The 56898-nt window shown below is 69.9% G+C and carries 50 protein-coding genes, 1 pseudogene and 1 riboswitch (2 of these 52 only partly in view); of the genes and pseudogenes, 20 read left to right on the forward strand and 31 right to left on the reverse strand.

Annotated elements, in window-relative coordinates; genetic code table 11:
* Positions 1 to 318: the final stretch of a S9 family peptidase gene (locus tag YWW_RS0111405; protein ID WP_026930220.1), read on the forward strand. It extends 1767 nt beyond the left edge of the window; 318 of the gene's 2085 nt are visible here — the last part of the coding sequence; its start codon lies off the left edge, out of view; the stop codon is at positions 316 to 318.
* An 81-nt stretch (positions 319 to 399) separates the two neighbouring features.
* Here YWW_RS0111405 and YWW_RS29790 read toward each other — a convergent pair whose 3' ends face one another.
* From YWW_RS29790 to YWW_RS36890, 3 genes are all read right to left on the reverse strand, one after another.
* Positions 400 to 609: a hypothetical protein gene (locus tag YWW_RS29790; RefSeq protein WP_035704353.1), complete on the reverse strand. Its 210-nt coding sequence runs from the start codon at positions 607 to 609 to the stop codon at positions 400 to 402.
* 132 nt (positions 610 to 741) lie between these two features.
* The gene (locus YWW_RS29795) at positions 742 to 1839 is read right to left on the reverse strand and encodes an RNA-guided endonuclease InsQ/TnpB family protein (protein WP_211228520.1); all 1098 of its coding nucleotides are present in this window, start codon (positions 1837 to 1839) and stop codon (positions 742 to 744) included.
* The gene (locus YWW_RS36890; RefSeq protein ID WP_211228521.1) at positions 1811 to 1951 is read right to left on the reverse strand and encodes a helix-turn-helix domain-containing protein; all 141 of its coding nucleotides are present in this window, start codon (positions 1949 to 1951) and stop codon (positions 1811 to 1813) included. The genes YWW_RS29795 and YWW_RS36890 overlap by 29 nt, the downstream gene beginning before the upstream one ends.
* 210 nt (positions 1952 to 2161) lie before the next feature.
* On the opposite strand from YWW_RS36890, the gene fbaA reads away from it, so the two are divergent.
* The gene (fbaA, locus tag YWW_RS0111420; protein WP_026930221.1) at positions 2162 to 3184 is read left to right on the forward strand and encodes a class II fructose-bisphosphate aldolase; all 1023 of its coding nucleotides are present in this window, start codon (positions 2162 to 2164) and stop codon (positions 3182 to 3184) included.
* A gap of 129 nt (positions 3185 to 3313) precedes the next feature.
* Here fbaA and YWW_RS0111425 read toward each other — a convergent pair whose 3' ends face one another.
* Positions 3314 to 4501: an RNA-guided endonuclease InsQ/TnpB family protein gene (locus tag YWW_RS0111425; protein ID WP_211228522.1), complete on the reverse strand. Its 1188-nt coding sequence runs from the start codon at positions 4499 to 4501 to the stop codon at positions 3314 to 3316.
* A 203-nt stretch (positions 4502 to 4704) separates the two neighbouring features.
* Between YWW_RS0111425 and YWW_RS29800 the strand changes: the two genes are divergently transcribed.
* Complete coding sequence (locus tag YWW_RS29800; RefSeq protein ID WP_035696642.1) at positions 4705 to 5268, forward strand: Uma2 family endonuclease; 564 nt, start codon at positions 4705 to 4707, stop codon at positions 5266 to 5268.
* A gap of 61 nt (positions 5269 to 5329) precedes the next feature.
* Here the strand turns inward: YWW_RS29800 and YWW_RS29805 are convergent, their stop codons facing one another.
* Together YWW_RS29805 and YWW_RS0111440 are read right to left on the reverse strand one after the other, a co-directional pair.
* Positions 5330 to 6883 carry a glycoside hydrolase family 13 protein gene (locus YWW_RS29805; protein ID WP_051325674.1) on the reverse strand — a complete coding sequence of 518 codons (1554 nt, stop codon included), beginning with the start codon at positions 6881 to 6883 and terminating at the stop codon, positions 5330 to 5332.
* A gap of 15 nt (positions 6884 to 6898) precedes the next feature.
* Positions 6899 to 7897: a LacI family DNA-binding transcriptional regulator gene (locus YWW_RS0111440; protein ID WP_026930223.1), complete on the reverse strand. Its 999-nt coding sequence runs from the start codon at positions 7895 to 7897 to the stop codon at positions 6899 to 6901.
* A gap of 162 nt (positions 7898 to 8059) precedes the next feature.
* On the opposite strand from YWW_RS0111440, the gene YWW_RS0111445 reads away from it, so the two are divergent.
* From YWW_RS0111445 to YWW_RS0111455, 3 genes are read left to right on the forward strand one after another with little or no spacing between them, the layout of a single operon-like run.
* Positions 8060 to 9304, forward strand: coding sequence for a sugar ABC transporter substrate-binding protein (locus YWW_RS0111445; protein WP_026930224.1), 1245 nt, complete (start codon positions 8060 to 8062; stop codon positions 9302 to 9304).
* A 17-nt stretch (positions 9305 to 9321) separates the two neighbouring features.
* Complete coding sequence (locus YWW_RS29810) at positions 9322 to 10869, forward strand: ABC transporter permease subunit (protein WP_155830138.1); 1548 nt, start codon at positions 9322 to 9324, stop codon at positions 10867 to 10869.
* Positions 10866 to 11792 carry a sugar ABC transporter permease gene (locus tag YWW_RS0111455; RefSeq protein ID WP_035696640.1) on the forward strand — a complete coding sequence of 309 codons (927 nt, stop codon included), beginning with the start codon at positions 10866 to 10868 and terminating at the stop codon, positions 11790 to 11792. The genes YWW_RS29810 and YWW_RS0111455 overlap by 4 nt, the downstream gene beginning before the upstream one ends.
* Before the next feature lie 118 nt (positions 11793 to 11910).
* Here the strand turns inward: YWW_RS0111455 and YWW_RS0111460 are convergent, their stop codons facing one another.
* The 3 genes from YWW_RS0111460 to YWW_RS0111470 form a co-directional block, all read right to left on the reverse strand.
* Entirely contained in the window at positions 11911 to 12102 is a 192-nt protein-coding gene (locus YWW_RS0111460) for a hypothetical protein (RefSeq protein ID WP_026930226.1), read from the reverse strand.
* A gap of 133 nt (positions 12103 to 12235) precedes the next feature.
* On the reverse strand, positions 12236 to 12448 hold the full coding sequence (locus tag YWW_RS0111465) for a heavy-metal-associated domain-containing protein (protein ID WP_026930227.1): 213 nt from the start codon (positions 12446 to 12448) through the stop codon (positions 12236 to 12238).
* Between the two features lie 18 nt (positions 12449 to 12466).
* Positions 12467 to 12781 carry a metal-sensitive transcriptional regulator gene (locus tag YWW_RS0111470; protein ID WP_026930228.1) on the reverse strand — a complete coding sequence of 105 codons (315 nt, stop codon included), beginning with the start codon at positions 12779 to 12781 and terminating at the stop codon, positions 12467 to 12469.
* A 278-nt stretch (positions 12782 to 13059) separates the two neighbouring features.
* A riboswitch (cyclic di-AMP (ydaO/yuaA leader) is annotated at positions 13060 to 13184 on the forward strand.
* An 8-nt stretch (positions 13185 to 13192) separates the two neighbouring features.
* Here YWW_RS0111470 and YWW_RS0111475 point away from each other — a divergent pair.
* Positions 13193 to 14131 (forward strand): C40 family peptidase, encoded by a 939-nt coding sequence (locus YWW_RS0111475; protein WP_026930229.1) that lies wholly within the window; start codon positions 13193 to 13195, stop codon positions 14129 to 14131.
* 224 nt (positions 14132 to 14355) lie between these two features.
* Here the strand turns inward: YWW_RS0111475 and YWW_RS0111480 are convergent, their stop codons facing one another.
* The 9 genes and pseudogenes from YWW_RS0111480 to YWW_RS0111520 all read right to left on the reverse strand — a co-directional run bounded on the left by YWW_RS0111480 (position 14356) and on the right by YWW_RS0111520 (position 25284).
* The gene (locus tag YWW_RS0111480; protein WP_026930230.1) at positions 14356 to 15972 is read right to left on the reverse strand and encodes a beta-N-acetylhexosaminidase; all 1617 of its coding nucleotides are present in this window, start codon (positions 15970 to 15972) and stop codon (positions 14356 to 14358) included.
* Between the two features lie 190 nt (positions 15973 to 16162).
* Positions 16163 to 17404, reverse strand: a complete 1242-nt coding sequence (locus YWW_RS29815; protein ID WP_051325675.1) for a coiled-coil domain-containing protein — start codon at positions 17402 to 17404, stop codon at positions 16163 to 16165.
* Between the two features lie 173 nt (positions 17405 to 17577).
* The gene (locus tag YWW_RS0111490; RefSeq protein WP_026930231.1) at positions 17578 to 18597 is read right to left on the reverse strand and encodes a hemolysin family protein; all 1020 of its coding nucleotides are present in this window, start codon (positions 18595 to 18597) and stop codon (positions 17578 to 17580) included.
* On the reverse strand, positions 18594 to 19949 hold the full coding sequence (locus YWW_RS0111495; protein ID WP_026930232.1) for a hemolysin family protein: 1356 nt from the start codon (positions 19947 to 19949) through the stop codon (positions 18594 to 18596). The genes YWW_RS0111490 and YWW_RS0111495 overlap by 4 nt, the downstream gene beginning before the upstream one ends.
* 166 nt (positions 19950 to 20115) lie before the next feature.
* Positions 20116 to 20496 carry a heat shock protein transcriptional repressor HspR gene (locus tag YWW_RS37760; RefSeq protein ID WP_026930233.1) on the reverse strand — a complete coding sequence of 127 codons (381 nt, stop codon included), beginning with the start codon at positions 20494 to 20496 and terminating at the stop codon, positions 20116 to 20118.
* A gap of 199 nt (positions 20497 to 20695) precedes the next feature.
* On the reverse strand, positions 20696 to 21823 hold the full coding sequence (gene dnaJ / locus YWW_RS0111505; RefSeq protein WP_026930234.1) for a molecular chaperone DnaJ: 1128 nt from the start codon (positions 21821 to 21823) through the stop codon (positions 20696 to 20698).
* Between the two features lie 276 nt (positions 21824 to 22099).
* Positions 22100 to 22681 (reverse strand): annotated as a pseudogene (gene grpE / locus YWW_RS35070) (nucleotide exchange factor GrpE); the annotation flags it as partial.
* On the reverse strand, positions 22678 to 24522 hold the full coding sequence (dnaK, locus tag YWW_RS0111515; RefSeq protein ID WP_026930235.1) for a molecular chaperone DnaK: 1845 nt from the start codon (positions 24520 to 24522) through the stop codon (positions 22678 to 22680). The pseudogene grpE and the gene dnaK, both read right to left, overlap by 4 nt.
* Before the next feature lie 339 nt (positions 24523 to 24861).
* Positions 24862 to 25284 carry a hypothetical protein gene (locus YWW_RS0111520; RefSeq protein WP_155830139.1) on the reverse strand — a complete coding sequence of 141 codons (423 nt, stop codon included), beginning with the start codon at positions 25282 to 25284 and terminating at the stop codon, positions 24862 to 24864.
* A 1004-nt stretch (positions 25285 to 26288) separates the two neighbouring features.
* On the opposite strand from YWW_RS0111520, the gene YWW_RS0111525 reads away from it, so the two are divergent.
* Positions 26289 to 26825, forward strand: a complete 537-nt coding sequence (locus tag YWW_RS0111525) for a DUF1349 domain-containing protein (RefSeq protein ID WP_081687389.1) — start codon at positions 26289 to 26291, stop codon at positions 26823 to 26825.
* A 798-nt stretch (positions 26826 to 27623) separates the two neighbouring features.
* Here YWW_RS0111525 and YWW_RS0111530 read toward each other — a convergent pair.
* Positions 27624 to 30236: a glycoside hydrolase family 48 protein gene (locus tag YWW_RS0111530; protein ID WP_026930238.1), complete on the reverse strand. Its 2613-nt coding sequence runs from the start codon at positions 30234 to 30236 to the stop codon at positions 27624 to 27626.
* 512 nt (positions 30237 to 30748) lie between these two features.
* Between YWW_RS0111530 and YWW_RS0111535 the strand changes: the two genes are divergently transcribed.
* The 5 genes from YWW_RS0111535 (at position 30749) to YWW_RS0111555 (ending at position 36726) form a co-directional block, all read left to right on the forward strand.
* Positions 30749 to 32065, forward strand: coding sequence for an ABC transporter substrate-binding protein (locus tag YWW_RS0111535; RefSeq protein ID WP_026930239.1), 1317 nt, complete (start codon positions 30749 to 30751; stop codon positions 32063 to 32065).
* Between the two features lie 222 nt (positions 32066 to 32287).
* A complete protein-coding gene (locus YWW_RS29825; protein ID WP_035702360.1) occupies positions 32288 to 33235 on the forward strand; it encodes a carbohydrate ABC transporter permease in 948 nt (315 codons plus the stop codon).
* A complete protein-coding gene (locus tag YWW_RS0111545) occupies positions 33232 to 34158 on the forward strand; it encodes a carbohydrate ABC transporter permease (RefSeq protein WP_081687390.1) in 927 nt (308 codons plus the stop codon). Before YWW_RS29825 ends, YWW_RS0111545 begins: the two co-directional genes overlap by 4 nt.
* Positions 34155 to 35594 (forward strand): GH1 family beta-glucosidase, encoded by a 1440-nt coding sequence (locus tag YWW_RS0111550; RefSeq protein ID WP_051325676.1) that lies wholly within the window; start codon positions 34155 to 34157, stop codon positions 35592 to 35594. The genes YWW_RS0111545 and YWW_RS0111550 overlap by 4 nt, the downstream gene beginning before the upstream one ends.
* Positions 35595 to 35625: 31 nt before the next feature.
* Positions 35626 to 36726: a LacI family DNA-binding transcriptional regulator gene (locus YWW_RS0111555; protein WP_081687391.1), complete on the forward strand. Its 1101-nt coding sequence runs from the start codon at positions 35626 to 35628 to the stop codon at positions 36724 to 36726.
* A 66-nt stretch (positions 36727 to 36792) separates the two neighbouring features.
* Here YWW_RS0111555 and YWW_RS29830 read toward each other — a convergent pair whose 3' ends face one another.
* Complete coding sequence (locus YWW_RS29830; RefSeq protein WP_081687392.1) at positions 36793 to 37680, reverse strand: SDR family oxidoreductase; 888 nt, start codon at positions 37678 to 37680, stop codon at positions 36793 to 36795.
* Between the two features lie 101 nt (positions 37681 to 37781).
* Between YWW_RS29830 and YWW_RS0111565 the strand changes: the two genes are divergently transcribed.
* The 4 genes from YWW_RS0111565 (at position 37782) to YWW_RS0111580 (ending at position 41384) form a co-directional block, all read left to right on the forward strand.
* A complete protein-coding gene (locus YWW_RS0111565; protein ID WP_026930243.1) occupies positions 37782 to 38375 on the forward strand; it encodes an acyl-CoA-like ligand-binding transcription factor in 594 nt (197 codons plus the stop codon).
* A 123-nt stretch (positions 38376 to 38498) separates the two neighbouring features.
* Entirely contained in the window at positions 38499 to 40658 is a 2160-nt protein-coding gene (locus YWW_RS0111570; RefSeq protein ID WP_026930244.1) for a (Fe-S)-binding protein, read from the forward strand.
* A 76-nt stretch (positions 40659 to 40734) separates the two neighbouring features.
* Positions 40735 to 40995, forward strand: a complete 261-nt coding sequence (locus YWW_RS0111575) for a type II toxin-antitoxin system Phd/YefM family antitoxin (RefSeq protein ID WP_026930245.1) — start codon at positions 40735 to 40737, stop codon at positions 40993 to 40995.
* The gene (locus YWW_RS0111580; RefSeq protein ID WP_026930246.1) at positions 40980 to 41384 is read left to right on the forward strand and encodes a PIN domain-containing protein; all 405 of its coding nucleotides are present in this window, start codon (positions 40980 to 40982) and stop codon (positions 41382 to 41384) included. Before YWW_RS0111575 ends, YWW_RS0111580 begins: the two co-directional genes overlap by 16 nt.
* Before the next feature lie 110 nt (positions 41385 to 41494).
* Here YWW_RS0111580 and YWW_RS0111585 read toward each other — a convergent pair whose 3' ends face one another.
* From YWW_RS0111585 to YWW_RS35950, 8 genes are all read right to left on the reverse strand, one after another.
* Positions 41495 to 41965, reverse strand: coding sequence for a nucleoside deaminase (locus YWW_RS0111585; protein WP_245595401.1), 471 nt, complete (start codon positions 41963 to 41965; stop codon positions 41495 to 41497).
* A gap of 13 nt (positions 41966 to 41978) precedes the next feature.
* Positions 41979 to 42485, reverse strand: coding sequence for a tRNA adenosine deaminase-associated protein (locus tag YWW_RS0111590; RefSeq protein WP_026930248.1), 507 nt, complete (start codon positions 42483 to 42485; stop codon positions 41979 to 41981).
* 93 nt (positions 42486 to 42578) lie between these two features.
* On the reverse strand, positions 42579 to 42941 hold the full coding sequence (locus YWW_RS29835; protein WP_155830140.1) for a hypothetical protein: 363 nt from the start codon (positions 42939 to 42941) through the stop codon (positions 42579 to 42581).
* On the reverse strand, positions 42934 to 44313 hold the full coding sequence (locus YWW_RS29840) for a PrsW family intramembrane metalloprotease (RefSeq protein WP_081687393.1): 1380 nt from the start codon (positions 44311 to 44313) through the stop codon (positions 42934 to 42936). Before YWW_RS29840 ends, YWW_RS29835 begins: the two co-directional genes overlap by 8 nt.
* Entirely contained in the window at positions 44310 to 44666 is a 357-nt protein-coding gene (locus YWW_RS0111605) for an STAS domain-containing protein (protein ID WP_035702370.1), read from the reverse strand. The genes YWW_RS29840 and YWW_RS0111605 overlap by 4 nt, the downstream gene beginning before the upstream one ends.
* Before the next feature lie 21 nt (positions 44667 to 44687).
* The gene (locus tag YWW_RS0111610; RefSeq protein WP_026930250.1) at positions 44688 to 45242 is read right to left on the reverse strand and encodes a response regulator; all 555 of its coding nucleotides are present in this window, start codon (positions 45240 to 45242) and stop codon (positions 44688 to 44690) included.
* Positions 45239 to 49666 carry a HAMP domain-containing protein gene (locus YWW_RS29845; RefSeq protein ID WP_081687394.1) on the reverse strand — a complete coding sequence of 1476 codons (4428 nt, stop codon included), beginning with the start codon at positions 49664 to 49666 and terminating at the stop codon, positions 45239 to 45241. The genes YWW_RS0111610 and YWW_RS29845 overlap by 4 nt, the downstream gene beginning before the upstream one ends.
* A gap of 220 nt (positions 49667 to 49886) precedes the next feature.
* A complete protein-coding gene (locus YWW_RS35950) occupies positions 49887 to 50423 on the reverse strand; it encodes a hypothetical protein (protein ID WP_155830141.1) in 537 nt (178 codons plus the stop codon).
* Between YWW_RS35950 and YWW_RS0111625 the strand changes: the two genes are divergently transcribed.
* Together YWW_RS0111625 and YWW_RS0111630 are read left to right on the forward strand one after the other, a co-directional pair.
* A complete protein-coding gene (locus YWW_RS0111625) occupies positions 50403 to 51140 on the forward strand; it encodes an LPXTG cell wall anchor domain-containing protein (protein ID WP_155830142.1) in 738 nt (245 codons plus the stop codon). The genes YWW_RS35950 and YWW_RS0111625 overlap by 21 nt on opposite strands.
* A 267-nt stretch (positions 51141 to 51407) precedes the next feature.
* Positions 51408 to 53408 (forward strand): SpoIIE family protein phosphatase, encoded by a 2001-nt coding sequence (locus tag YWW_RS0111630; protein WP_051325678.1) that lies wholly within the window; start codon positions 51408 to 51410, stop codon positions 53406 to 53408.
* Between the two features lie 81 nt (positions 53409 to 53489).
* Here the strand turns inward: YWW_RS0111630 and YWW_RS34050 are convergent, their stop codons facing one another.
* Positions 53490 to 54458 carry a C40 family peptidase gene (locus tag YWW_RS34050; RefSeq protein WP_051325679.1) on the reverse strand — a complete coding sequence of 323 codons (969 nt, stop codon included), beginning with the start codon at positions 54456 to 54458 and terminating at the stop codon, positions 53490 to 53492.
* A gap of 276 nt (positions 54459 to 54734) precedes the next feature.
* Between YWW_RS34050 and YWW_RS29855 the strand changes: the two genes are divergently transcribed.
* The gene (locus YWW_RS29855; protein WP_051325680.1) at positions 54735 to 55217 is read left to right on the forward strand and encodes a cysteine dioxygenase; all 483 of its coding nucleotides are present in this window, start codon (positions 54735 to 54737) and stop codon (positions 55215 to 55217) included.
* On the opposite strand, the gene YWW_RS0111645 is transcribed toward YWW_RS29855, so the two are convergent.
* Together YWW_RS0111645 and YWW_RS0111650 are read right to left on the reverse strand one after the other, a co-directional pair.
* Positions 55192 to 56664: a bifunctional ADP-dependent NAD(P)H-hydrate dehydratase/NAD(P)H-hydrate epimerase gene (locus YWW_RS0111645; protein ID WP_026930253.1), complete on the reverse strand. Its 1473-nt coding sequence runs from the start codon at positions 56662 to 56664 to the stop codon at positions 55192 to 55194. The two genes, YWW_RS29855 and YWW_RS0111645, sit on opposite strands and share 26 nt — an antisense overlap.
* A 25-nt stretch (positions 56665 to 56689) precedes the next feature.
* A protein-coding gene (locus YWW_RS0111650; RefSeq protein ID WP_026930254.1) for a holo-ACP synthase crosses the window boundary here: on the reverse strand, positions 56690 to 56898 show its 3' portion. Its footprint extends 163 nt past the window's final position; 209 of the gene's 372 nt are visible here — the last part of the coding sequence; the start codon falls outside the window, past its right edge; it ends in the stop codon at positions 56690 to 56692.

Genomic DNA, 56898 nt, shown 5'->3' on the forward strand with positions numbered 1-56898 from the left:
GAGGAGTGGGGCAACCCGCTGGAGTCGGCCGAGGTCTACGAGTACATGAAGTCGTACTCGCCGTACGAGAACGTCACCTCGGTGCGCTATCCGTCGATCCTGGCGGTGACCAGCCTCAACGACACGCGCGTCGGCTTCCACGAGCCCGCCAAGTGGATCGCGCGGCTGCGCCACGAGAGCCCGGAGTCGGACGTGATGCTCAAGACCGAGATGGAGGCCGGCCACGGCGGCCGCTCGGGCCGCTACGACGCCTGGGAGGAAGAGGCGTTCAACCTGGCGTGGGTGCTCGACAAGCTGGGCGCAGCCCAGATCGCCTGAAGCACAGCAGCCGGGCGCAGCCCGGACCGCCTGTGCGCGCGGCCGGTGGGGACCGGCCGCGGCCGCCGAGCCCCGCGCGGGTCAGCCCGCGTGGGGCTCGTCGTCTTCGTCGCCCGGCACTTCCCTGGCCTGCTCGGCGGCGTCGGCCGCGTCGGCCTCCTCCGGCACGGCTCCCTCGTCGCGGGCGGCCGTGGCCTCCGGATCGTCCTGGTCGCCGTCGTCGGCCGATTCGACCAGGTCGAACTCCGACGCCTCGTCGAAGTCGTCGACCCATTCCTGCTGATAGCCCATGGTTCCACCGTATGCCCAAGGGCGCCGCCCGGCGGGCGAACCACCAGGTAGCCTAGGGGTTGCCTTCACATGTTCGCGGGCGGTGCTTCATCTGGTCGCAACGCGGCGATGAAGTGCTCAGACAGCGGCGTATCAACTACCGCGGAATGATTTCCGTGGTTTGTCGCTCGTGCCCGCCGCTGGCCGTGGCGTATCGGCAACATTGGGCGTATTGACAAAAGCCCAAGTCGTGCGTGCGCGGTCACGAACGTTGACCGCGGCTACCTGATCGGCGGGCCCAGCGAGTCCGCACCCCTGACAGGCAAAATAATCTCTGGTAGGTCGATTGTTTTTAGCGGTGTGCCCGCACAGCGGGCACCGCCGCGAGGTGTTCCGGGCGTCGATCACGACCACCGGCACCCCGGCCCGCTTCGCTTTATAAGCGATGAACGCCTGGAGTTGATAGAAGGACCACGCGTTCAACTCGCCTCGCTGGGCGGCTGTAAGCCGTACCCGGTCACGAATACCGGTGAGCTCTTCGAGCCCGATACCCCGACCGGTGCGTTCAGCCTTGCCTACGAGCTGTTTCGCGATCCGATGGTTATTGTCCTTGACCGCGCGGGCTTCACGTTTCGCGCGCTTCTTGAGTTTCTTCTTGGCCGACTTGGTCGCCTTGGCCTGCAACTCGGCACGAACCTTCGCCATCCGATTGCGGTAGCGCCTGAGCCCAGCACCTTCAAAGTTGTCGCCATCGGAGCTGGTCGCGATGTTGACGATGCCCATGTCCACGCCAAGGAAATCGCCCGGGTCGGTGTTCGCGTCGGCGTCGGCGACGTCGACCGTGGCCAACAGGTACCAGGTGCCCTCCCGGCAGACCAGATCCGTCTCGCCTTGGCGGTGGCGCTCCAACAGTTTGAGGTGGTCGACATGGCCGGTGAAGGCGATGCCGCGCATCCGGCCCCTGGTCGTCCAGATCGAGACCGTGCGGGCGTCATGCTGCCAGGAGAGGCATCGGTCATCGAACGCCTGCGCCGCCTCGGGCCGGAAGACGACCGGCTTCGATGTCGCCTGCGCCGCGCGTTTCCCGGCGAGGCGCCCGGCTTTGATGAGTCCGGCGATGGTGGCGTAGGCGTGGCAGGTCTTCTTGATGATCAGCTGCGCGATCTGAGAACCCAGACCGCGGTCCTTCAGCGATGTGTAGGTGTGCTGGCGCAGCGCGTACTCACGCGGCACCCCGTGCCGGTAGGCCATGGCCGAGGTCCAGTTCGCGGCCTCGTTGACCGCGCGCAGGGTCGGTCTGCTCCAGCGCCTGCGCCTGTTCCGGCGTCGGCACCAGCTTCACTTGCACGACCTGCTTGCCCACGTCCGCAACACTAGAGGCCGGGTCCGACAAGAACACCCACTCCGACCTTGATCAATATGTGTAATCACGGTCACTTATTACTCACAGTCTCGTGGAGCGGGACTGTGAGCAGGCGATCACCACACATTCCTCCCCGGGGTAAACCCCATGAGATCCTTTGCGAATTATGCTGAGGGGGCCATCGACGAATTCATCTAAGGAGCAGACAGCATGCCTATCGCAACACCCGAGGTTTACAACGAGATGCTCGACCGGGCGAAGAAGAACTCCTTCGCGTACCCGGCCATCAACGTCACCTCGACCCAGACGCTCAACGCCGCGTTGGCCGCTTTCGCCGAGGCCGAGTCCGACGGCATCGTGCAGATCTCCACCGGCGGCGCGCAGTACGTCTCCGGCCCGACCGTGAAGAACATGGTCACCGGCGCCGTCGCCCTCGCCACCGCCGCCCACGAGATCGCCAAGAACTACCCGGTGAACATCGCCCTGCACACCGACCACTGCCCGAAGGACAACCTCGACAAGTTCGTCCGCCCGCTGCTGGCCGTCTCAGAGGAGCGCGTCGCGCGCGGCGAGCACCCGCTGTTCCAGTCGCACATGTGGGACGGCTCGGCGGTGCCGCTGAAGGAGAACCTGGACATCGCCCAGGAGCTCTTGGAGCGCACCTCCAAGGCCAACATCGTCCTGGAGGTCGAGATCGGCGTCGTCGGCGGCGAGGAGGACGGCGTCTCCGCCGCGATCGACGACAAGCTGTACACGACCGTCGCCGACGCGCGCGCCACCGTCGAGGCCCTCGGCTCGGGCGAGCGGGGCCGCTACATGTCCGCGCTGACCTTCGGCAACGTCCACGGCGTCTACAAGCCGGGGAACGTGCGCCTGCGTCCGGAGATCCTCAAGGAGATCCAGGACGAGATCGGCAAGGAGCTCGGCAAGGACAAGCCGTTCGACCTGGTCTTCCACGGCGGCTCCGGTTCGACCGAGCAGGAGATCAGCGACGCGGTGGACTACGGCGTCATCAAGATGAACATCGACACCGACACGCAGTACGCCTTCACCCGCCCGATCGTGGACCACATGTTCCGCAACTACGACGGCGTGCTCAAGGTCGAGGGCGAGGTCGGCAACAAGAAGGCCTACGACCCGCGCGCCTACGGCAAGCTCGCCGAGGCCGGCATGACCGCCCGCATCGTCGAGGCCTGCCGGCAACTGCGCAGCGTTGGCAACAAGATCAATTGACATCCTCGCTTCCTTGAAGGGAGGCGATTCCCGGCTTGCGGTCCGTTGATCCGGCCCGGCTACGGGTGGGTTCCTGGTTCAACGGGCCGCGCCGGGTCTCCCCGGTCTTACCGGCCCTCCGCAGGCGTTTCAGGTGTCCGCCTGCCCGGCGGCCACCATTCTTCGTCCTTCTCGCCTGATGTTGGCCTCGGCGTTGCCGTCCCGGTCGTGGACCGCGCCGCACCCGCACGCCCACGCCCGGACCGACAGGCCCTCCAGCCCTTTCGGTCCGGTGAGGGCCCCACACACCGAGCACATCTGCGTGCTGGGAAAGAACCGGTCGACCTTCGCGAAGGCGCGTCCGGCACGGACAGCCTTCGATTCGAGCCGGGTCAGGAACATGCCCAGCGCGGCGTCGTGGACCGACTTCGCCGACCGGCCCCGCGCCAGGCCCTTGACGTTCAGGTCTTCGACATAGAGCGCTTGGTTCTCGCGCACGAGTGCCGCGACCTGCTTGTTCAGCCAGTCGTCTCGTTTGTTCCGGGTCCGCTCGTGGATCTTCGCGACCGTCAGCCGAGCCTTGGCCCGGTTGACCGATCCCTGCTGCTTGCGTGAGAGCGCCCGCTGGGCCTTCTTGAGTCTGCGTTCCATGGCCCGGAAGAACTTCGGGGACTCGATGGTCTTGCCCCCGCGCAGCACCGCGAACGACTTCAGCCCCAGATCGATCCCGGTCTCGGCTTCATGGTCCTCCAGCGGCTCGGCCAAGTCCACACCGTCGGTGGCGGCGACCACGAAGCTCGCGTAGTACTTTCCGGTCGTGGTCTTCACGATCGTCACACTGGACGGGACGGCCGGCAGTTCCCTGGACCATGCAACCTTCAGGTCACCGATCTTCGGCAGGCGCAGCCTGCCGTTGTCCAGCACGTTGAATCTGGCGTTGCGGGTAAAGCGGATCGCTTGGCGCGCGGCACGGCGCTTGAACCTCGGCAGCCCCACACGCGCCCCGGCCCGGTTGCCTTTCAGAGAGGCGAAGAAGTTCTTGTATGCCCGGCCAGCGTCAGCCAAGGCCTGCTGCAACACCACCGCCGACACCTCGCCCAGCCAGGACCGCTCAGCGGTGCGCTTAGCGTCGGTGATCAGCGCCTTCGACAGCGCCGCCGCGGTCGGGTACGGCAGGCCCTTGGCGTGGGCGGCCCTGCGCGCGGCGACCGCGTCGTTGTACACCACCCGAGCACACCCGAACGCCTTGGCAAGCGCGGCGCGCTGCGGGACAGTCGGGTAAACCCGGAAGGAATACCGAAGGTGCACGACCGGAACCGTACCGGTCAGGTACGACAATCCAGCGGCTCCCAGTCCCGCTCCGCGGGACCGCGAGCAGACAACCGACCCGGATTCACCTCCGGCCTGAAGGCCGGAGCACTCCCCGGGAAACCGGTAGCACAAGTCATAACGCTTCGCGAGCCCGGACCATTACTCGGTCCGGGCTCGGTCGTTATCCGGGTACCCTCGTATATGTTCCTCGGTTCTGCGAAGGAGGCCTGATGTTCGACGTCGTGCTGCCCCCACCGCCCCGTGACTCCGGCTGGGAGTCCGACGATCTGGACATGTACGACCTTCCGGATCACGTCGAACTCATATACGGAGCCCTTGAACTCATGATGAGCCCCCAGCGCTCTTGGCATCACCAGATCATCCGCAGACTGGCGAACATGCTTGAAGACGCCGCTTACCCGGATTGGCGCGTCGAGCAGGAGATGACCATTCGCATCGACCGAAAGAGCCGACCCGAACCCGATCTGCTCATGGTCGCTCCTGAGCCGGATTACAACTCCGCCACCAAGTGGTTCCGCCCCGAGGACGTCGTGCTGGTGATGGAGGTCGAGTCACCGGAGTCAGAGGCGCGCGACAGAGAGCTGAAGCCGATGATGTACGCGCGGGCCGGCATCGGCGTTTATGTGCGGGTGTCGGAAGGACCGGATGCCGTGCCCGTCATCCACCGGTACCACCTGGAGAACGGCAAGTACCGGTTGATCGACGAGTATCAGGGCCGTCTGGTGCTGGACAAGCCGATCCAGATCGATTCAAAGATCAGACCGACCTGGTGAGCACACGGCAGAGCGCCAGGGGCGGCGGGCCTTCGGCCCGCCGCCCCCTTCAACGTTCGTCTTACTTGGCGAACCAGACCGCCGAGCCGGCCGGGAGGCGGCCTTCTGCGAGATCGGCGCTCGCCAGGAGCACCTCGCCGTCGAAGCCGTCCAGGCTCACCGGTTCGTCGCCGAAGTTCACGACGCACACCACCGCGCCGTTGTCGAACGCGAGCGTGTCGGCACTCGGCTCGTCGAGCCAGGTCAGGCCGCTCGCCTTGTGGGCCTTGCGCAGCGCGATGGCCTGGCGGTAGAACTCGAGCGTCGAGCCCGCGACGCCGTCCTCGGCCTCGACGGACTTCTCGGACCAGCCTTCGGGCTGGGGCAGCCAGCCCGCGGCGTCGCCGAAGCCGAGCGACGGCCCTTCGGTCTTCCACGGGATCGGCACCCGGCAGCCGTCGCGGCCGATCTGCTCGCCGTTCGTGCGGAAGAACGTCGGGTCCTCCCTGACCTCGTCGGGCAGGTCCAGGACCTCGTTCAGGCCCAGCTCCTCGCCCTGGTAGACGTACACCACGCCCGGCAGCGCCAAGAGCAGCTGCGTGGCGGCCTTGGCGCGGGCCAGGCCGATCGGGCCGTCGCCGTAGCGCGTGACGTGCCGCTGCACGTCGTGGTTGGACAGCACCCACGTGCACGGCGCGCCGACGCCGGCGTTGTTGGCGATCTCGGCGTCGATGGCCTTGCGGAAGTCGACCGCCTTGAACGGCGCCAGCACGAGGTCGAAGTTGAACGCCTGGTGCAGCTCGTCGGGCCGCAGGTACAGCGCCCGCCGTTCGGCCGAGTCGGTCCAGGCCTCGGCGACGAAGATCCGGTCGCCGTCGTACTCCTCGATGACCGGCCGCCACGTGCGGTAGATGTCATGGACGCCGTCCTGGTCGAAGAACGGGGAGCGGGTCGTGCCGATCATCTCGATCGTGCCGTCGCCGCCGGTGTCGGGCAGCCCTTCGGCCTTGACCATGCCGTGGGCGACGTCGATGCGGAAGCCGTCGACGCCGCGGTCGAGCCAGAACCTGAGGATCGACTGGAACTCGGCGTGGACCTCGGGGTTGTCCCAGTTCAGGTCCGGCTGGGAGGAGTCGAACAGGTGCAGGTACCACTGCTTGCCGTCGGGAGTCCTGGTCCAGGCGGGGCCGCCGAAGACCGACTGCCAGTTGTTCGGCGGCGTCTCGGGCTTCGCCGGGTCGACGTCGCGGAAGTGGTAGCGGTCGCGCTCGGCGCTGCCCGGCCCGGCGGCCAGCGCGGCCTTGAACCACTCGTGCTCCGAAGAGGAGTGGTTGGGGACGAGGTCGACGATGAGGCGGATGCCCGCCTCGTGGGCGGCCTCGAGCATCGCGTCGAAGTCGTCGAGGGTGCCGAACCGCGGGTCGATCGCGCGGTAGTCGGCGACGTCGTAGCCGGCGTCCTTCTGGGGGGAGGCGTAGAAGGGGGACAGCCAGATCGCGTCGACGCCGAGCGCCGAGAGGTAGGGGATCCGCGAGCGGATGCCCGCGAGGTCGCCCATGCCGTCGCCGTTCGCGTCGGCGAAGGAGCGCGGATACACCTGGTAGATGACCGCCTCGCGCCACCAGTTGTCACTCATCTGGGAGTTCCTTTCTCATCTTCGGGGTGCCGCACCGGTGGAGCCGCGTACGACGAGTTCGGGCCGGAAGAGGTATTCCGACGACGGCGTGGGCTGCCCGGCGATCTCGTCGAGCAGCGCCCGGGCGGCGGCGGTGGCGATGTCGCGCACCGGCTGCCGCACGGTCGTGAGCGGGGGGTTGGTGTGGGCGATGAGCGGGGAGTCGTCGTAGCCGACGACGGAGAAGTCCCCCGGCACGGCCAGGCCGCGCTCGGCGGCGGCGCGGACGGCGCCGAGGGCCATCATGTCGGAGCCGCACACGACGGCGGTGGCGCCGCGGTCGATGAGGCGGGTGGCGGCGGCGTGGCCGCCCTGCTCGCCGAAGAGGGTCAGCTCGATCAGCTCGGGGCCGATGCTCTGCATGGCGTGCCGGTAGCCGCGGATCTTGCGCTGGACGGGCCAGTAGCGGTCGGGACCGGAGACCAGGCCGATCCGGCGGTGGCCGAGACCGGCGAGGTGCTCGACGGCGATGCGGGCGGCGACGGCGTCGTCGCAGGAGAAGGAGGCCGCGTCGACGCCTTCGGGATGGCCGGTGACGAACGCGACCGGCAGGCGCTTGTCCTTGAGCTCCTGGTAGCGGTCGGTGCTGGCGGCGGTGTCGGCGTGGAGCCCGGAGACGAAGATGATGCCCGCGACGCTCCGTTCGCGCAGCATCTCGACGAACTCGTCCTCGGAGACCCCGCCGGGGGTCTGCGTGCACAGCACCGGCGTGTAGCCGGAGCCGGCGAGGACGTTGGAGATCGTCTGCGCGTACACCGGGAAGATCGGGTTCTCGAGTTCGGGCACGACGAGGCCGATCAGGCCGATGGCGTGCTTGCGAAGGGCCTGGGGCCGTTCGTAGCCCAGCACGTCGAGGGCGGTGAGGACGGACTGCCGGGTCTGAGCCCCGACGCCGGGCTTGTCGTTGAGCACCCGGGACACCGTCGCCTCACTCACCCCGGCCTGTCTGGCGATGTCGGAGAGTCGAAGCCGCATGATGACAGCGTAGCCTATCTGAAATTTGGCAACAGTTTGATTGCAAGGGTTTCCTGTTTCTGAAACATATTGCTAACCTTCGAGGTGTCAGGGGCTGAGCCCATGATCCCCGTCACGGCCCGCGTTCCGCCGGCCGCCCTCAACGAGGAGAGGTACTGAATCATGCGTAGAAGGACCATCGGCACCGCGGCCGTCTCCATCGCCGCGCTCGGCGCTGCCGCCGCCTGCGGCTCCGATGACAGCGAGGGCGACGAGAACGGCTCCGGCGAGCAGGAGTTCTCCGGCGAACTGGTGATCTGGGCCGACGAGACCCGCACCCCGGTGCTCAAGGAGTACGTGGCCGGCTTCGAGGCCGCCGTCGGCGTCAAGGTCACCGTCGAAGAGCACGTGGAGACCCTCCGCGAGGACTTCCTGGCCGCCGCCGAGCAGGGCCAGGGCCCCGACATCATGGTCGGCCCCCACGACTGGACCGGGCAGCTCGCCGCCGACGGCGTCATCACCCCCATCACCCTCACCGAGGACCAGAAGGCCGCCCTCAACGAGGCCAGCGTCAAGGCCGTCACCGTCGAGGGCCAGGTGTGGGGCGCCCCGTACGCCCTGGAGAACCTGGCGCTGTTCCGCAACACCGACCTGGCCCCCGACGCGCCCGCCACCTTCGAAGAGCTGATCCAGATGGGCACCGACGCCGGCACCGACGAGATCCTCACCATGGAGATCAGCGTCGACGGCAACGCCTACAACGGCTACCCGCTGTTCTCGTCCATGGGCGGCTACCTGTTCGGCGACGACGGCCAGGGCAACCTCGACCCCACCGACGTCGGCGTCGACTCCGAGGGCGGCATCGCCGCGTTCGAGAAGTTCGCCGAGCTCGGCGCCGCGGGCGTCCTCAAGACCACCTACGACGCGTCCAACACCATCCCCTTCTTCGTCGACGGCAAGACCGCGTTCATGATCTCCGGGCCCTGGGCGGTCACCGACGCCCAGAACGCCGGGCTGACCTACGAGGTCACCGCCATCCCCGGCTTCGAGGGCCAGAACCCGGCCGCGCCGTTCCTCGGCGTCCAGGCGTTCTTCCTGTCCGCCAGCGCGAAGAACCTCACCTTCGCCCAGGAGTTCATCACCAACTACGTCCTGCGCGAAGAGGACCAGCTCACCCTGGCCGAGGCCGGGAACCGGCTGCCCGCCCTGACCTCGGCGGCCGAGACCTTCACCGAGGGCAACGCCGACGTGACCGGCTTCGCCGCCGCAGGCGAGCACGCCGTCCCGATGCCGAACATCCCGGCGATGAACGCCGTGTGGGAGCCGTTCGGGCGCGCCCAGGCCGACGCCATCGACGGCGTCTCGACCGGCGAGGAGGCCGCCACCACCGCGGCCGGGACCATCCGCGACGCCATCGCGGCCTCCTAGAACCGGGGGACGCACCAGTGCTCGACCAACGTTCCCGGGCGGCCGGGTCGCACACCACCGCGGGCCTGATCGTCAAGATCACCGTGCTCGCCGTCGTGGCGGCCCTGGCCGCCTGGGCGGCGTTGCCGCTCGTCGAAGCCCGGGCCTGGTGGGGTCTGGCGCTCGAGGCGGCCGTCGTCGCGATCGTCTTCTACACCTACCTGCAGCGCCGGACCATCCCGCTCAAATACCTCGTCCCCGGGACGCTGCTGCTCATCGCCTTCCAGATCCTGCCGGTCGTCATGACGATCGGCACCTCCTTCACCAACTACGGCGACGGCCACCGCGTCGACAAGGAGCAGGCGATCGAGGCGATCGTCGCCGCCGGCGTCCAGCCGACCCCCGGCGGCACGACCTACCTCCTCGCCGTCGGCGAATCGTCCGACGGCGAACTGGCGCTGCTCTTGACCGACACCGCGGACGGGAGCGTGTGGGTCGGCACCGAGGAGGGCCTGGACGAGCTCGACGACGCCTCGACCGACGAGGCCGGCCGCGTCACCGCCGCCGACGGCTACGAGGTGTGGGACCTCGCCGAACTGAACGAACGCCAGGCCGAGGTCGCCGAACTGGCCGTGCCGACCGGCCCCGAGTCCGGCATCAGGGTGCAGGGCCTGTCGGCGTTCGAGGGCGCCTCGACCCGCTCCTACGACGACGCCTGCGACTGCATCACCGACGAATCGACCGGCACGGTCTGGTACGCGGACGACGAGGCCGGCGCCTTCACCACCGAGGACGGCGAGGCCGCCCTGGTCGGCTGGCGGGTCGGCATCGGCTTCGAGAACTACCTCCAGGTGCTGACCGACCCCGAGATCCGCGGCCCGTTCTTCGGCGTGTTCGCCTGGAACCTGGCGTTCGCGGCCGGCAGCGTCCTGTTCACCTTCGCGATCGGCCTGGGCACCGCGATGGCCCTGAACCGGCCGGGCATGCGGGGCACGAAGCTGTACCGGGCGATCATGATCCTGCCGTACGCGATGCCGTCGTTCGCGATGCTCCTGGTGTGGGCGCAGATGTTCAACCGCGACTACGGCCTGATCAACGAGATGCTGGGCCTGGGCGTCGACTGGTACGGCGAGACGTGGGCGGCCCGCGCGATGGTCCTGATCGCCAACACGTGGCTGGGCTTCCCGTACATGTTCCTGATCAGCCTCGGCGCGCTCCAGGCGCTCCCGGCCGACTCGCTGGAGGCGGCCAGGATCGACGGCGCCACCGGCGTGACCGCGTTCCGCACGATCACGCTGCCGCTGCTGCTGGTGGCGCTGACGCCGTTGCTGATCTCGAGCTTCGCGTTCAACTTCAACAACTTCAACGCGATCGAGCTGCTCTCGGGCGGCAACCCGTTCAACGCCGGGGAGACGGTCGGCGGCACGGACCTGCTGATCACGTACGCGTTCCGGCAGGCGTTCGGCTCGTCCAGTTCGGACTACGGCTTCGCGTCGGCGGTCAGCGTGTTCATCTTCCTCATCGTCGCCACGATCTCGGCGGTCATGTTCCGCGCCACCCGAGCACAGGAGGACGTCTACTCATGACGCGTATCGCGCAGCCGCGCCCCGACGTCCCCCTCCGGTCGGCCCCGCCGAGGCGGCGCCGCTCGGGCTTCGCCCGCTGGGCCGGCGACACCGGCTGGCGGCACCTGGTGGCCGTGGTGGTGCTGGTGTTCGCCCTGATCCCGATCCTGTACGTCGTCTCGGCGGCGTTCAACCCGAACGGGACGCTGTCGACCACGAGCCTGCTGCCCTCGAGTTTCGGCCTCGACAGCTTCGAGCGGCTGTTCTCGGAGCCGAACGTGCCGTTCTGGCGGTGGTTCGGCAACTCGCTGGTGATCGCCGTCCCGGCGGCGTTCATCTCGATCCTCATCTCCTCGCTGGCCGCTTACGCGTTCAGCCGGTTCCGCTTCGCCGGGCGCCGCCCGATGCTGCTGTTCCTGCTGCTGATCCAGATGTTCCCCGCGTTCCTGGCGGTGATCGCCCTGTACCTGATCTTCGGGTCCATCGGCGACTTCTACCCCATGGCCGGGCTCAACTCGAAGCTCGGGCTGATGCTCGTCTACATGGGCGGGGCGCTGGGCGTCTCGACGTGGCTGATGAAGGGCTTCTTCGACACCATCCCCAAGGAGCTCGACGAGGCGGCCACGATCGACGGGGCGAGCCACGCCCAGATCTTCTTCGGGATGATCCTGCCGCTGGCCGCGCCGATCATCGCGATCTCGGGGATCCTGGCGTTCGTCGGCACGATGAACGACTTCATCCTCGCCAGCCTGTTCCTGACCGACCGGGAGGAGATGACGCTCGCCGTCGGGCTCAAGACGCTCGTGGCCGACAACTCCCCGGCCAGTTACTTCGGGGTGTTCGCGGCCGGGACGCTCATCACCTCGGTGCTGACGGTCACGGTGTTCATGAGCCTGCAGCGCTACATCGTCTCCGGGCTGACCGGAGGCGCGGTGAAGGGCTAGGGGACCGCGGCTCGACACGCCGCGGCCCGCCGCGAGGCGGGCCGGGGCCCGGTCGGCGGGCAGCCTCCCAGCGCCGCCGACCGGGCCGTTGCACGTCCGGCGGCGGGGCGGCGGATGCTCAGTTCCAGTGGGGCGGGCGTTCGGCGAGCAGTTCGAGGTCGCGGGGCGAGAGCGCGCGCCGCGCGCTCGGGCGCCGCGGCGCGGGGACCTCGCCCCAGCCCAGCTCGGACTCGTCGGAGGTCTGGTCGGGGAGGACCTTGTAGTCGTCTTCGCCCAGTTCGACGGAACGGTCGTCGTCGGAGACAGCCATGCCCCGACTCTACGCCAGGACCGTGAACGGGCCGCAACTTGAAAACGCCCGCCGGGTGTCGGGCAGGCCCCGACGCCCGGCGGGCGTGCTCGCTCCGGTGTTCAGTCGGCACTCCGGCGACGCTTGCGAGCCGTCAATTGGCAATGCCGACGAGTTCGTAGCCGGCCTCGTCGACCGCGTCGCGGACGGCGTCGGTCGACAGCGTCTCGGCGCTGACGACGGTGACGCGGCCGGTGTCGACGGCCACGTCGACGTTCTCGACGCCGGGCAGGGCCGAGACCTCCTGGGTGACGGCGCCGGCGCAGTGGCCGCAGGTCATTCCCTTGACAAGGTACGTGGTCTCCATGTGCGCTCCTTACGGGTTTCAGGTCCTGAGCAGCCTGGCGACCGCGTCAGTGGCCTCCTTGACTTTCGCTTCGGCCTCGGCGGGATCGCCTTTCACCTGCGCTTCGGCGACGCAGTGCGAGATGTGGCCTTCGAGGAGGTTGATCGCCACGGCCTGCAGGCCCTTGGTGGAGGCCGAGATCTGGGTCAGGATGTCGACGCAGTACTCGTCTTCCTCGACCATCCGCTGCAGGCCCCGGATCTGGCCCTCGATGCGCCGCAGGCGCCGCTGCAGCGCCGCCTTGTCGCCGTGGTACCAGTATTCGCGGCCGTGGCCCGTCTCGTCGCTCGCCATGGTGTCTCCCTCCGTACCGCCAGTGTATACCCCTGCGGGGTATAAAGGCAACTGCTCGTCATTCCTGTGACGCGGCCCGTAGTATTCCGTGCCATTCCAAGAGAAATTCTCCCCCCGCCCTTGTCACCGGACGTCTTCTGGTTCTAACGTGAAGCCGTCGCGTCGGAAACTTCGGCCGCACCCCGCGGTCGCCGCGCGACACCGCCGAATCGGAACCGCCCATCGCGGCGAAGCGTGCGAGCCGTGCACGGGCACAGCGGAACCGAACCGGGGAACCAGGGCGATCAGCGCCGCGCCTCGCGCGGGGCCGATCGGGGTGAATCCCGCCCTCGGGCGGGTAGGGCGAACCTTCTTCCCGCCCGAATCCGACAGCTAACCCGGTAGGCGGCAAGAGGAAGGAGCGCATCACTGGTGCGTACCCGGCAACTGGTCGCCGCATTGACGGCCGCCGTGTTCCTGCCCGCCTCCGCGGCCGTCCTGACCGCGAGCGAGGCGACGGCCGAGCCGACCCCCGAAGAGGTCGAGGCCGACATCGAGGAGCGCAACGCCGAGCTCGAACTCGTCATCGAGGACTACAACGCCAAGAACGAGGAGCTCGAGGACGCCAACGAGCTCATCGCCGAGATCGAGGCCCAGCTGCCCGATCTCGAAGCGGCCGTGGCCGAGAGCGCCGAAGCGGTGGCCGAGATCGCCGCCGCCGCGCACACCGGCGGCGAGTTCGCGATGATGAACTCGATCCTGGCCGGCGACCCCGACGACTTCGCCGACCGCATGATGCTCCTGGAGAACCTCAACGCCACCGAGAACGCCGAGCTCAGCGCGCACCTCCAGCAGGTCGCGGACCTCGAGAGCCGCCAGGCCGAGCTGGAGGCGCTGCAGGAGGACGCCGACGAGATCCTCAACGACCTCGAGCAGCAGCAGAACGACATCGAGGCCGAGATCGAGGACCTCGAGGTGCTGCTCGACGAGGTCACCCCCGACCCGCCGCCGGCGGACAACCCCGACTACAGCGGCGACTCCGCCGTGGTCGACTTCGCCTACGCGCAGCTGGGCGAGCCGTACGAGTACGGCGCCGACGGGCCGGGCAGCTGGGACTGCTCGGGGCTCGTGCAGGGCGCCTGGGGCAACGCGGGGGTCTCCCTGTCGCACAACGTCGAGATGCAGTGGAACGAGACCGCGAGGGTCTCGAGGGACGAGCTGCAACCGGGCGACATCGTCTTCTACTCCGGTCTGGGGCACGACGGGATCTACATCGGCGACGGCCAGATCATCCACGCCCCGCACACCGGCGACGTGGTGAGGATCGCCGACATGGACATCATGGACATCCAGGGCTACGGCCGGCCGTGAGGCCCGCCGCCGCATAGACTCCCCGGCGTCGGCGCGGGCGATCCCGCTGCTGACCTGCTGCTGACCCGCATGACGCAAGCGCCGCCGCCGGGGGCCACCTCATCGTAGAGACCACCACGAATCGGCCCAGGCCACCCCCTGGACGAACGGTGTCATGACAACGGTGGAAGACAGCGGATGCGGAGTCGACCTGCCAGACTCCGCATCCGCGCCTCTCCAGGCGGCTATTCGGCCGGGTGGCCCTTGAACTCCAGGTCGAAGCGCCGGCGCGCGCCGCTGCCGCCGGTCTGCCAGGGCCGGGGGCCCTCGAGCGGGCGGTAGGCGACGCCGAGCGCGTCGAGGCGCGGCAGGTGGTCGTCGAGCCGCTCGAGCACGGGAGCGGCCTCGCGGGCCTCGGGTGCGGCCCAGGCGACGTCGGCGAGCACGGCCAGGCGCGGGAACGCCCCGTACTCGACGTCGCGGGCGCTCGGCATGTACTCCGACCACAGCTGGCATTGGACGCCGAGCACCGCGGCCGGGTCGACGCCGGGCGGCACCGGCTCCCAGGCGGCCACCTTCGCGGTGGGGGTGAGCCCGTGGATGCGCAGCGGCTCGTCGGGGCCGTCGCTCTCGTAGTGGTCGAAGTAGACGTAGGTCTCGGGCGAGACGATGACCCGGTGGCCGGCGTCGACGGCCTTCTTGACGTAGGCCTCGTTGCGCCACACCGCGACGACGGCCTCGGCGGGGGCGCCGCCGTCGAGGATCTCGTCCCAGCCGATGACGCCTCGCCCCAGGGAGGTCACGTGCTCGGCGAAGGCGCGCGTGAACCAGGCCTGGACGCCGCGGACCTCGGCGATGCCCTCGCGTTCCATGAGCTCGGCGGCGACCGGCGAGGACTCCCACTGGGCGGTGGGGACCTCGTCGCCGCCGATGTGGATGAACGGGGCGTCGAAGACCTCGGCGACGGTGTCGAGGACGTCGCGGGCGAACTGGAGGGAGGCCTCGGTGGGCTCGAGGACCTCCTCGAACACGCCGAAGGTGGTGGCGACGCCCTTGCCGTGCCCGGTGCCGAGCTCGGGGTAGGCGGCCAGGATGGCGCGGGCGTGGCCGGGGAGGTTGATCTCGGGGACGACCATGATGTGCCGTTCGCGCCCGTAGGCGACGATCTCCCGCAGGTCGGCGAGCGTGTAGTAGCCGCCGTGCGGGGTGCCGTCGGCGCCGGCCTCGTCGCGGGCGTGGCCGATGACGGTCTCGGGCCGCCAGGAGGCGACCTCGGCGAGCCTGGGCCGGGAGGGGACCTCGATGCGCCAGCCCTGGTCGTCGGTCAGGTGGAGGTGGACGACGTTGAGCCGGTGGATCCAGGCCCGCTCGATCATGGCGAGCACGAACTCCTTGGGCTGGAAGTGCCTGGCGACGTCGACGTGGACGCCTCTCCAGCGCAGGCGCGGGGCGTCGTCGATCGCGACGCGCGGGACCACCGGCTCGGCGGCGGGGGCGGCGCGGAGGGCGTCGGCGGGCAGGAGCTGGCGGAGCGTGGCGATGCCGCGGGCGATCCCGGCGGGATGGGCGGCGGCGAGGTCGACGCCGCCGTCGTCGACGCGGAGCCGGTAGGCCTCGGCCTCGCGCGTCAGGTCCGCGGGCCGGGGGCCTTCGAGGCGCAGCCGCACGGCCGGGCCGTCGAAGGCGGGCCGGACGTCCAGGCGCAGGCCGGTGCCGCGGGCGAGGAGGTCGGACAGGAGCCAGGCGAGGCCGGTGGCCTCGGGGTCGGCGGCGACGATGGCGCCCAGGGAGGAGAGGTCGAGCTCGCCTCCGGCGTCGGCGAGGTGCTGCGGCTGCGGGATCAGCGATATGCGGCGCTGCATGCGGGGGCTCCTGGTTCGGCTCGGCGGACGGCGGGCGGGGCCGCCGTCAGGGTCGGCCGGCAGGCCGACATTAATAGTTCAGTTTATTTATAATATAGCTTGGGAGCGCGGGCGGCCAGCCCCCGGCGCCGACGCTCGCGAGCCGTGGCGCGCGCGTCGGACCGACCGCCCCGCAAGCCCCGCGTCCGCCCTAGCCGACGACCGGGAGCTGCTGCGTCGAGTCCAGGTCGGAGGGTTCCCGCTGCCGGTTGATCGGGACCCGCGACGGCGGGGGCGGGGTGTCGTCCTCACCGGCGACGAGGCCGAGCTGGCGGCGCAGGTCGCCCAGGTTCGACCCGGCGCTGTCCCGCTGGCGCTCGAGCGTCTCGACCTCTTCGGCGAGCGGCTGGACCCACTCCTCGGCCCGCTCGGCGGCGCTGCGGCGGATCCGCTCCGCCTCCGCCTCCGAATCGGACTTGACCGCCCTGACCTGGTCGACCGAACGCTGCATCGTGTCCCTGGCCTGCTGGTCGGCCTCCTCGCGCCGCTCGATCGCCCGGTTCTCGGCGGTGCGGGCCCGCTCCTCGGCGAGCGCGAGCCGCTCCTCGGCCTCGGAGACGATCCGCTGCGCCGTTGCCACGGCCGTCTGGTGGCGGTCGACCTCCTCCTTCTGGGCGCGTTCGCGCCGGTCGGCCTCGGCGAGCGTGAGCTCCTGGGTGCGCCGCTTGCGGAGCTCGGCGGCCTCGGCGGTGAGCCGGTGCGCGGCGGTCCGGTGCTCGTCGGCCTCCCGGGAGGCGAGGGCCTTGAGCTCGGTCACCTCGCGTTCGGCCGTCGCGCGCAGGACGGCGATCTCCCGCTCGGCGCGGCTGCGGACCTTCTCGACTTCGGAGCGGGCCTGCCCCTGCGCGGTCTGGGCTTCGCGTTTGGCGTCGGCGCAGGCCAGGTCGTGGTTGCGGCGGGCGTTCTCGCGCAGCTCGGTGGTCTCGGCCGTCGCGCGGGAGCGGATCTCGGCCACGTCCTGCTCGGTGGTGGCGGTGGTCTCGGCGGCCTCGACGCGGGCCGAGCGCATCATCGCCTCGGCTTCGGCGCGGGCCTCGGTGAGCATGGCGGCGGACTGGCGCCCGGCCTCGTGGCGCTGGACGGCGGCGTCCTGCTCGGCGGCGCGCAGGATCTTCTCGACGCGGGCGCCGAGCCCGGCCAGGGTGGGCTGCTCGGCCTCGGCGATCTGCGCGGCGCGGTCGGCGACGCGGCCCTCCAGGGCCGTGATCCGCTCCTCGGCGCGGCGCAGCTGCCGCTCGGCGGCGTCGAGGGCGGTCTGGGCATCGGTGTGCTGCTGCTGGCTGGTCTGGATGTTCCGGTAGAGCCGGGTGGTGAACTCGTCGACCTGCTGGCGGTCGTAACCGCGCATGCTGACGGCGAATTCGGGCCCGGTCTCCTCGAAGAATTTCGACATGATCTTCCAGTTGACTCGGTCACGGGAAACGGTTGATGAGTCATGATCACGCCTGAAGACGGCGAAAACGGCGACGACACGCGCGCCAGGCGTGTCGTCGCCGTTCTTGGCGGAGCCGGACATCGGCGGAGCCGTCCAGGGCCGCCCGGCGCCTCGCGCCGGCGCCCCGGCCGTCAGCCGACCGTGTCGGTCTCGTCCTCGAACTCGCCCATGATCTCCTCGAGGAGGTCCTCCATGCCGACCAGGCCGGTGATCTCCCGGCCCGGGCCGGTCACGAGCGCCAGCTGCGAGCGCTGGCGCCGCAGGAGCGTCACCGCGCCGGCCACGGTCGTGTCGGCCCCGACCAGGAGCGGCGCGGACGCCAGCTCGGTCACCGGCGTGAGCGGCGCGGCCTGCACGGCCTCGCGGACGTGCACGAGCCCGACCGGGCGGCCCTCCTCGTCGACGACGACAAGGCGGGAGCGGCCGGTCTCGCGGCTGCGGTCCTCGGCCTCGACGGCGGTGGCCGTGTCGCGGATCGTCACCACCTCGGGCCAGGCCACCGCGACCTCGCCGACGGGGCGGCGCTGCACCTCGATGGCGTGGGCGAGGATCTGATGCTCCGGCTCGCCGAGGACCCCCGCCTCGGCCGAGGACCGCAGCAGGTACCGCAGCTCCTGCGGCGAGTGCGCCTGCGCGACCTCATCGGCAGGCTCCACTTTGAACAACTTCAGGATCGCGTTGGCGCCTTCGTTCAGCGCCAGCAGGAGCGGCTTGGTCACCGCCACATAGGCGGCGAACGGCCAGATCAGGATCATCGCCGACGCCTCGGGGTGGGTGATCGCCCACGACTTCGGCATCATCTCGCCGACGACCATGTGCAGGAACACCACGACGACCATGGCGATGGTGAACGCGATCGGATGCGCGGCGGCCTCCAGGCCGATGCGCTCCAGCGGCACCTCGATGAGGTGCGCCAGCGCCGGTTCGGCGAGCGCGCCGAGCCCGACGGTGCAGGCGGTGATGCCCAGCTGCGCGCCGGCGAGCATGATCGACAGCCGCTTGGTGCCCCTCAGCGCGGCCTTGGCGGCCCTGGAGCCGTCCTGTTCGAGCCGGTGGGGCCGGGAGGCGACGAGCGCGAACTCGGCGGCCACGAAGAACGCGTTGGCGATCAGCAGGAACAGCGAGAACCACAGTGCGGGCCCGGTGCTCATCGGTGCTCCTCCTCGACGCGGACGCGCTGCGGCTGCAACTCGATGGCCTGCGGCACGTGCCGGGAGCTGGAGACGACGACCAGCCGCACCGAGCGCAGCGGGCCGTCCTCGGCCTCGAGGTCGACCTCGACGGCGTCGCCGGGGTGCGCCACGCGCCCCAGCTCGGCCATGACCAGCCCGGCGATGGTCTCGTAGTGGTCGCCTTCGGGCAGCTCCACGCCGGTGGCGTCGGCGACCTCGTCGATGCGCCAGCGGCCGGGGATGAGCCAGGCGCCGCCGGTCAGGGAGACCGGGACGGCCTCGAAGCGGTCCTGCTCGTCGCGGATCTCCCCGACGAGCTCCTCGGCGACGTCCTCGAGGGTGACGATCCCGGCGAAGCCGCCGAACTCGTCGACCACGCACGCCAGCTGCCGGTGCTCCGAACGCATCCGCTCCAGCAAGGCCGGCAGCGGCAGCGAGGCGGGCACCAGCAGCGCGGCGTCGGCGACCTCGCCGAGGCGGACGGTGGCGCGCTCCTCGCGCGGGACGTCGATGAGCTGGCCGATGCCGACCACGCCGCGGATGTCGTCGACGTCGTCGCCGACGACCGGGAACCGCGAGTGGCCTCCGGCGAGCGCCTCGACCGCGTCGGCGACGCTCGCGTCGGCCCGCAGGGTGTGGACGTTGACGCGCGGGGTCATGGCCTGCTCGGCGACGATCTCGGAGAAGTCCAGGCCGCGGTCGAGCAGCTCGGACAGGCTCGCGTCGAGGGCGCCCTCGTCGCGGGAGACGTCGATGATCCGGTGCAGGTCTTCGGGAGTGGCCGAATGTTCGAGCTCTTCGACGGCGTGGATGCCGAGCAGTTTCAACAGCCGGTTCGAGGCGGTGTCGAAGAAGCGGATGATCGGCCCGCACACGGTCAGGTAGGCGCGGGTGGGGGCGGCCAGCGCCAGCGCGAGGGCCTCGGTGCGGGCGATGGCGAGGTTCTTGGGGCCGAGCTCGCCCAGGATCATCTGGACGGCGTTGGCGAAGACGATCGCGATCGTGACGCCGAGGGCGATCGAGACGCCGGCCGGGACGCCGGCGAGTCCGAACGCGTCGGCCAGGCCCTGCCCGAGGTACGGCTCGGCGAAGAAGCCGACGAACAGGGCGGTGACGGTGATGCCGAGCTGGGCGCCCGAGAGGGCGAAGGACAGCCGCGAGCAGATCTGCGCGGCGCGCCTGGCGCGCGCGGCGCGGCGGGCGTCGCCGCCGGCCGCGATGTCCTCCAGCCGGGAGCGGTCGACCGCGGTGTAGGCGAATTCGAGGGCCACGAAGAAGCCCGTGGCGGCCGTGACGGCCAGGATGATGACGAGACCGAGCGCGATCAGCACAGGTCACGCCCCCCAGGGAGCCCCAGAGAATGGGGCTCCGTATCGGCGGAGGGTGCCGCCTTCCGGTGTCTTCGTTTTCGTCTTTCTCTGGACATGCGAAGATCCTAGCCGCATTCGGCCCGCGATCACAGTGCCATCGACGCGGCGGGGGCCGGCGGCCCGGACATCACTGCCGTTTGCCCTGCCACAGCACAATGTCGGTGCTGCGGCGCTGGAACGGGCCGGCCATGGCGCGCAGTTCGGCGAGCTGGGCGCGGGAGGCGCGCAGCTCCTCGACGGCGGCGGCGAGCTCGGCCCGCATGACGGCGACCTCCCGCTCGAGGTCCATGATGCGTTTGATGCCGGCGAGGTTGACGCCCTCGTCCTGGCTGAGCCGTTGGATCTCGCGCAGCTGCGCGACGTCGCGGGCGGAGTAGCGCCGCCCGCCGCCGGGCGTGCGGGCGGGCTCGACGAGGCCGAGCCGGTCGTACTGGCGCAGCGTCTGCGGGTGCATCCCGGCCATCTCGGCGGCGGCCGAGATCGCGAGGATCTTCGCGTCGAAGTCGATCTCGACGTCGTCGACGGCGGTGCCGCGCTGGTGGTAGGTGACCTCGACCACGGTTCGCACTCGTGATGCGCGCGCGCCGCCCGGGCGCCGGTCGCCGTTCTCGGAAGCGGTCACGGTTCACTCCCATCGGGTTCGGTTCGGGGGCCGCGGACGGCCGCGGCGGGCGGTCCGGCCCGTCGCAGCGGTCTGCGGGCGAACGTCATTGGCCTGTCAACTGTTCCAGTTTCGAGCGGTCGGCGGGCGGGGCCGCCGCGGCGTACTTCTCGAGCGCTTCGAGGGCCTCGGGCGAGAGCTCGGCGGGCACTTCGACGTCGACGGTGACGAGCAGGTCGCCCTTGCCGGGCACGCCGCGGCCCTTGAGGCGCAGGACCCGCCCGGTGGGCGTGCCCGCGGGGACCTTCATGGTGACCGGGCCGTCGAGTGTGGGCACTTTGATGCGGGCGCCGACGGCGGCCTCCGGGAAGGACACCGGCAGGCGCAGGGTCACGTTGTCGCCGTCGCGGGCGAACAGCGGGTGGGCCCGCACGCCGACGCGGACGAGCAGGTCGCCCGCGGGGCCGCCGTGCTCCCCGGGCGCGCCGCGACCGGCGAGGCGGATGGTCTGGCCGTCGGCGACCCCGGCGGGCACGCGGACGGTGATGACGCGTTCGGCGGTGACCGCGCCGGTGCCGCCGCAGTCGGGGCACGGGTCGGTGACGACGGTGCCGGTGCCCTCGCAGTCGGGGCACGGCTGCGCGAAGCTGAACGCGCCCTGGTTCTCGGTGACCAGGCCCGAGCCGTTGCAGCGCAGGCACCGCGAGGGGCTCGTGCCGGGCTCCGCGCCGGTGCCGTGGCAGGTCTGGCATTCACCGGGCGCGCGCATCCGCAGCTCGGTGGTGGTGCCCTTGACGGCGTCGGCGAAGCCGAGCGTGATGTCGGTGCGCAGGTCGTTGCCGCGGGCGGCGCCCCTGCGCCGGCGGTGCGCGCCGCCCGAGCCGCGCCCGAACAGGTCGCCGAACAGGTCCCCGAAGCCGCCCGTGGGGCCGCCGGAGCCGAACAGGTCGTCGAGGTTGATGTTCGACCCGCCGCCGAAACCGCCGAAGCCGCCGCGGCCGGACTTCATCAGCTGGATCTGGTCGTACTCGGCGCGCTGCTTGTCGTCGTGGAGCACCGAGTAGGCCTCGGAGACGCCCTTGAAGCGCTCCTCGGCGTCGGGGGCCGGGTTGTGGTCGGGGTGCAGTTCGCGGGCGAGCTTGCGGTAGGCCCGCTCGATGTCCTTCTTGGAGGCGTCCTGCGGCACGCCGAGCTCGGCGTAGAAGTCCTTCTCCAGCCATTCCTGCGATGCCACCGGACGCCTCCTTCGATGCTGATCGTCAGAGCGGACTCAGGAGTCCTGCTCGCCTTTAGGATCCTTTGCGGAGCCCTCGCCGTCGTCGGCGGCCTCCGCCCGAGGCGGTTCGGCCTCGGCCTCGGCGGCCGCTTCGGCCTCCTCGCCGTCGTCGGCGGCCTCGACCGCGCCCTCGGGCTCGGGTTCGACGAGCGGCTCCTCGGCCTCGCCCTCGGGCTCGGCCTCGTTCCCGGCGGGCGGGTCGACCGGCTGCGGCTCCTCGAGCGGCTCGTCGAGCGGTTCGGCGACGGCCACCAGGGCCGCGCGGAGCAGCTTGTCGCCGAGCCGGTAGCCGCGGCGCATCACGTCGATGCAGGTCGGACCGTCGACGTCGCCCATCTGCATGTGGGCGACCGCCTCGTGGATCGTCGGGTCGAAGGCGTCGCCCTTCTCGCCGAACGAGGTCAGGCCCTGCTTGGCGAGCGCGCCGGTGAGCTGCTCGGCGACCGAGCCGAACGGGCCGGTGAGGTCGCCGTGGTCGCGGGCGCGGTCGAGGTCGTCCAGGATCGGCAGCAGGCTCGAGAGCACCGCCCCCGTCGCCTGCTCGCCCGCGCGGGACTTGTCGCGCTCGACGCGCTTGCGGTAGTTCTGGAACTCCGCGTTGAGACGCTGGAGGTCCCTCGTGCGCTCCTCGAGCGTGGCCTGGAGGACCGCGACGGTGTCCTCGGCGGCCTGGCCGTCGTCGGAGGCCTCGGCGAGGATGTCCTCGACGGTCAGCTCGTCGTCGGTGTCGGCGGCGTCGTCGCCACCGCCGGAGTCCGGGGCCGCCTCTTCGGCTTCCCCGGACTCATCGGGCTTGCGCTTGTCCTCGTCGCTCACTTCTGGTCCTTGTCGTCGTCGACGATCTCGGCGTCAACGACGTCGTCAGCACCACCGGCGGCCTCGGCGCCACCGGCTTCGCCGCCCGCGGCCTGCTGCTCGGCCTGCGCCGCTGCGTACATGGCCGCACCGGCCTCCTGGCTGACCTTGGACAGCTCCTCGGTGGCCTTCTTGATGGCCTCGATGTCGGACCCGGCCAGCGCGGACTTGAGCGTGGCGGTGGCGTCGTTGATCCTGCCCTTGGTGTCCTCGGGGATCTTGTCCCCGGACTCGGCCAGCAGCTTCTCGGTCTGGTAGACCAGGCCTTCGCCGGTGTTGCGGGCCTCGGCCTCCTCCCGGCGCTGCCGGTCCTCCTCGGCGTGCTCCTCGGCTTCGGCCATCATCCGCTGGATGTCGTCCTTGCCCAGGCTGGAGCCGCCGGTGATCGTCATCGACTGGGCCTTGCCGGTGGCGGTGTCCTTGGCCGAGACGTTGACGATACCGTTCGCGTCGATGTCGAAGGTGACCTCGATCTGCGGCATGCCGCGCGGCGCGGGCGGCAGGCCCGTCAGCTCGAAGGTGCCGAGCTTCTTGTTGTAGGCCGCGATCTCGCGCTCGCCCTGGAAGACCTGGATGAGCACGGACGGCTGGTTGTCGTCGGCGGTGGTGAAGACCTCCGAGCGCTTGGTCGGGATCGTCGTGTTGCGCTCGATGAGCTTGGTGAAGATCCCGCCCTTGGTCTCGATGCCGAGGCTCAGCGGCGTGACGTCGAGGAGCAGGACGTCCTTGACCTCGCCCTTGAGGACGCCGGCCTGGAGGGTGGCGCCGATGGCGACGACCTCGTCGGGGTTGACGCCCTTGTGGGCGTCGCGGCCGATGAGGCGCTTGACCAGGTCGGAGACGGCGGGCATGCGGGTCGAGCCGCCCACGAGGATGACGTGGTTGATCTCGGCGACGTTGATCCCGGCGTCCTTGACGGCCTGCTCGAACGGCTTCTTGCAGCGGTCGAGGAGGTCGGAGGTCATCTGCTCGAACTCGGCGCGGCTGAGGCCGACGTCGAGGTGCAGCGGCCCGTCGGGGCCGGCGGTGATGTAGGGCAGGTTGATGGAGGTGTTCGTGGCGCTGGACAGCTCGATCTTGGCCTTCTCGGCGGCCTCCTTGAGGCGCTGCATGGCCATCTTGTCCTTGGACAGGTCCACGCCGTACTGGCCGTTGAAGGTCTTGACCAGGTGCTGGATGATGCGGTCGTCCCAGTCGTCGCCGCCGAGGTGGTTGTCGCCGCTGGTGGCCTTGACCTGGATGACGCCGTCGGCGATCTCGAGCAGGGAGACGTCGAAGGTGCCGCCGCCGAGGTCGAAGACGAGGATGGTCTGCTCCTCCTCGCCCTTGTCGAGGCCGTAGGCCAGGGCGGCGGAGGTGGGCTCATTGATGATGCGCAGGACGTTGAGGCCGGCGATCTCGCCCGCCTCCTTGGTGGCGGTGCGCTGCGCGTCGGAGAAGTAGGCCGGGACGGTGACGACGGCGTCGGTGACGTTCTCCCCCAGGTAGGCCTCGGCGTCGCGCTTGAGCTTCATGAGGATGCGCGCGCTGATCTCCTGGGCGGTGTAGGACTTGCCGTCGATGTCGACCGACCAGTCGGTGCCCATGTGGCGCTTGACCGAACGGATGGTCCGGTCGGGGTTGGTGACCGCCTGGCGCTTGGCGACCTCCCCCACCAGGACTTCGCCGTTCTTGGCGAACGCGACGATGGACGGGGTGGTCCTGGCCCCCTCGGCGTTGGTGATGACAGTGGCTTCCCCGCCTTCGAGGACACTGACCACGGAGTTCGTGGTGCCGAGGTCGATGCCGACCGCACGTGCCATGTTGCTCTCCCGGAATAGTGGAACAGATGTCTGGATGTCTCAGTCGGCCGGGCGGGCCCGGATCCAAGTTGAGTCAGCTAGACTCATGTTCTTCCGGGGAGCGGGCGCTGTCAAGGAAAACGCGGCGATTGTGACGAACAGCACGAAAGTTGAGTCTCTCTGACTCAACTTTCAAAAACCAGCGACTCCGCACCGCACACACAAGCCCGGACACCACAAACCCACCGCGCCCACCGGCACCACCGGAAGAGAGCAGACCGGACATGGACGCGGGATGACGGAGGAATCGCCGGGCACCGCCGAAGCCACCCGAACCGGCGGCAGCCTGACGAGGCGAGGCTAACCGGCGTCGGCCGCGGCCTGTTTGGCGGCCAGTTGAGCGGACTCGCAGCACTGGTTGATGAGGTCGTCCGCTATCTCCCAGGCGTCGCAGGGCCAGGCCTGCTTGCAGGAGGCGCAGTCGACGCCGAGCAGCTGCTCGGGAAGGTGCTCGCGCCACAGGGCGGCGGCGAGCTCCCAGCCGGTGATCTCCGCGATGCCGGGCGGGGCCTCGAACGGCGGCGGATCCTCGACGGAGAAGAAACCCCCCGGCGGCTCGCTCCTGGAACGCCGCCCGCGAGCGGGGGCATTGTCGCCGGACGACCCATCGGCGGTGTGGCGCGAGGAGCGGCGAGGCGGAGCGCTGCGGTCCTGGCGCGGAACCCCGCGCCCCCCGCCCGAGGACTGGGGAGTCAGCGACACCGATCTCACTGAATGCTGCATGCTCACGCTCTCTCCTGATTTGCCATCGCTTCCATGCCCTTCGTACTCCTACACCCCGCTTAACGGTCGAGACGCCGCAGAGGACACGGGCATGAGCCGGATTCGACACTCTAGTTTGCTTGCGAACGCCACACACACGTGCGACTAGTCGGCCAATCCCAGATCACAGGCAACACCGATGACCTCCCGCTCGCTTATCCACAGGTGAGGAAGGGAACCGTAACCGTCCCCCGCCCCCGCCGCCACAACAAGGACCAGCCAGAACACCGACCGCTCCGGCAGTTATCCACAGGCGGAAAAAGAACCCTTGAACGTCTTGACGACGCGTGGGAGGGTCCATGCAAAAACAGATACCGGACACAGCCGCCCCATGACGGTCGTTCCCCTAGGTGGTCGGCAGGCCAGCGGTGCAGTGGGATCCGCGGACACCGCAGACAAGCTCGCGCGGGGTCGCCCCCCGCGCGGCGCCCGCCGACCACCGCCGCGGTAAACGGGGCGTGGGTGGCCGGGCGCCCGGCCACCCACGCCCCACCATCCCACCCGGCCCCGCCCCGATGTCTCACCACACCACCGCACCCAGTGCCGCCCGGGCGCCCCGCTGCTGCTGCTCCACACCGACTGTCACTCCCCCAGCAGCCCCACCGGGACAGGCCCTTCGTGGGCCGGTGCGCACGCGTGCCGATCCTGCCGCGCCACACGATCCCGATCCAGAACGAGCAGACCGGAATCACATCGGGCGTTGACAAACGACGCTGTGGACACTCCCATTGCCAATGTGGCACAAGCACGTTACGATGCACGTGCATTCGGATCGGCAGACGGGGCAACCTCACCGCCTCCAAGAAACGCTTTCCGAAAAGAGTAACCGAGACCGCACCGAGTGCATTGGATCACTCCCGAGCTGGTATTTCACAGCGGCCCCGCTTGCAAAGTCTCGATTAACTTTGCGTTACGTCGTCTGTTTTGCCCGAATGTGTCCTCTTCGCGTGTGGCATGATTGATTCATGCAATCTCCTTCAGAAGAAGTACAATGGACTGTTGATGGTGGATTGATCAATCCTTACTTCGAAATCAAGTCCACGTTCCTCCGCCGCGCCGGAAATGAGCATCAGCGCGACCACGCCTACATTTACGGCCTCAAGCTGGAAGGCGACGGGGAGATCGCCATGCGGTTCCGGCCCGAACACCGGCACCAGCACTCCGAGGCCTCGCTCACCATCCGGGTCGACGAGACCAATTGGGTGAAGACCAGCGCCGAATACCTTGGGGGCCAACACCTTGTCAGCACCGTCACCACCCGCGACCACACCGACTGGTCGCTTTCCCCGGTCGACTCCGCATCCGACGAGATCTGGCTGCGCCTCATCCGCAGCGGCGGCACCGTGACCGTGGCGCACGCCGACGACGGTGTCGACTACACGACGATCGCCTCGACCTACCTGCCGGGCGGTGTCTCCGCCATGGCCGGCATCGCGAGCGCGCGCCCGGTGAGCGAGGGTTTCTGGGACGCCGCACAGGATCTGGACATCGAGGTCTACTGACCCTCGAAGGGCCTGCACTCAGGGCAATGGCGCTCTGAGCATAGAGGTCGGGCCCGGCGGCGCAGCCGGACCCGACCTGTGTGCTCAGCGAAGTTCCCCAGGTGGCGCTCGCGAGCCGAATGTTCAACTGCGCGTCGGCCGCGCCGCGAGCGATGCACCGCCACCTCGACTTCGCCGAGGCTCCTGCTGTTCTTTTCGGCCGCAATGACATTTGCCAAGGGGGCGGGCTCGGTGCCGCCCGTCTGCTTCACGCTGCCGCGGGCGTGCCTTCTCGTCTGTCGGCGGCCGTTCCGCGCACAGAGCGGCGCGTCTTCCACCGTGGGCCCGTTCTTGTTCGCGCTCACCGGCCGTTCCGCGAGCGGGTACGCCGGCGCCGCGATGCCCACCCGCGGGGCCGCCACCGGCCGTTCCGCGAGCGGGCGCGCCACTGGGCGGCTTGGCCGGGGTGCCGGTCATGGGGATCGTTCCGTGCGAGCGGGTACGCCCCATGGAGGTCGGGTCGCCCAGGTACTGACCGGGATCGTCCCGCGCGAGCGAGGACACCCGGACGTGACCGGGCTCGGCGAGTCCCGCAAAAGGCCGCCCCGCGCGAGCGAGGGCACCTCCTCCTGCCGCGCGTCGAAGCGGACGCGCAGGCCGGACCGTCCTGCGCGCGAGCGGGTACGGCCGCCGTTCGTCGTCCTCCCACCGGTGTCGCTGTGGCCGTTCCGCGCATGCGAATGGGCGCGCCTCCGCCGAGAGCGGAGGCGCGCCCGTTGCGGGGGCGCCCGGGTCGTCGGGCGCCCTCAATTGCCTTTCTTACTCGAACAGGTCGGCATAGGTGGAGTACGCCGTGGCGACCTCGACCTGGTGCCAGTACCGGTGGTAACTGAACTCCGGCGCCGGCCCGGTGCAGCCGCCGTCGATGTACGCCTGCACCTGGTCCCAGCCTTCGAACTCCTTCATGAAGGACCGGATGTCGATGAAGCTGACACCGGGCTCGATGACGTCGCCGTTCGGCATGGTGCCCGACCAGCCGTCCGGGATGTGGATCTCGTCGCCGAAGCGGCAGTAGTCGGCGCGCTGCTCGGGCTGGGTGACGCCGATGCCGTCGTTGTACGACCACAGCGCGTCGAGCAGGTCCGCGACGGTCTGCTGGAGCTCGGTGTCGTTGGTGGCGGCGGCGTAGTACGCCAGCACCTTGGCCGTGGCGCCGGCCACGCCCGGGTCGGTGGACTGGGTGGCGACCGAAGCGCTCAGGCTGGAGCCCGGCTCGCCGGACCACTCGAGGTCACCGGGGAAGGAGTACTCGGTGGGGGTGATGGTGCTGTTGGCCAGCACCCATTCCACCCACGAGTCCATCAGGGCCCCGGCGCGCTCGTCACCGGTGTAGTAGTAGTACTGCGAGACGCGGTCCATGCCCCAGGCCTGGAAGCCGAACCAGCGGTTCGACGGCGGGTCGTTCCACACCGGCTGCCAGTCGTAGGCCATTCCGTTGAACTGCGCGGAGGAGTCCGGGGTGCCGTAGTTGCCCTGCCAGTTGTTGGTGGCACCGCCGGCGATGGCGCCGGCGCCTTCGCTGCCCTCGGGGACTTGGAGCCATTCGAGGAACTCGAGTTGGGTGTCGAGGCTGGTGGCCCAGTCGTCGGCCGCGGTCGGGGAGTCGGGGGCCATGTCGCCCGACAGCGCGTACGCCGCCATGACGTTCTGGTAGCCCTGGTGGATGCCCGATCCGCCGATCCGGTAGGACCAGTCGCCGTTCATGCCGGCGCCCCACGAGTAGTACCAGCTGATCAGGTAGTGGAACGAGTTCTTGCCCGTGCCGGCGGGGCAGGTGTCCGCCCCGACGCAGTCGCCGATCTGCTTGAAGTACTTGTCCGCGAAGGAGTAGCGCAGGTAGTCGCCCATCTTGGAGGCCTTCTCGAGCGACTCGGTGACGGCGCCCTCGTTGCCCTGCTCGGCGGCCCACTGCTCGGCGAGCCAGGCGACCTGCACGGCGCGGGCGTCCGCGTCGGGAGCGGCGGTGTAGCGCTCCTGCTGTGCGTACTGCTCGTCGCCGATGAACAGGTCGAGGAAGCCGTTGGGTCCGCCGAAGTCGAAGGTCTCGCACGACGGGTGCGTCACGGTCTCCCACGTGGACTCCTGGAGGCCGCGCTGGAAGGTGTTGATGTAGGCGGGTTCGGTGGTGCCGTCGCCGCATTCGCCGAAGCCGTAGGCGTTGTCGACGTCGAGGATCCAGTGCATGCCGTAGATCTGGTTGGTCCCGTAGGTGGAGGCCAGTTCGTCGGCGAGCGGGTCTTCGCCGACCGGCACGTCGAAGTCCAGCTGCGTCGGGTACTGGTCGGGGCTGTCGGCCTCGGGTGCGTACGTCGCGGGGCTGGAGGGGTTGTAGTTGGTCGGGTTCATGTCGGGGATGGCGTATTCCTCGACGGTGTTCCACGATTGGTTGTAGGGGTCCCAGTCGCCGGTGATCTGCCCGTAGGAGGCTTCGAGCCACATCAGGTAGCTGAGTGCTTCCGAGGTGGTCTGGTGGCCGTAGTCGGGGGCTTCAACGATGAGCTCCTCGACCGAGTGGTAGGGCACGCCCGATTCGTGGAGGTAGGGCGAGTCCGTGCCGGTCAGCTGGTCGTAGAGGGTGAGGAACCGGTCTTCGTTCTGGGTGACGTCGCCGAGGTCGGAGACGGTGGCAGTGACTTCGACGGGTTCGAAGCCGTCGGCGGCGACGGTGAAGGTCGCCGAGCCTTCGATGCCGTCGGCGGCGGCGATGGTGACCTCTTGCGGGTCTTCCCAGTTGTCGGGGCCGAAGTTGAGTGAGGCGCCTTCGGAGACGCCGATGTCGGTGGTGCCGCCGGAGTGGGTGGTGGTGACTTCGACGTCTTCGGTGAGTTCGGCGGTGAAGCCGACGTCGAAGCTGACGCTGGAGCCGGCGTCGAGGACGAGGTTGGCGCGCGAGACCGTGAGTTCGGGCTCGGTGGGGTCGGGGTCGTCGTCGCCGTCGCAGGATTCGCCGTTGACGGTGAATCCGGTGGGGACGGTGGCGTCGCCCGAGCCGATGAACCCGAAGACCTCGCGGGTGTCGCCGGCTGCGATGGTGCCGTTCCATCCGACGTCGGAGCCGGTGAAGTGGCCGCTGCTCTGGTTCCAGTCGACGTTCCATGCGGAGGTGACCTGGGTGCCGGCCGGGAAGTCCCATTCGACGTCCCAGCCGTCGAGGCCGGCGGTGCCCGCGGTGAGGGAGACGTTGGCTTGGAAGCCGCCGTTCCAGCTGGAGACGACTTGGTAGTCCACGCCGCCGCAGTATTCGGCGGCGAACGCCTGGGGTGCGGTGATCGCGCCGAGTGCGCCGACCAGGGCGATCGGCAGGCCGATCGCGGCGCCGCGGCGCCATCGGCGGCGTCGCCTCGGCGGCGGTGCCGGGTTATCGAGTTCCATTGGGTTACTCCTGAGAGCTGGTCTGAATGTCCGGTTCTGGTGGGAGCGCTTGTGTCGCTCCGGGGCCGTCATACGACGCGGGTGGAACGAAACGGACCTTCGAAAAGAAGCGCTCCCACGCTATCCTCGCAAGACTCCGACCTAGATGTCAATACATTGACATCTCTAAATTTATTTTGCGCGCATTGCCCAAGGATGTGCAAAGGCATCGAAATACCTGGTAGCGAACGCTCATCGCGACGGTCGTAGCGAGGTATTCAAGATCGCCGATCGCATGGCTCCCACGGGCGAGGTAACAAAAAAGTAACTCCTCCCACGGCCGGGCTTGCGTCATGCATCACGCTCCCGTAAGCTGCTGGTATCGCTCCCAAAGCGATGACGTCCTCTATCACCCGGCCGGGCGCCCGCGCCCGGCCCCCTCGACCCTCGTGGTCGACCCCTGTTGAACCGACGACTGCGACAACCCCTCCCACAACACGGCGCCACCGGCGCCTGGAAGGAAACCAGCGAATATGCATCTCCTCAACAGACACCGCGGCAAGGCGGCCCTGGCGGCGATCGCCGCGGGCACGCTCGCACTGAGCGCCTGCAGCGGCGACGGTGACGACGGCACGACCGAAGACGGCAAGATCCAGCTCACCGTCCAGGGCTTCGGCACCCTCGGCTACATCCAGGCCGGACTCGAAGAGCAGTACGAGAGCGAGAACCCCGACATCGACGTCGTCTTCGAGGGCGACGGGCTCAACTTCGAGAACGACTTCCGGCCCGCCATGGAGGCGGCCCTCCAGGCCGGATCCGGCGCCGGCGACGTCATGGCGATGGACGAGCAGGCCATGGCCCAGATGATGGCCAACGAGGACTACTGGGTCGACCTGGCCGAGTACGGCTACGACTCCCGCGCCGAGGAGTACCCGCAGTGGAAGTGGGACCTCGGCCACACCCCCGGCGGCAAGCTCGCCGGATTCGGCACCGACGTCGGCGGCATGGGCATGTGCTACCGCACCGACCTGTTCGCCGAGGCCGGCCTGCCGACCGAACGCACTGAGGTCGCCGCGGCCTGGGCCGACTGGGAGGGCTTCACGACCGTCGCCCAGACCTTCGTCGACTCCGGCGTGGACGCCGCCTTCCTCGACAGCCCGACGCAGCTGCAGAACATGCTGCTGGGCCAAGTCGCCGGCCAGTCCGACGGCCAGATGTACGTCGACGCCGAGGGCAACCTGACGCTCGACTCCGAAGCCGTCCAGACCTCGGTCAACACCATCATCGAGCTCAACGAGATGGGTGCCATCGGCACCTTCGTCTCCTGGAGCGAGGAGTGGATCGCGGCCCAGGCCGAGGGCGGCTTCGCCACCATGCCGTGCCCGGCGTGGATGCTCGGCATCGTCGAGGACAACGCCGGCGACGCCGGCGCCGGCAACTGGGACTTCGCCGCGGCGCCGGGCGTCTCGGGCAACTGGGGCGGCTCGTGGCTGCTCGTCCCGGCCCAGAGCCCGAACCCGGAGGAGGCCGCCGCGCTGGCCGCGTGGCTGACCGCCCCCGAGCAGCAGGTCGCCGCCTTCGAGTCCGGACCGTTCCCGTCCACCCTCGAGGGCGCCCAGATGGTCTCCGACTACACCAACCCGTACTTCAACGACGCGCCGGTCGGCGAGATCATCGCGGCCTCCGTGGCGGAGTTCCCGGCGCTGGAGTACACCGAGCTGCACCCGTCCGTGAAGGGCGCCGTGGAAGGGGCCCTCAACGGCCTCGTCGACGGCACTTACAGCTCCGACGACATCTGGGACGCCATCCAGTCCGAGGCCGAGAACGCGGTGGAGCTCGGCGGCTTGTAACCCGAAGGCGCCCGTCCCCCAGTGACGGCGCCGGTCGCCGCCGGGAGCGGTGATCCCCAGGCACCGCTCCCCACCTCTTCGGCGACTCACGCTCCGGCCCGCCGGCCCGCCTCCGCGCGACAGCACTCCCCCCGCGGAGGCGGCCGGCGGCACCGGCGCCGTGTCGGCCCGCCGCGCCCCAACCCGCGGCGGGCCGACTCCTTCGGACCGATGAGAGGAACCATGACCACCGCAGTCGACACGGCTCGAACGCACCGGCGCCAGACCTTCCGCGACCGGCTCCACAAGTTCGACCTCAAAGGCACCCCGTATCTCTTCGTAGCCCCGTTCTTCCTGCTGTTCGCAGTGTTCGGACTCTTCCCGATGGGCTACACCATGTACGCCTCGCTCCACGACTGGAGCACCCGCAAGCCCGACCAGACCTTCGTCGGTCTGGACAACTACCGCTTCCTGCTGTTCGAGTACGATCGCTTCCCCTGGTCGATCGTCAACACGCTCGGCATGTTCGCCATCGCCACCATCCCGCAGCTGATCGTGGCCCTCATGGTCGCCAACGCGCTGAACAAGCGCTTGAGGGCGCAGCTGACCTGGCGCATGCTCGTGCTCGCCCCGATCGTCACCTCCGTGGTCGCCGTCGGCGTCGTCTTCGCCCGCATCTGGGGCCAGGAGTACGGCATGGTCAACGGGCTCCTCGGCCTGGTCGGCATCGACAACATCAACTGGCAGGCGGAGCGGTGGAGCTCCTGGATCGCCATCTCCTCCATGGTGGACTGGCGTTGGATGGGCTACAACGCCCTGATCTTCCTGGCCGCCATGCAGACCATCCCCAGGCAGCTCTACGAGGCCGCCGCGATCGACGGCGCCGGCTCCCGGCAGCAGTTCTGGAAGATCACGGTCCCGCAGCTCAAGCCCGTCATCATCTTCACCACGTTCATCTCCACGGTCGGCGGGATGATGCTCTTCGTCGAGCCGATGATGTTCGACTCGGGCCGCTTCTCCGGCGGCAGCGACGGCCAGTTCCAGACCACCTCGATGGTCCTGATCGACCTGCTCCGCACCCACGGCAACTACGGCATGTCCGCCGCGGCCGGGTGGCTGCTGTTCGTCGTCATCCTGCTGCTCGCCGGATTGAACTTCCTCGTCGTCAACCGCATCCAGGGGAACAAATGAGCACCGTCCTCAAACCGCCCGCGCCCGCCTCCACACCGGCGAGGCCCGCGAACCAGAAGCGTCCCAAGAAGCGCCGCAAGGGAGCCGGCGCGCACGTGCTCGAACCGACGGTGCTGACCCGCGTGGGCCTCATCGGCGTCATCGCGCTGTCGATCTTCCCGCTGTACTGGATGATCGTCATCGCCTCCCGGGACACCGCGGCCGCCTCCCAGTTCCCGCCGGTGCTGCTTCCCGGCGGCAACCTGGGGGCCAACGTCGAGCGGGCGCTGACCGATCCGCAGGCGAACCTGCTGCTGGGCCTGCAGAACTCGTTCATCATCACCGGCACCGTCACCGTCTCGGTCGTGCTCATCTCGAGCCTCGCCGGCTTCGCCTTCGCCAAGCTGCAGTTCAAGGGCTCCAAGCTGCTCATGTTCTTCGTCATGGCGATCATGATGGTCCCCATCCAGCACCTGGGCCTGGTCCCGATGTACCTCATGATGGTCGAGCTCGAATGGCTCGACACCTACCAGGCCGCGATCCTGCCGTTCCTGGTCAACGGTTTCGGGATCTTCCTGATGCGCCAGTACACCCTCCAGTCGGTTCCCGACGAGCTCATCGAGGCCGCCCGCATCGACGGCGCCTCGACGCTGCGGATCTGGTGGCGCATCGTCCTGCCGGCGCTGCGCCCGGGCATGGTCGTGCTCGGCCTGCTCACCTTCATGCTCAACTGGAACGAGTTCCTGTGGCCGTTCCTGGTCCTGAGCAGCGAGACGCCGACGATCCAGCTGGCGATCCGACAGATCTCCGTCGGCCTGTACTCGACCGACCTGTCGATGGTCTTCACCGGCACCCTGATCTCGATCATCCCAATCACGATCCTGTTCATCATCTTCGGACGGCAGATCGTCAGCGGCATCATGGAAGGTTCCACCAAACAATGACCACCGACATCGACAATGCGACAGAGGGCGAGGACGCGCTCGCCGCCCGGTTCCCAGCGGGCTTCACCTGGGGCGCGGCCACCTCCTCCTACCAGGTGGAGGGGGCGACGACCACGGACGGGCGGGGGCGGTCCATCTGGGACACGTTCGTGGCGGAGCCGGGGAGGGTCGTCGACGGGTCCAACGGCGACAAGGCCATCGACTCCTACAACAACATCGAGGGCGACGTGGCCCTCGTCGGCGAGCTCGGGCTCAACAGCTACCGCTTCTCGCTGTCGTGGCCCAGGGTCTGCCCCGACGGCGACTCCCGGGTCAACCGGGCCGGCCTGGACTACTACTCGGCCCTGGTCGACGCGCTGCTCGAGGCGGACGTGACGCCGTGGGTGACGCTCTACCACTGGGACCTGCCGCAGGCGCTGGAGAACGCCGGCGGCTGGCCCAAGCGGGACACCGCCGAGCGCTTCGGCGAGTTCGCGCGGGCCGCGCACGCGGTCCTCGGCGACCGCGTCAAGCACTGGATCACCGTCAACGAGCCGTGGTGCGCGGCGTTCCTGGGCTATGCCTCGGGCGAGCACGCGCCGGGGCGGCGGGAGCCGGCCGCGTCCATCGCGGCGGCGCACCACCTGATGGTGGGGCACGGGCTCGCCGCGCGGGCGATCAAGGAGGCCGATCCGGCCTCGACGGTGAGCATCGGCTTGAACTTCTACCCGGTGTACGCCGCCTCGGACACGCCGGCGGACGTGGACGCGGCCCGGCGGATCGACGGGGTGCAGAACCGGTGGTTCACCGACGCGGCGCTCAAGGGCGCCTACCCCGAGGACATCGTCGAGGACTTCGAGGCGGTCACGGACTTCTCGTTCGTCGAGGTCGGCGACATGGAGCTGATCAACGCGCCGCTGGACTGCCTGTCGGTGAACTTCTACAGCCAGTTCACCGTCACCGCCGCCGAGGGCGGGGCGGCCTCGGCCTCGGCGGCGCCGACGAACGCCGGTTCGCCGTGGCCGGCGAACGAGCACATCGGGTTCGTGACCACCGGGCTGCCGCAGACGGACATGGGCTGGGAGATCGCGCCGCAGGGGCTTACTGAAACGTTGAAACGCCTCCACGCGAACTATCCGCAGGTGACACTGGCGGTGACCGAGAACGGGGCGGCGTTCCCCGATAAGCTCGTCGAGGGCCAGGTGGCCGACTCGGAGCGGCTCGACTACGTCCGCGACCACCTGGAGGCGTGCGCCGACGCGATCGAGGCGGGGGTGCCGCTGGTGGGCTACTTCGCGTGGTCCCTGGCCGACAACTTCGAATGGGCTTGGGGGTATACCAAGCGGTTCGGACTGGTTTATGTCGACTTCGAAACCGGACAACGGGTCGTGAAGGACTCGGGCAAGTGGTACGGCGACCTGGTGCGGCAGGCTCGTTCGAACGGTGAGGCAAAATAAGATCACGCAACGGAGCCCGAGGTGATGCACGATGACCGACACCCGATCTGACGAACCAGGCACTGGTTCGCCGCAGCCCGCACCGCAGACCCCCAACGGCAGTACCAGGCGGGGGCGCGGGGCCGGGCGCCCCACGCTCGACACCGTCGCGCGCCACGCGGGTGTCGGTCGGGGCACGGTCTCGCGCGTCATCAACGGCTCCCCGAAGGTCGCCGAGGACACGCGGGCGGCGGTGCTGGCCGCGATCAAGGAGCTCGGGTACGTCCCGAACCAGGCGGCGCGGACGCTGGTGACGCAGCGGACCGACACGGTCGCGCTGGTCGTCACCGAGTCGCAGGAGTGGCTGTGGAGCGAGCCGTTCTTCGCGGGGGTGCTGCGCGGGATCACCGAGCAGCTCGCCGAGGAGAACATGCGGCTGATGCTCACGTTCGCGCCGCGCGACGGCGACCGCTCCCGTCTGGAGTCGTACCTGATGGGCGGCCACGTCGACGGGGTCATGATGGTCTCCAGCCACGGCGGCGACCCGCTGCCGGAGCGGCTCGAGGACGCCGGGATCCCGATCGTGCTGTGCGGCACGCCCGTGGGGTTCAGGCCGCTGGCGTACGTGGACTGCGACAACCGGTCTGGAGCGCGACAGGCCGTGGAGTACCTGGCCGAGCGGGGGCACAGCCGCATCGGCATCGTCGCCGGCCCGCAGGACATGGCCGTGGGCGTCGACCGCCTCAACGGCTACCGCGACGGCCTGCGGGGGCACCGCCTGCCGGTGGAGGAGCGGCTCGTGGCCGTGGCGAACGGTTTCGACGAGGCCAGCGGCATCAAGGCGGCGCGGCAGCTGTTCGACGCCGCCGGGGAGCTGGACGCGGTCCTGGCGGCCTCGGACCCGCTCGCGATCGCGACGCTGCGGGTGGCGCGGGAGCGCGGCTTCTCGGTGCCGCAGGACCTGGCGCTCATCGGCTTCGACGACTCGCCGCTGGCGGAGGTCGCCGAGCCGCCGCTGACGACGGTGCACCAGCCGACCGAGACGATGGGCCGGGAGATGGCGCGGCTGCTGTGCGGGCGCGTCCGCGGCGAGGAGGCGGGGCCGCTGGTGACGATCCTGGGCACCAGGATCGTCGTCCGCGAATCGGCTTGATCGATACAGCAGCGGGCGGGGCCGGAGCGATGCGCTCCGGCCCCGCCCGTTTCCTGGTTTCCGTGTTCAGCGGTCGGCGCCGACGATCGGCGGGGTGAGCGTGGGCTGCCTGGCCTCGAGCTGGGCGGCGAGGTGCCGGTCCCGTTCGGTCTCGGGCGGGAAGGCGTCCAGGAGCAGCCGCATCCGCTGCTCGAGCAGGGGGAGGATGTAGCGGTCGGTGTGGACGTACAGTTCCCCCTCGCGCACGGCGGCGAGGACCTGCTCGCCGACCTGGTCGGGTTCGAGTCCGGCCTCCTGGAGCAGCCGGTGGCCCTGTTCGGCGAGTTCGCTGCCGTCGACGCCTTCGGCTCTGGCGCTGTTGCGCAGGACGTCGGTGCGGACGATGCCCGGGCACAGCACCGTCGCCCCGATGCCGGCGGCGGCCAGTTCGGGTTGCAGGCGCAGGGACTCGGTGATGCCGACGACGGCGAACTTCGAGGCCACGTAGGTCAGGTTCCTGGTGCCGACGAGGCCGGCCCCCGAGGCGGTGTTGACGACGTGGCCGGGGCCGCCGCGTTCGAGCATGCGCGGCAGGACCGTCTGGACGCCGTTGACGACGCCGCCGAGGTTGACGTCGAGGACGTGGTCCCACTGCCGGTAGTCGAGCTTGGTGACGGTCCCGGCGACCGAGCCGAGCCCGGCGTTGTTGCAGATGACGGCGACGGGGCCGAAGCGGTCTTCGGCGGCGTCGACGGCGGCGGCGAAGGCGGTGCGGTCGCGGACGTCGAGCGCGTACGCGGCGACGCGGTCGCCGGCCTCGGCGGCGAGGTCGCGTTCGGCCTCGGCGAGCCGTTCGGTGTCGAGGTCGGTCAGGGCGATGCGGGCGCCCGCGGCGGCGAAGGCGCGGGCGATGCCGAAGCCGATGCCCTGGGCGCCGCCGGTGATGAACACGTGCCGGTTCGCAAGGTCTCGCATGAAGCCTCCAAATTCTGGGAGTTGCTCTCACTTTTACACAATAGCAGGAGTCGCTCTCATTTGGGAGTGACTCCCACTTCGGTGGCTGCTAGGCTCCGGCCATGGAGGAACGAGTCGGTCTGCGCGAGCGCAAGCGCCGGGCGGCGATGCGGCGCGTCCAGGAGGTCGCACTGGACCTGTTCGACGAGCACGGCTTCGACGCGGTGACGGTCAAGCAGATCGCCGAGGCGGCGGGCGTGGCGCCGAGCTCGGTGTACCGCTACTTCGAGACGAAGGAGGGCATCGTCCTCTACGACCCGAACCGGATCGTGCTCAGCGAGCCGGCCAGGCCCGAGGAGGACGGCCTGCGGCTGTTCGAGGCGCTGTACCGCACGATCACCGCCTTCGTCGCCGAGCACGGGGACGAGGTGATCGACCGGCGGCGGACGCGATACCTGATGGAGGTGCCCTCGGTGCGGACGGCGGTGGCCGAGCGGATCTTCACCGACGTGCCGACGATGGCCTCGTTCATCGCCGAGCGCACGGGGCGGTCCGTCGACGAGCTCGAGGTCCAGGTGGCCGCCGGGGCCTTCGCCGGAGGGCTGCTGGCCGCGGTCCGCCACTGGCACGCCGAGGACTACGCCGAACCGCTGGGCGAGCTGCTCGAGCGGACGCTCGCGACGCTGCGCGACGGCCTCGAGGTGAGCCTCGAGTGAGCCTGTCGGCGACCGCGGGACCGGCCCGGCTCGACATGATGGCTACTGATCAGTAACATGTATCGTGATCGAGAGCACCGTCCCGTTCGAGCACTGTTATTCGAGCACCGTCGAGAGGTCGCCATGGGAGTCGTCCAAATCGTCACGGCCACGATCGCCTTCGCCTACACGGCGCTCGCGATCGGCCTGTTCGCCCGCGCCGTGGTGCGGCTGCTCGCCACCGTCCGGCTCGGCACGGCCGACCGCACCCGCGGCGGGGACCGCGGCAGGCGCGTCGCCACCATGCTGCGCGAGACCGTCGGGCACACCAGGATGCTCCAGTGGACCTGGATCGGGGCCGCGCACTGGTTCGTGTTCGTCGGCTTCTTCGCCCTCTTCCCGGTCCTGGCCACCGCCTACCTCGAGACGCTCAACCCCGAGTGGACACTGCCGTGGGTGGGCCACTGGGAGCCGTGGCTGCTGCTGTCCGAGATCATCGCGACCGTCACCGGGCTCGGCATCGTGTTCCTGTTCGCCGTGCGCGTGGCGAGCCAGCCGAAGGCCCACCGGGTGCCGCCGGAAGGGCTGGCCTCGGCCGACGGGCAGCGCTCCTCGTCGTCGCGGTTCGAGCACTCCCGGCAGTGGCAGGCGTTCTACATCGAGGCCACGATCTTCGCGATCGTCGCCTGCTTCTTCACGATCCGGGCCAGTGAGTTCGCGCTCGGCGGGATCGACGCGGCCTGGGCCTCGCCGATCTCGGCCGGTCTCGCGAACCTCCTCGACGGCGCCTCGACGTCGGCGCTGCACACCGCGATCACGGTCACCGCCGGGGTGAAGATCCTCGTGTCCTGGACGTTCTTCCTCATGCTCGCGCTGGTGCCGAGCATGGGCATCGGCTGGCACCGGCTGACGGCGTTCTTCAACATCTACTTCAAGCGCCACGCCGACGGCGCGCCCAGCCTGGGCGCGGTCAAACCGATGCTCATCGACGGCGAACCGGCCGACTTCGAGACCGCCGACCCCGAGACGCAGCCGTTCGGCGTCGACACCATCACCGACGTCAGCTGGAAGGGCCTGCTCGACTTCACCACCTGCACCGAATGCGGGCGGTGCCAGTCGCAGTGCCCGGCGTGGAACACCGGCAAGCCCCTCTCCCCCAAGAAGCTCGTGACCGACCTGCGGGACCACCTCTACGAGCAGGCGCCGTACCTGAAGGCCGCCGCGGAGGCGAAGCGGCGCGGCGGCGACGGGGCCGAGATCGAGCCGATCTCGATCATCGGCTCGGTCATCGACCCGGACGTGCTGTGGTCGTGCACCACGTGCGGGGCGTGCGTCGAGCAGTGCCCGGTCGACATCGAGCACGTCGACACGATCATGGACCTGCGCCGGCACCAGACGATGATCGAGTCGGCCTTCCCCGGCGAGGCGCAGACGATGCTGCGCAACCTCGAGAACAAGGGCAACCCGTGGGGCGAGAACCCGGCGAACCGCCTCAAGTGGGCCGAGCCGCTCGACTTCGAGGTGCCGATCGCCGAGGCCGGCGGGGACTGGGAGTACCTGTACTGGGTGGGCTGCGCGGGCGCCTACGACCCGAAGGCGCAGAAGACGTCCAGGGCGGTGGCGACGCTGCTGCACGAGGCGGGCGTGAAGTTCGCGGTGCTCGGCGAGGCCGAGACCTGCACCGGCGACCCGGCCCGCCGCATCGGGCACGAGTTCATGTTCCAGATGTTCGCCGAGCAGAACGTGGAGGCGATCAACGGGACCGGCGCGGTCAAGATCGTCGCGACCTGCCCGCACTGCCTGAACACCATCGGCAACGAGTACGGCGAGCTGGGCGGGAACTACGAGGTCGTGCACCACACGCAGCTGCTGGCCGACCTGGTGGAGTCCGGCAGGATCGAACCGGTGGAGCAGCACGATGGGAAGCTCACCTACCACGACCCCTGTTACCTGGGCCGCCACAACCGGGTCTTCACGCCGCCGCGGGAGCTGCTCGGCTCCTTCGCGGAGGTGACGGAGATGCCGCGCAACGCCGAGCGGTCGTTCTGCTGCGGCGCGGGCGGCTCCAGGATGTGGCTGGAGGAGCCGCTGGGCAAGCGCGTCAACCGCGACCGGGCGGACGAGGCGGTGGCGACCGGCGCGCAGACCGTCGCGGTGGGCTGCCCGTTCTGCTCGACGATGCTGCGCGACGGCGTGGCCGACGCGGGCAAGGAGGACGAGGTCGAGGTCGTCGACATCGCGCAGCTGCTGGCGCGGAGCCGCGAGCGGCGGGCCGGGGCCGCCGCGGCGAACGAGCAAGCGTGAGAAATACTCGCGATAAGTAGCCGATAAAGTACGAACAGTGGTGGCCCTCGCGAGTGAAATCAGATAGTCTGATAACATGAAGCTCATGACAGCAACCGAAGTGTCACGGAATTTCTCCGCCGTGCTCGACGCGGTCGAGCACGGCGAGACCGTCACCATCACCAGAGGCAGCGTCCGGGTGGCCACCCTTAGTCCCGCGCCCCCGTCGAACGGAAAAGCGTTCAAGGAGTTCATGGAAGCCTGGCGGGGCAAGCTGGACGACGAGTGGGAAGCCGACGTCCTCTCCGCCAGGGAGTCCGCCATCGATGATTTCAAGGACCCATGGGACGAAAACTGATCCTCGACACCGGCGTGCTCATCGCAGCTGAGCGCGGCCGGTTCAGCCTGTCCGCATTCGCCGAAGACGACGATCTGGCGATCGCCGCGATCACAGTGTCCGAGCTGCTCATGGGCGTCAAATGCGCCGACGAGCGCAGGCGGCCGAAGCGGCAAGAGCACTTCGACCAGCTGCTGAAAGTGCTCCCAGTGGAGAACTACACGCTCCAGACCGCAATAGCCCATGCCAAGCTGCGCGTCCACGCGAAGCGGGCCGGTCGACCCCGCGGCACCTTCGATCTGATCATCGCGGCCACGGCGCTCGCCACGGGACGGGTACTGGCCACCACGGACAAGGCCGCCGGCTTCGACGACCTCCCCGGGCTCGACTGCATCGTGTTGCAACCCTGATACGGCAAGGTCGGCACTGAAGCCGCGGATGCGAAAGGGCGGTACGGGGTTCCCGTGCCGCCCTTCGACTGACCGCCCGCCGTACTACTTGCGCGGGCTCCGCCGCAGTGTTACCCGTTCGGGCTCCGCCCGAAATAGCCCTTGAGGAGCTTCGCCGACTCCTCGGCGAGGACGCCGCCGTAGACCTCGGGGTTGTGGTTCAGCCGCGGATCGCGCACCACGTCCCACAGCGAGCCCACCGCGCCGGTCTTGGGCTCCCACGCGCCGAAGACGATCGCACCGACGCGGGCCAGCACCGCCGCGCCCGCGCACATCGTGCACGGCTCCAAGGTGACCACCAGCGTGCAGCCCTCGAGCCGCCAGCCGTCGCCGTGGCGGGCGGCGGCCTCGCGCAGGGCCAGGATCTCGGCGTGGGCGGTGGGGTCGGCGAGGGCTTCGCGCCGGTTGGCGGCCGCGGCCAGTTCGCGGCCGCCGGGGTCGTAGACCACCGCGCCCACCGGGAGGTCGCCACCGGAGTCCGCCGCGGCCTCCAGGGCGCGGCGCATCAGGCGCCGGTGGGCCTCGCGGCGGGTCTCGTGCACGGTGCCGGGGAGGCTAGGCGCCCGAGGCCGATTCGAGGGCCTCGGCGAAGCCGAGCGCCTCGGCGACTTCGGAGACGACGTCGGAGGGCATCATGCCTTCCTTGGCGCACAGGGCGAGGAGGGTGGCCCCGCCGACGCCGAGGTCGCCGAGCAGGTCGGCCTCGCCCACCGGCTCGGCGTCGAGCTCGGTGGGGCGGGCGCTGATCGACTCCTCGTCTTCGGTGTCGATCTCGTCGGTGTCCTCGGGCTCCAGGTCCCCGAGCAGCGCCTCGCCCAGGCGCGACTGCGAGGCGTACTCGGCATCGGAGCCGAAGGTGCGCAGGTCGTCGCCGTTGTCGAGACGCATGACGGTCAGGTACTCGTCGTCGGCGTCGACGAAGAGCAGCGTCAGGTCGGCGTCAGGGTAGGCCTCACGCATGACCTCGGCGGCGTCCTCGATGTCGGCCACGTCGTCGAGATCGACCTCCGTGGCGTCCCACTCGTCGCCCTCGCGGCCCACAGCCACAGCGAAATACGACACGATCCGTCCCCGTTTTCTGTTCAATGGACCAGCTTCTCAAAGGAATCAGCTGCCCGGACGATCAACTGAAGGATGTGGTGGCCTGGGTTGGCATTACCACAGGATCCAATTGCCGGTCAGCACAAGGTACAGCTCGACTGAGAGTCCCGTGACTCCAGCGGCTGTCCCTGCGACGGCGGCTACGCCGACCGCGACACCGCGGTCACCGTAGCGCGCCAGCGCTGCTGCCACGACAGTTGCGATCGTACTCGCGGCCAAAGTCACCCAGGCGAACCCCGCCCCCGTTCTGGCGAAGGCGAGGAGCCACAGCATCACCCACAGCGCTGTGAGCGCCGAACCCACCGCGACCGCCCCGACCCTGATCGGGTGGGGTTCCCTCCAGTGCGGCCTGCCGGAGCGCGCGGTGGGCGCGCCGGGGCCGGGCCAGGAGGTGGCGCGGATGGGTCCGTCATGCATAAGAGACAGGGTACGTGGGCGGGCCGGGCGGCGGCGGGGGCTGCACGGATGGGACCGGCAGCGGCATGACCGGCAGCGCGGGCGGCTCGACGGCGCGGACCTTCCCGTCGGGGAAGGTGACGTGGTAGCGGGTGCCGTCCCAGGTGGCGGCGGGCATCTGCGGGTCGCGGCCGGTGTAGGCGCCGCGGGCGGCGGCCATGCGGTACAGGTCGGAGCCGATGCGCTGCTGGTCGTAGCGGCCGCCGATGGCGGCGACGTCGAGCTGCTCGGCGGCGTCGGAGGCGGACTGCTGGAAGTCCTTCATGGCCCGTTCGCCATCGGGGCCGGCGACGCGGCGGGCCCAGGCGCGGGCGGCGGCGCGGCGGGAGAACGTCGCCAAAGACGCCAGCTCGGGCGGGGAGATCAGGCCGCTGGCGACGTAGGGGGCCAGGACGGTCTGGGTGCGGCGGGCGTCGGCGGCCCGCAGCCACAGCGCGAGGCCGACCATGGTGAAGAACAGGGGCATGAGGAACGCGGGGTAGAGCGCGAACCACAGCGCCGGCAGCTCGAGTTCGGCACCGATGACGGAGGAGCCGTTCCACAGGGCGTGGAGCGCCATGCCGCACAGGAGCATGCCGACGATCCAGGCGGCCTGGACGCCGGTCCTGCCGGGGCGCCGTGCCGCTTTGCCGAGGCCGATCGCGGACAGGCCGATCATGAGCGGGTGGGCGAACATGGTGGCGAGGCCGCGGAGGAGGACCAGCTGGGTGACCAGGGCGATCCCGGCGGACTCGTCGAGGATCTGGGTGCCGGAGACGTAGGTGCCGGAGGCGTACAGGACGTTCTCGGCGACGGCGAAGCCGGCACCGGAGAGGCCGCAGTAGACGATGGCGTCGAGGGTGCCGGTGAAGTGGGCCCGGGCGAGCCAGAGGACGAGCAGGGGCCCGGCGAGTTTGGTGATCTCCTCGATGACGGGGGCGCTGACGACGGCGGCGAGGTCGGTGCTGAGGCCGTTCTCGTGGAGGAGGTAGGCGGCGCCGGTGTTGACGCCGAGGGAGATCGCGGTGGAGACGCACGCGCCCCAGCCGAAGCAGAACGCCAGGACGAGCCAGGGGCGCCTGCGGTGGCGGCCGAGCCACACGAAGGTGGCGATCAGGACCGGGGCGGGCACGAACGCGGCGACGAGGCCGACGCCGGCGGCCTCGGCTCCGGCGCCGTCGACGATGGACCAGCCCAGGACGGTGAGGCCGCCCGCGAAGAGCAGGGCGCAGCCGGTAGCGGTGAGGGCGCGCGCCCGCCTGCGGTGGCCGGCGACGGCCAGGACGGCCCCGATGAGGGCCAGGGCGGCCGCGGCGGTGAGGACGAGGAGGAGTTCGCGGGTCTGGTCGCTCACGCGGGGGCCTCCGGGCCTGGTTCGGCGCCCGGGTCGTCGCGGATGACGAAGTGCTCGCCGATGCCGGAGACGGCCAGGAGCCGTTTGAGGAAGTCGCCGAGGTTGGCGAGGACGAGGACGGACCGGGAGCGGGCGGCGGCGCGGCTGAGGACCACGAGCGTCCCCAGGCCCCGCGAGTCGCAGAAGGTCACGCCCTCCATGTCGAGGACGACGCGGACGGGGTCCTCCCCGAGCGCCTCGTTGACGGCGTCGGACAGCCGCGGAGCGGTCTGGAGGTCGATTTCGCCGGTCAGCGCCACGATCGTCTCGTTCGATTCGCGGTAAACCGAAATGTCGAGCTTTTGGTGTACCACGCCCCCAACCCTAACTGAAAACTAATCGGTGCCGGGTTCGAGGAGCGCGAGGATCTCGGCGATCTCGTCGTCGGGGCCGTGTTTCTTCTGCCACTCGGCGAGGTCGCCGTAGGCCCTGCGGAGGCGCCTGATGAGGCCGTCCTCGCGTTCGCGCAGGTCGCGGGTGCGTTCGGAGGTGTGGCGGAGGGCCTGGCCCTGGGACCACAGGTCGATGAAGACCTTGACCTTGGTGCGCAGCATCCAGGGGTCGAACGGTTTGGTGATGTAGTCGACGGCGCCGACGGAGTAGCCGCGCATGGCCAGGTGGGCGTCGCGGTCGGCGGCGGTGAGGAAGATGATCGGCGTGTGGCGGGTCTTCTCGCGCTGCTTGATGTGGCGGGCGGTCTCGAAGCCGTCCATGCCGGGCATCTGGGCGTCGAGGAGGATCGCGGCGAAGTCCTCGGACAGGAGCCGCTTGAGGGCCTCCTCGCCGGAGGTGACGGCGATGGTCGCCACCGGCAGGCCCTGGAGGATCGCCTCGAGGGCGAGGAGGTTCTCGGATCTGTCGTCTACGAGCAGTACGCGCGCTGTGCTCATGCGGTGTCTCCATCGGTCGGGGCGTCATTCTCTCCCCGCTCGCCGCCGCCGCCGGTGGCGGGGTCGTCTTCGCGGGGGGCCGTCCCGATCCACTGTGACATGGTGTCGAGGAGCAGGTCCAGGTCGACCGGTTTGGTGAGGTAGGCGCTGGCGCCGGCCGAGACGGACTTCTCGCGCTGCTCGGCGAGGGCCTGGGCGGTGAGGAAGATGATCGGCAGCTCGGCGAACTGGGGCATGCGGCGGATGACGCGGGTGGTCTCGTTGCCGTCCATGCCCGGCATCATCGAGTCCATGAGGACGACGTCGATGTCCGGGTGGTGCTGGAGGGCGTCGATGCCGTCGGCGCCGTTCTCGGCGTAGTGGACGCGGATGCCGTGCAGTTCGAGCGCGGCGGTCAGCGCGAAGACGTTGCGGATGTCGTCGTCGACGATGAGGACGGTGGCGCCGTCGAGGTGCTGGGCGGCCGCCGACGAGGACGGCGTCTCGGGCGCGCCGGTCAGGATCGAGGGCCCGCGGGTCTCCTCGACGGGCGGCAGCTCCGTGGTGTGGACGGGGAACTCCTCGTCGTCGTCGATCTCGGCGGGGACGACGAAGGTGAACACCGAGCCTTCGGAGCCGGTGCGTTCGATGAAGACGTCGCCGCCGAGCATCTGCGACAGGGACTTGGAAATCGACAGGCCGAGGCCGGTGCCGCCGAAGTTGCGGCGGGTGGTGCCGTCGGCCTGCTGGAACGGCTCGAAGATGATGGTCTTCTTGTTCGCGGGGACGCCGATGCCGGTGTCGATGACCGAGAACGAGACGCGTTCGCCGGCGGAGTTGAGGCGCGGGGCGTCGAAGCGCAGGTCGGAGGGGACGCGCCTGACCGCGAGGGTCACCGAGCCGGTGCGGGTGAACTTGACGGCGTTGGACAGCAGGTTCCGCAGGACCTGCTGGAACTTCTGGCCGTCGGTCTGGAGCACCACCGGGACGCCGGGACCGACGTCGACGGTGAAGCGCAGGTCCTTGTCCTCGGCCTGGGGCCGGAAGGTCGCCTCGATGTCGCCGAGGGCTTCGGCGAGGTCGAGGGGGTGCACGGAGACGTCCATGCGCCCGGCCTCGATCTTGGACAGGTCGAGGATGTCGTCGATGAGGGTGAGCAGGTCGGTGCCGGCGTTGTGGATGGTGCGGGCGAACTCGATCTGCCGGTCCGAGAGGTTGTTGTCGGCGTTCTCGGACAAGAGCCTGGCGAGCAGCAGCAGCGAGTTCAGGGGCGTGCGCAGCTCGTGGGAGACGTTGGCGAGGAACTCGGACTTGTACTTGGAGGCCTGGGCGAGCTGCTCGGCCTTCTCCTCGATGTCCTGGCGGGCGGATTCGACCTCGAGGTTCTTGACCTCGATGGCCTTGTTCTGCGCGGACAGGAGCGTCGCCTTCTCCTCGAGTTCGACGTTGGTCTCCTTGAGCCGGTCGGACTGGGCCCGGAGCTCCTGGGCCATGCGCTGGGACTCGCGCAGGAGGACCTCGGTGCGGGCGTTGCCCTCGATGGTGGCGAGGGTGACGCCGACGTTGGGCGCGAGCGAGTCGAGGAACTTCTTGTGGAGCCCGGAGTAGGTGTTGAACGAGGCGAACTCGATGACGCCGCGGACCTTGTCGCCGAACTGGACGGGCAGGATGATCAGGTCCGTCGGGGTGGCCTGGCCGAGCCCGGAGGAGATCTCGAGGTAGCCCTCGGGGATGTCGTGGAGGTGGATGGTGCGCTTGGAGGCCGCGGCCTGCCCGACCATGCCCTCGTTCTCCTCGATGATGATCTTCTCGCCGGGGCTGGGGTGCCCGTAGACGGCGTTGAGCCGGTAGGTGACGTGCCCGGAGACGTCCTCGTGGCGGACGTAGAACGTGGAGGTCTGGGCGTCGATGAGGCTGGTGACCTCGTCGAGGATCATGCGGGTGACCTCTTCGATGTTCCTGCGGCCCTGGAGGAGCGAGGAGACGCGCGCGAGGTTGGAGTTGAGCCAGTCGGCGTCGGTGTTCTGGCGGGTCTTGTCCCGCAGGGCGGTGATCATCTGGTTGATCGACTCGGTGAGGTCGGCGATCTCGCCGGCGGCCTCGAAGTCGACCGACTGGGTCAGGTCGCCTCGGGCGACGGCGTGGGCGACGTTGGCGATGGCCCGCAGCTGGAGGGTCAGGGTCGCGGCGAGCGAGTTGACGTTGCGGGTGAGGGCGAGCCAGGTGCCGGCGACGCCGGCGACCTCGGCCTGGCCGCCGAGGTTGCCTTCGACGCCGACTTCGCGGGCGACGCGGGTGACCTCTCCGGCGAAGCTGGAGAGCTGGTCGACCATGGTGTTGACGGTGTTCTTGAGTTCGAGGATCTCGCCTTGGGCGTCGACGGTGATCTGGCGGGTGAGGTCGCCGCGGGCGACCGCGGTGGTGACCTCGGCGATGTTGCGGACCTGGCCGGTGAGGTTCGAGGCCATCGAGTTGACGTTGTCGGTGAGGTCCTTCCAGGTGCCCGAGACGCCCGGGACGTTGGCCTGGCCGCCGAGGCGGCCTTCGGTGCCGACCTCGCGGGCGACGCGCGTGACCTCCCCGGAGAACTGCGAGAGCTGCTCGACCATCGAGTTGAGGGTGGTCTTCAGTTCGAGCATCTCGCCTTGGGCGTCGACGGTGATCTGGCGGGTGAGGTCGCCGCGGGCGACCGCGGTGGCGACGGAGGAGATGTTGCGGACCTGCGCGGTCAGGTTCGAGGCCATCGAGTTGACGTTGTCGGTGAGCGCTTCCCAGATGCCGGAGACGCCTTGGACGTTCGCCTGGCCGCCGAGCTTGCCGTCGGTGCCGACCTCGCGGGCGACGCGCGTGACCTCGTCGGCGAACTGCGAGAGCTGCGCGACCATCGAGTTCATCGTCGATTTGAGTTCGAGCATCTCGCCGCGGGCGTCGACGGTGATCTGCCGCGACAGGTCGCCGTCGGCCACCGCGGTGGCGACGGAGGAGATGTTGCGGACCTGCGCGGTCAGGTTCGAGGCCATGAGGTTGACGTTGTCGGTGAGGTCCTTCCAGGTGCCCGAGACGCCCGGGACCTCGGCCTGGCCGCCGAGCTTGCCGTCGCTGCCGACCTCGCGGGCGACGCGCGTGACCTCGTCGGCGAAGCTAGAGAGCTGGTCGACCATGGTGTTGACGGTGTTCTTGACGTCGGCGACCTCGCCGTAGGCGCGGACGGTGATCTTCTGGTTCAGGTCGCCTGCGGCGACGGCGCTGGTGACCTTCGCGATGTTGCGGACCTGGTCGGTCAGGTTCGTCGCGAGCTGGTTGACGTTCTCGGTGAGGTCCCTCCAGGTGCCGGAGACGCCGAACACCTGGGCCTGGCCGCCGAGGCGGCCTTCGGTGCCGACCTCGCGGGCGACGCGCGTGACCTCGTCGGCGAAGTTCGACAGCTGGTCGACCATGGTGTTGACGGTGTTCTTCAGCTCGAGGATCTCGCCTTGGGCGGACACGGAGATGGTCTTGGTCAGGTCGCCGCGGGCGACGGCGGTGGCGACGGAGGCGATGTCGCGGACCTGGTCGGTGAGGCTGGAGGCCATCGAGTTGACGTTGTCGGTGAGGTCCTTCCAGGTGCCGGAGACGCCGGGGACCTCGGCCTGGCCGCCGAGCTTGCCGTCGGTGCCGACCTCGCGGGCGACACGGGTGACCTCCCCGGCGAAGACCTGGAGGGTCTCGGTGAGGGAGTTGATGGTGTCGGCCAGTTCGGCGACCTCGCCGGAGGCGTTGACGGTGATCTTCTGCTTCAGGTCGCCGGCGGCGATCGCCTGGGTGACCGTGGAGATGGAGCGGACCTGGTCGGTCAGGTTCGAGGCCATCGTGTTGACCGCGTCGGTCAGGGACCGCCAGGTGCCCGAGACGCCCTTGACGTCGGCCTGGCCGCCGAGCTTGCCGTCGGTGCCGACCTCCTGGGAGACGCGGGTGACCTCGGCGGCGAAGCGGCGCAGCAGGCCGACCATCTGGTTGACCGTCTCGCCGAGGCGGCGGAACTCGCCTCTGAGCTGCTTGCCCTCGAATTCGAGCGCGGCCTCCTGGGTGAGGTCGCCGGCGGCGACGGCCTCGAGGACGCGGCCGAGCTCGGTGGTGGGGCGGACGAGCTCTTCGACGAGGCGGTTGACGCTGGCGGCGCCTTCGCGCCAGCCGCCGTCGAGGTGCTCGATGTCGAGCCGGTGGTTCCAGGAGCCTTCCTGGCCGACGACGCGGGCGATGAGCGCCAGGTCGCGGCTCTGCCGGTCGGCGCGTTCGACGACGGCGTTGAACCGGTCGACGACCTCGCCGGCCAGGCCTTCACCGCGGGGCAGCCGGACCGAGAAATCGCCCCGTTCGACGGCCCCGAGGGCGTCGGCGAGGCTGCGGAGCAGGTCGGATTCGTCTGTGGGGTTCGCGGGGGCTGTTCTGGAAGCGGTGTCCGTCATGGCTCTCTTCCTCAGCTGCGGGTACAGGCTCGCCTAACAGGTTGTCACACGAAGGCGGCAAACGTGAAGGCAGGTTACGCAGGGCAGTGCGTCCAGTCACGTCGAGTGACAGCAGGAAAACTGACAGACATTCGCAACCGGTGGTCACCGCGGGGCGTGTGCGTTCTGGCGGCACCAGGGGAGGGTGAGTCATATCAGTGGACTCTCGCCTCGGTACCGCTCAAAACCGAACAGAAGACTCAAGGAGTTCAATGCCAACCCCCCATAAGACCGGTCTCCGCGCCGCCGGAGCCGGCATCGCCGCAGCGGCCCTCACGCTCGCGGCCGGATCCCCGCCTTCGCCCAGGAAGGCGCTGACTCCTCTGTCGATGCCTCTTTCAGCCTGTACGTCAATACTGTCTGGGGCTATGACGAAGGAATCTACGAAGACGGCCAATTCGGCCATTTCTCCTACTACATCGACGAGACGACGATCTCCGAGGAGACCGAGCCGTTCACCGTCGAGACCGTATTCGACTTCTCGGCCTCCGAAGGCATCGTCGAGGTCGAACTGCTCGACGACGAGCGCTGCGAACGCGCCGGCTCGGTGATCACCTGCACCGATGAGGACATCGACCTCGATAAGCTGTGGGACCTCGATTTCGGCGAATACCGGTTCCGCGTCAGCGTCGGTGAGAACGGGCAGGCCGGCGACCAGGCGCCGTATCGCGGGACCGTGGCGATCGACGGGACGATCGTGGACGAGACCGAAGATCACATCCAGATCAGCGACGAGTACGGCACTTGGGAATACGACCCGAGCATGGACCACTCGACCGAGCACGAACCCGGCGATTACGACCTTTCGGTCTCGGATCACGACATCGAGGGCGCAGTGGGCGACACGACGACCGTCTCGGTCGACATCGCCAACCTCGGACCGCTCGACGCGGTGGCGCCGGTGCACAATGGCGCCGGCGAAGGATCCTACAGTGTCCGAATCCAGCTGCCCTCGGGCACCGAGTCCGCTTGGGAAGGGGACGGTCCCGACGACTACTTCTCGCAAGACGGCGTCTATTGCAGCCTCGCGAGGCCGTACTACCTGATCGACCGATCGCTGCCGACCGACACCGGCATCACCGAAAGCGACATCCGTTGCTTCTTCGACAGCATCTCGGTCGCCGAGGGCGCACACCTCGAATTCCCGGTGACCGTCACCGACGCCGCTCCTTCTGAGGACGGCATCATCGCGATCACCGAGTCGATGGAACTCGACGCCGACTACGGCAACAACGTCGCGGTGCTCAGCCTGAACGGCGCTCAGGCCACCCCCGGCGGCGACGGCGGCACCGATGAGACCGACGCGTCCGGCAAGCTGCCGGCCACCGGGAACAGCTCGACGATCATGATCTCGGCCGCCGCGGCCGCGATCGCGGCCGGCGCGGCCGTGTTCTTCGTGATGCGGCGCCGCCGCGTCGCGCGGCATTGGGAGTGAGTCCGGCCACAAACGGCAGAAGAAACACCAGGCGGGCGGCGGCCGCCCCGGATTTCCACCACCGGGGCGGCCGCCGCTCCGCGTCTCCGGCGGGCGCGGCGCGGGCCCGCGCCGCGCCCGGAAGTGGCACGGGCGCACCGCGACCCGACCAGGCGTGCGGCCCCGTCGCGCCCGTCCGGCCGCACCTCGCCGGGCGGGCGGGCCGGGCGCCGACCAGGGACGGTGCGGTACCCGACGCCCATGTGCGAGGGTCATAGACTGGAGCCCGTGACGTACCCCGAGAGGGCCACTCGCCGGCTGCGGCTGCCGGCCGACGACCGCTCCCCCGCCACCGCCCGCGCCGCGGTCCGAACGGTCCTGACCGAGGCCGGGCTCACCGAGCTGCTCGACGAGACGCTCCTGCTCACCACCGAACTCGCCACCAACGGCGTCGTCCACGCCGGCACCGACATCAACCTCGCCGTCGCCGCCGACTCGATCGGCGTGCGCGTCACCGTCACCGACTACCGCTCCGGCGGGATCGAACCGGCCGACATGGCCATGCCCGAGGTCACCGCCGAGGGCGGCCGCGGCCTGCTCCTGGTCGACCGCTTCGCGTCCTCGTGGGGCACCACGCACGACGCCACCGGCAAGTCCATCTGGTTCCGCATCGACCGCGACCCCGAGGCCCCGCCGCCCGAGCGGCGCACCCCCGCGGCCGAGATCCCCGGCGCACCGGTCACCGACCTCGCGCAGCTCGCCGCGCTGCTCACCATCGCCCCCGCGCTCCAATCGCGCCTGCCGGTCGAGCAGCTGGTGTCCGAGCTGCTGGCCCGCCTCCACGACGCCACGGCCGCCGCGGGCGGCGCCATCGAGTTCGACCCGGGCGGCGGCTCGGGGACGGGCGTCCTGGCGAAGTTCGGCGACGTCACCGACGAGTCGGTCGCCGTCGCCGTGCCCGTGCCGGTGACCGCGCCCGCCACCGGGCGCCTCGTCCTGACCGGCGAGGCCGGGCCCGAGTGGCGGCCCCTGGCCGAGCTCACCGCCGAGCGGATCGCGCTGGCCCTCCAGATCGACCGGATGCGCACCGACGAGCAGCGCCGCTCCGGCTGGCTGACCTACCTCGCCGAGGCCGGGGAGCTCCTCGCCCACTCCCTCGACGAGCACCTCACCGTCGCGCTCATCCCCCAGCTCGTGGTCCCGCAGCTCGGCCGCTGGGCCGCCGTCCACCTCCGCAAGGACGGCGGCGGGCTCGAACTCGCCGCGCTCAGCCACACCGAGGAGGCCGAGCTGGAGCCGTGGCGGGCCCGGCTCGCCGCCGCCGGGAGCGCCCTGGAGGCGTCTCTGGCCTCGGACGGGTGGACCGGCATGGAGCTGCCGCCGCCGCGCGGCATCGACGGCATCGCCGTGCCGCTGTCGGCGCGCGGGACCACCATCGGGGTCCTGTCGGTGGGGCGCCCGGACGACCGCCAGCACACGACCGAGGAGCGGGCCGTCGTCGCCGACCTCGCGAAGCGCTCGGCGCTGGCCTTGGACAACGCCCGCATCCACGCCGAGCGGGCCGCCGTGGCCCACGAGCTCCAGTCGGCGCTCATGCCCGGGACGCTCCCGGAGGTCGCCGGGGTCAGCTTCGCCGCCGAGTACCTGCCGGCCGAGGCCTTCGGCACCGAGGTCGGCGGCGACTTCTACGACGCGACGACGCTGCCGGACGAGCGGCTGTGGGTGGCGATCGGGGACGTGTGCGGCAAGGGCGCGCAGGCCGCGGCCGTCACCGGTGTGGTGCGGGACGTCCTGCGGGTCATGGCCCGCGACGGCCGGCCCATGCCGCGGGCCCTCGAGCTGCTGAACTCGACGCTGCTGGAGCAGCCCGGCGATCTGCGGTACGCGACGATCGCCTCGGCGGTGCTCGACCGCGAGGACGAGGCGATCGGGGCGACGCTGTGCCTGTCGGGGCACGACCGGCCGCTGCTGCTGCGCGCGGACGGCGAGGCCGAGTGGGTGGGGCACGAGGGCACCGCCGTCGGCCTGTTCGAGCAGGTGAAGGTCAACCCGGAGCGGGTGCGGCTCGAAGTGGGCGACGCGCTCGTGTTCTTCACCGACGGAGTGACCGAGCGGCGGGATCTGTCGGTCATGTTCGGGCACGAGCGGATCGTGCGGGCGGTGCGGGACGTGGCCGGGAAGTCGGCGCGGGCGATCGCGACGGCGCTGTTGGAGGCCGTCCAGATGTTCTCCTCGGATTCGCCGCGCGACGACATCGCGATCCTCGTCGTCCGCTGCGACGGGCGCTGAGGCGCGGGGCGCCGCCCCGCCGAGGGACGCGGCGACGGGCCGCCCCGTTCCCGGAGCGGCCCGCGCGGGTGTCGGTTCGGCCTATTCGCCGAAGTCGGTGACCCTGCCGGCGCCGTAGTAGACGTTGCCGTGGTCGACGGGCACGACCTTGACGACGCTGTTCGAGTTCGGGGCGTGGACGATGTAGCCGTTGCCGATGTACATGCCGACGTGGCTGAGGCTGTTGTAGAACACCAGGTCGCCCGGCTGGAGCTCGTCGCGGGAGATCCGCATGGTCGAGTTGTACTGGGCGGCGGCGTTGTGCGGCAGGGAGATGCCGATCTGGGAGTAGGCGGCGAGCATGAGCCCGGAGCAGTCGAAGGCGTCGGGTCCCGAGGCGCCCCACACGTAGGCGTCGCCGGTCTGGTCGAGGGCGTAGAAGACGACGTCGGCGCGGTCGCCGTCCATGTACGGCAGGTCGTAGTCCTGGACGGCCTCGCCCGAGACGGTCTGCCACTCGGCTTCGAGGTCGTCCATGCGGGTCTCGATGTCGTCGATCATCGTCTCGAGCTCGGCCTGGTCGGCCTCCTGGTCCTCCTGGAGGTCGGTGAGCAGTTCGAGCTGGGCGGTGTACTCCTCGGTGGCGGTGTTGAGCTCGTCCATGAGGTCGAACTCGTACATGTTGGCCGAGTTGAGGCGGTCGAGGCGGTCGACGAAGGCCTGCGGGGAGCCGGCGTCGAGGATGAGCGCGGCGTCGCCGATGCCCTGGTCCACATAGGTCTCTGTGATGAAGCCGGCGAGGCGGTCCTGGAGCTCGGTCAGCTCCTCCTCGGAGGCGACGAGGTCGGCCTCGACGTCGGCGATCATCTCCTCGTTGTCGGCGATCTCCACCGCGAGGGCGTTGTACTCCTCGATCTTCGTGTTGAGGTCTTCGTCGACGTCCTGGATCTCTTCTTCGACCTCTTCGCGGCCCCGCTCGGCCCAGGCGGGGCCCGCTGCGGCGGCTGATACGAGAAGACCGCCCACGAGGGCGGCAGAGGTCCACTTGCGTCGGAGGGACGGCTGGTTCACGAGGAGGGTGCTCCTTCGGGCGTCTGAAGTCTGGGGGAAGGACCGAAGATGAGCCTAGCGCGCGCCGAAGACGCCGTGAAGGGCCTCGGCGTGACAAATTCGCAGGGTGACGCCGGTTCCACGGAAGGTGCGCCCTGGCTGTGAATTCCCTGGGAGTTCGGGTACGATGTGCGGCATGGATTTCACGATGTGTCGCCTGCGGCGGTGTTGTCGCGCCTGTTGAGCCTGCCGCTCGCCCGCCGCGCACCCGTTCCGACGCATCGAAAGCCTTCCTCCATGTCTGATCAGACGCTCTCCGTCCTCACCGCCGGCCGCCTCGAGTCGCTGGCCGCCTTCTACGCCGAGCACCTCGTCCTGCGCCCCCGCTTCACGAAGGGGAGCCGCTGGGCCCGCCGGGTCCTGTCGGGCCCGGGCCACGAGGCGTGGCTGCTGGGGTGGCTGCCCGGCCAGGGCACCGAGCTGCACGACCACGGCGGCCTCGAGCGGCCCGCCGCCGCGGCGGTCGCGGTCGTCTCGGGGCGGTTGACCGAGTACACGGTCCGGCCCGGCGCGTTCCCGGCGCTGGCGCGCGCCGAGCTGGGGCCCGGCGCGGTCACGGCCGTCGACGACCGGACCGTGCACGCCGTGCGGAACGACTCGAGGGCTCCGGCGGTGAGCCTGCACGTCTACTCGCCGGGCCTGGACGCGATGCGGACCTACCTGTTCGACGAGACGGGCCTGTCGCCTTCGAAGATCAAACGCGCCGGCGAGGACTGGTAGGGCCGCGGCCGTCGCGGCGCGACAGGACCGTGCCGACCGCGGCCGGCAGGGCGGCGGCGATGTCGGAGGCGGTGACGGTGCGCCGCCCGGCCGAGGCGAGGCGGACGGCCCGCCCCTGGAGGAACGCGGCGGCGACGGCGGCGCGCGCGCCGTCCATCCCCGAGGCCAGCAGCGAGGCCAGGAAGCCGCCGAGGACGTCGCCCGAGCCGGCGGTCGCCAGCGCGGGGCGACCGGTCTGGTTCGCGTAGACCGCGCCGTCGCTCGCGGCCACCACCGTGTGATGTCCTTTGAGGAGCACGGTGCAGTTCAGGCGCTTGGCGAGCGCCGCGGCGGCCCCGGCCCGGTCGTCGCCGGGCGGTGAGCCGTAGAGGCGCTCGAACTCGCGGTCGTGCGGGGTCAGGACCACCGCCTCGGACCGCTCGGCGAGCAGCGAGGGGTGCTCGCCGATGAGAGAGAGCCCGTCGGCGTCGATGACCGCGGGGATGGGGCGCGCCAGGACGGTCCGCAGCTCGGCGAGCCCGTGCTCGTCAGTGCCGAGGCCGGGGCCGACGAGCCAGGCCTGGGTGCGGCCGGCCTCGGCGGCCGAGTCGGTGCAGACCACTTCGGCGCGCCTGATGCGCACGTAGTCGGCCGCGGCGCCGGCGTAGCGGACGTACCCGGCCGGGCCCGCCATGGCGCCGCCGACGGCGAGCACCGCGGCGCCGGGGTAGCGGTCGGATCCGGCGGCGACGCCGACGACGCCCCTCGTGTACTTGTCGTCGTCGGCTCTCGGTTCGCGCCACCAGGCGGCGATGTCCTCCTCACTCGCGATCTGGACGGGCGGCTGCGGGTCGAGATGGGGGGCGAGCCCGATGTCGACGAGTTCGAGACGGCCGGTGCGCAGCGCGGCCTCGCCGAGGACGTGGCAGGGTTTGCGAGCGCCGAAGGCGACGGTGACGTCGGCGCGCACGGCCGCGGCCGGGACGGCGCCGGTGTCGACGTCGACGCCGGAGGGGACGTCGACCGCGACGGTTCGCTCGGCGTCGATCCGGGCGATGAGGTCGGCGGCGCGGTCGGGGAGCCCGGGGCGGCCGCCGATGCCGAGGACGCCGTCGAGCAGCAGGTGGCACGACGGCGGCGGCTCGTCCGTGAGACGCCCGCCGGCGCGGACGAGGGCCTCGGCGCCGGGGCGGTGGACGCGCGATCCCATGACGGGGACGGCGTGGACGGCGGCGCCGCGCTCGGCGAGGCGGGCGGCGGCGTAGAGGGCGTCGCCGCCGTTGTCGCCGGGTCCGGCGAGGACGATGACGGTGGCGCCGTAGACGTGCCCGGGGGACCGCCGGAGCTCTCGGACGCAGGCGGCGGCGAGCCCGGCGGCGGCGCGCTGCATGAGCGCGCCGGGCTTGAGCTTCGGCATGAGTTCGGCTTCGGCGCGGCGGACCGCCGCCGATGACCAGGCACCGTCCATGGCTTTCAACGCCTCTCGCTGTTCGTCACGCCGCTTCGGCGATGACCACCGCTGTCGCGATACCGCCATCATGCGACAGCGAGACATGCCAGCGCGACACGCCACGCTGCGCGGCGGCCTCGGCCACCGATCCGGTGATGGCCAGGGAGGGGCGCCCGTCGGCCGCGGAGAGGATCTCGCAGTCGGCCCAGTGCATGCCGCCGGGGGCGCCGAGCGCTTTGGCGACGGCCTCCT

It is taken from the genome of Glycomyces tenuis DSM 44171 (assembly GCF_000427885.1).
Lineage (GTDB): Bacteria > Actinomycetota > Actinomycetes > Mycobacteriales > Micromonosporaceae > Glycomyces > Glycomyces tenuis.

Excerpts from the sequence above, each read along its gene's own strand:
- YWW_RS0111550 (WP_051325676.1), top strand. The coding sequence starts at position 34,155 with ATGACCACCGACATCGACAATGCGACAGAGGGCGAGGACGCGCTCGCC.
- YWW_RS0111555 (WP_081687391.1), top strand. The coding sequence starts at position 35,626 with ATGACCGACACCCGATCTGACGAACCAGGCACTGGTTCGCCGCAGCCC.
- YWW_RS0111460 (WP_026930226.1), bottom strand. The coding sequence starts at position 12,102 with ATGGCTGTCTCCGACGACGACCGTTCCGTCGAACTGGGCGAAGACGAC.
- YWW_RS29805 (WP_051325674.1), bottom strand. The coding sequence starts at position 6,883 with ATGAGTGACAACTGGTGGCGCGAGGCGGTCATCTACCAGGTGTATCCG.
- YWW_RS29815 (WP_051325675.1), bottom strand. The coding sequence starts at position 17,404 with ATGTCGAAATTCTTCGAGGAGACCGGGCCCGAATTCGCCGTCAGCATG.
- YWW_RS0111480 (WP_026930230.1), bottom strand. The coding sequence starts at position 15,972 with ATGCAGCGCCGCATATCGCTGATCCCGCAGCCGCAGCACCTCGCCGAC.
- YWW_RS0111530 (WP_026930238.1), bottom strand. The coding sequence starts at position 30,236 with ATGGAACTCGATAACCCGGCACCGCCGCCGAGGCGACGCCGCCGATGG.
- YWW_RS0111440 (WP_026930223.1), bottom strand. The coding sequence starts at position 7,897 with ATGCGGCTTCGACTCTCCGACATCGCCAGACAGGCCGGGGTGAGTGAG.
- YWW_RS0111580 (WP_026930246.1), top strand. The coding sequence starts at position 40,980 with ATGGGACGAAAACTGATCCTCGACACCGGCGTGCTCATCGCAGCTGAG.
- YWW_RS29800 (WP_035696642.1), top strand. The coding sequence starts at position 4,705 with ATGTTCGACGTCGTGCTGCCCCCACCGCCCCGTGACTCCGGCTGGGAG.
- YWW_RS0111545 (WP_081687390.1), top strand. The coding sequence starts at position 33,232 with ATGAGCACCGTCCTCAAACCGCCCGCGCCCGCCTCCACACCGGCGAGG.
- YWW_RS0111465 (WP_026930227.1), bottom strand. The coding sequence starts at position 12,448 with ATGGAGACCACGTACCTTGTCAAGGGAATGACCTGCGGCCACTGCGCC.
- YWW_RS0111520 (WP_155830139.1), bottom strand. The coding sequence starts at position 25,284 with ATGCAGCATTCAGTGAGATCGGTGTCGCTGACTCCCCAGTCCTCGGGC.
- YWW_RS0111565 (WP_026930243.1), top strand. The coding sequence starts at position 37,782 with ATGGAGGAACGAGTCGGTCTGCGCGAGCGCAAGCGCCGGGCGGCGATG.
- YWW_RS0111645 (WP_026930253.1), bottom strand. The coding sequence starts at position 56,664 with ATGGACGGTGCCTGGTCATCGGCGGCGGTCCGCCGCGCCGAAGCCGAA.
- YWW_RS0111610 (WP_026930250.1), bottom strand. The coding sequence starts at position 45,242 with ATGAGCACAGCGCGCGTACTGCTCGTAGACGACAGATCCGAGAACCTC.
- YWW_RS29845 (WP_081687394.1), bottom strand. The coding sequence starts at position 49,666 with ATGACGGACACCGCTTCCAGAACAGCCCCCGCGAACCCCACAGACGAA.
- dnaK (WP_026930235.1), bottom strand. The coding sequence starts at position 24,522 with ATGGCACGTGCGGTCGGCATCGACCTCGGCACCACGAACTCCGTGGTC.
- YWW_RS29855 (WP_051325680.1), top strand. The coding sequence starts at position 54,735 with ATGTCTGATCAGACGCTCTCCGTCCTCACCGCCGGCCGCCTCGAGTCG.
- YWW_RS29795 (WP_211228520.1), bottom strand. The coding sequence starts at position 1,839 with ATGGCCTACCGGCACGGGGTGCCGCGTGAGTACGCGCTGCGCCAGCAC.
- YWW_RS29830 (WP_081687392.1), bottom strand. The coding sequence starts at position 37,680 with ATGCGAGACCTTGCGAACCGGCACGTGTTCATCACCGGCGGCGCCCAG.
- YWW_RS0111455 (WP_035696640.1), top strand. The coding sequence starts at position 10,866 with ATGACGCGTATCGCGCAGCCGCGCCCCGACGTCCCCCTCCGGTCGGCC.
- YWW_RS0111575 (WP_026930245.1), top strand. The coding sequence starts at position 40,735 with ATGAAGCTCATGACAGCAACCGAAGTGTCACGGAATTTCTCCGCCGTG.
- fbaA (WP_026930221.1), top strand. The coding sequence starts at position 2,162 with ATGCCTATCGCAACACCCGAGGTTTACAACGAGATGCTCGACCGGGCG.
- YWW_RS0111445 (WP_026930224.1), top strand. The coding sequence starts at position 8,060 with ATGCGTAGAAGGACCATCGGCACCGCGGCCGTCTCCATCGCCGCGCTC.
- YWW_RS29825 (WP_035702360.1), top strand. The coding sequence starts at position 32,288 with ATGACCACCGCAGTCGACACGGCTCGAACGCACCGGCGCCAGACCTTC.
- YWW_RS0111525 (WP_081687389.1), top strand. The coding sequence starts at position 26,289 with ATGCAATCTCCTTCAGAAGAAGTACAATGGACTGTTGATGGTGGATTG.
- YWW_RS29790 (WP_035704353.1), bottom strand. The coding sequence starts at position 609 with ATGGGCTATCAGCAGGAATGGGTCGACGACTTCGACGAGGCGTCGGAG.
- YWW_RS29835 (WP_155830140.1), bottom strand. The coding sequence starts at position 42,941 with ATGCATGACGGACCCATCCGCGCCACCTCCTGGCCCGGCCCCGGCGCG.
- YWW_RS0111570 (WP_026930244.1), top strand. The coding sequence starts at position 38,499 with ATGGGAGTCGTCCAAATCGTCACGGCCACGATCGCCTTCGCCTACACG.
- YWW_RS0111490 (WP_026930231.1), bottom strand. The coding sequence starts at position 18,597 with ATGAGCACCGGGCCCGCACTGTGGTTCTCGCTGTTCCTGCTGATCGCC.
- YWW_RS0111470 (WP_026930228.1), bottom strand. The coding sequence starts at position 12,781 with ATGGCGAGCGACGAGACGGGCCACGGCCGCGAATACTGGTACCACGGC.
- YWW_RS0111535 (WP_026930239.1), top strand. The coding sequence starts at position 30,749 with ATGCATCTCCTCAACAGACACCGCGGCAAGGCGGCCCTGGCGGCGATC.